General features: G+C 73.6%; 34 protein-coding genes, 4 tRNA genes and 1 pseudogene (1 of these 39 only partly in view). 23 read left to right on the forward strand and 16 right to left on the reverse strand.

Going from position 1 to position 41,863, the window contains the following annotated elements; genetic code table 11:
- A protein-coding gene (locus ACIGG8_RS02970) for a helix-turn-helix transcriptional regulator (protein WP_396545172.1) crosses the window boundary here: on the forward strand, positions 1-387 show its 3' end. Its footprint begins 591 nt before the window's first position; the window shows 387 of its 978 coding nt (coding positions 592-978); its start codon lies beyond the left edge, outside the window; the stop codon is at positions 385-387.
- A gap of 318 nt (positions 388-705) precedes the next feature.
- Here the strand turns inward: ACIGG8_RS02970 and ACIGG8_RS02975 are convergent, their stop codons facing one another.
- On the reverse strand, positions 706-1,224 hold the full coding sequence (locus ACIGG8_RS02975; protein ID WP_396545174.1) for a YbhB/YbcL family Raf kinase inhibitor-like protein: 519 nt from the start codon (positions 1,222-1,224) through the stop codon (positions 706-708).
- An 83-nt stretch (positions 1,225-1,307) separates the two neighbouring features.
- Between ACIGG8_RS02975 and ACIGG8_RS02980 the strand changes: the two genes are divergently transcribed.
- Positions 1,308-1,973, forward strand: coding sequence for a rhomboid family intramembrane serine protease (locus ACIGG8_RS02980; RefSeq protein ID WP_396545176.1), 666 nt, complete (start codon positions 1,308-1,310; stop codon positions 1,971-1,973).
- A 90-nt stretch (positions 1,974-2,063) separates the two neighbouring features.
- Complete coding sequence (locus ACIGG8_RS02985) at positions 2,064-3,230, forward strand: hypothetical protein (RefSeq protein ID WP_396545178.1); 1,167 nt, start codon at positions 2,064-2,066, stop codon at positions 3,228-3,230.
- Between the two features lie 4 nt (positions 3,231-3,234).
- Here the strand turns inward: ACIGG8_RS02985 and ACIGG8_RS02990 are convergent, their stop codons facing one another.
- Positions 3,235-4,818, reverse strand: a complete 1,584-nt coding sequence (locus ACIGG8_RS02990; protein ID WP_396545180.1) for a helicase HerA-like domain-containing protein — start codon at positions 4,816-4,818, stop codon at positions 3,235-3,237.
- 265 nt (positions 4,819-5,083) lie between these two features.
- Here ACIGG8_RS02990 and ACIGG8_RS02995 point away from each other — a divergent pair, with 265 nt between their 5' ends.
- A complete protein-coding gene (locus tag ACIGG8_RS02995; RefSeq protein ID WP_030061387.1) occupies positions 5,084-5,380 on the forward strand; it encodes a type II toxin-antitoxin system VapB family antitoxin in 297 nt (98 codons plus the stop codon).
- Between the two features lie 268 nt (positions 5,381-5,648).
- Positions 5,649-6,338 carry a LytR C-terminal domain-containing protein gene (locus tag ACIGG8_RS03000; RefSeq protein ID WP_396545182.1) on the forward strand — a complete coding sequence of 230 codons (690 nt, stop codon included), beginning with the start codon at positions 5,649-5,651 and terminating at the stop codon, positions 6,336-6,338.
- Between the two features lie 78 nt (positions 6,339-6,416).
- Here the strand turns inward: ACIGG8_RS03000 and upp are convergent, their stop codons facing one another.
- Positions 6,417-7,052 carry a uracil phosphoribosyltransferase gene (gene upp / locus ACIGG8_RS03005; protein ID WP_350506235.1) on the reverse strand — a complete coding sequence of 212 codons (636 nt, stop codon included), beginning with the start codon at positions 7,050-7,052 and terminating at the stop codon, positions 6,417-6,419.
- A 163-nt stretch (positions 7,053-7,215) separates the two neighbouring features.
- Between upp and ACIGG8_RS03010 the strand changes: the two genes are divergently transcribed.
- From ACIGG8_RS03010 to ACIGG8_RS03045, 8 genes are all read left to right on the forward strand, one after another.
- On the forward strand, positions 7,216-7,452 hold the full coding sequence (locus ACIGG8_RS03010) for a hypothetical protein (RefSeq protein ID WP_396545184.1): 237 nt from the start codon (positions 7,216-7,218) through the stop codon (positions 7,450-7,452).
- 302 nt (positions 7,453-7,754) lie between these two features.
- Entirely contained in the window at positions 7,755-8,312 is a 558-nt protein-coding gene (locus tag ACIGG8_RS03015; RefSeq protein ID WP_396545186.1) for a tRNA adenosine deaminase-associated protein, read from the forward strand.
- A 26-nt stretch (positions 8,313-8,338) separates the two neighbouring features.
- Positions 8,339-8,866 (forward strand): tRNA adenosine(34) deaminase TadA, encoded by a 528-nt coding sequence (gene tadA, locus ACIGG8_RS03020; RefSeq protein ID WP_396545188.1) that lies wholly within the window; start codon positions 8,339-8,341, stop codon positions 8,864-8,866.
- Between the two features lie 66 nt (positions 8,867-8,932).
- Positions 8,933-9,022 (forward strand) — tRNA-Ser (locus ACIGG8_RS03025).
- Positions 9,023-9,471: 449 nt separating this feature from the next.
- Positions 9,472-9,636 (forward strand): hypothetical protein, encoded by a 165-nt coding sequence (locus ACIGG8_RS03030; RefSeq protein ID WP_350519723.1) that lies wholly within the window; start codon positions 9,472-9,474, stop codon positions 9,634-9,636.
- A gap of 128 nt (positions 9,637-9,764) precedes the next feature.
- A complete protein-coding gene (locus ACIGG8_RS03035) occupies positions 9,765-10,058 on the forward strand; it encodes a Dabb family protein (RefSeq protein WP_350519722.1) in 294 nt (97 codons plus the stop codon).
- A gap of 307 nt (positions 10,059-10,365) precedes the next feature.
- Positions 10,366-11,205, forward strand: a complete 840-nt coding sequence (locus tag ACIGG8_RS03040; protein WP_396545244.1) for an RNA polymerase sigma factor SigF — start codon at positions 10,366-10,368, stop codon at positions 11,203-11,205.
- Between the two features lie 144 nt (positions 11,206-11,349).
- A complete protein-coding gene (locus tag ACIGG8_RS03045) occupies positions 11,350-12,255 on the forward strand; it encodes an RNA polymerase sigma factor SigF (RefSeq protein WP_396545190.1) in 906 nt (301 codons plus the stop codon).
- Positions 12,256-12,402: 147 nt separating this feature from the next.
- Here the strand turns inward: ACIGG8_RS03045 and ACIGG8_RS03050 are convergent, their stop codons facing one another.
- Positions 12,403-13,182 (reverse strand): tyrosine-protein phosphatase, encoded by a 780-nt coding sequence (locus ACIGG8_RS03050; protein ID WP_396545192.1) that lies wholly within the window; start codon positions 13,180-13,182, stop codon positions 12,403-12,405.
- Positions 13,183-13,704: 522 nt separating this feature from the next.
- On the opposite strand from ACIGG8_RS03050, the gene ACIGG8_RS03055 reads away from it, so the two are divergent.
- The 8 genes and pseudogenes from ACIGG8_RS03055 to ACIGG8_RS03090 all read left to right on the forward strand — a co-directional run bounded on the left by ACIGG8_RS03055 (position 13,705) and on the right by ACIGG8_RS03090 (position 24,151).
- The gene (locus tag ACIGG8_RS03055; protein ID WP_396545194.1) at positions 13,705-16,053 is read left to right on the forward strand and encodes a hypothetical protein; all 2,349 of its coding nucleotides are present in this window, start codon (positions 13,705-13,707) and stop codon (positions 16,051-16,053) included.
- A 111-nt stretch (positions 16,054-16,164) separates the two neighbouring features.
- Complete coding sequence (gene pelF, locus ACIGG8_RS03060) at positions 16,165-17,679, forward strand: GT4 family glycosyltransferase PelF (RefSeq protein WP_396545196.1); 1,515 nt, start codon at positions 16,165-16,167, stop codon at positions 17,677-17,679.
- Between the two features lie 254 nt (positions 17,680-17,933).
- A complete protein-coding gene (locus ACIGG8_RS03065) occupies positions 17,934-19,460 on the forward strand; it encodes a hypothetical protein (RefSeq protein WP_350519717.1) in 1,527 nt (508 codons plus the stop codon).
- 149 nt (positions 19,461-19,609) lie between these two features.
- The gene (locus tag ACIGG8_RS03070) at positions 19,610-20,602 is read left to right on the forward strand and encodes an SDR family NAD(P)-dependent oxidoreductase (protein ID WP_350519716.1); all 993 of its coding nucleotides are present in this window, start codon (positions 19,610-19,612) and stop codon (positions 20,600-20,602) included.
- Between the two features lie 73 nt (positions 20,603-20,675).
- A pseudogene (locus tag ACIGG8_RS03075) lies at positions 20,676-21,377 on the forward strand (NDP-sugar synthase); the annotation flags it as partial.
- Positions 21,378-21,502: 125 nt separating this feature from the next.
- A complete protein-coding gene (locus tag ACIGG8_RS03080; protein WP_396545199.1) occupies positions 21,503-22,420 on the forward strand; it encodes an NAD-dependent epimerase/dehydratase family protein in 918 nt (305 codons plus the stop codon).
- Positions 22,417-23,112 (forward strand): spherulation-specific family 4 protein, encoded by a 696-nt coding sequence (locus ACIGG8_RS03085; RefSeq protein ID WP_350519714.1) that lies wholly within the window; start codon positions 22,417-22,419, stop codon positions 23,110-23,112. The genes ACIGG8_RS03080 and ACIGG8_RS03085 overlap by 4 nt, the downstream gene beginning before the upstream one ends.
- A gap of 22 nt (positions 23,113-23,134) precedes the next feature.
- A complete protein-coding gene (locus ACIGG8_RS03090) occupies positions 23,135-24,151 on the forward strand; it encodes an endo alpha-1,4 polygalactosaminidase (RefSeq protein WP_396545201.1) in 1,017 nt (338 codons plus the stop codon).
- Positions 24,152-24,205: 54 nt separating this feature from the next.
- On the opposite strand, the gene ACIGG8_RS03095 is transcribed toward ACIGG8_RS03090, so the two are convergent.
- The 7 genes from ACIGG8_RS03095 to ACIGG8_RS03125 all read right to left on the reverse strand — a co-directional run bounded on the left by ACIGG8_RS03095 (position 24,206) and on the right by ACIGG8_RS03125 (position 30,993).
- Entirely contained in the window at positions 24,206-24,406 is a 201-nt protein-coding gene (locus ACIGG8_RS03095) for a hypothetical protein (RefSeq protein ID WP_350519712.1), read from the reverse strand.
- A 175-nt stretch (positions 24,407-24,581) separates the two neighbouring features.
- A complete protein-coding gene (locus tag ACIGG8_RS03100; RefSeq protein WP_396545203.1) occupies positions 24,582-25,598 on the reverse strand; it encodes a C40 family peptidase in 1,017 nt (338 codons plus the stop codon).
- Positions 25,595-26,881, reverse strand: coding sequence for an SPFH domain-containing protein (locus ACIGG8_RS03105; protein ID WP_396545205.1), 1,287 nt, complete (start codon positions 26,879-26,881; stop codon positions 25,595-25,597). Before ACIGG8_RS03105 ends, ACIGG8_RS03100 begins: the two co-directional genes overlap by 4 nt.
- A gap of 194 nt (positions 26,882-27,075) precedes the next feature.
- Positions 27,076-29,724, reverse strand: a complete 2,649-nt coding sequence (locus ACIGG8_RS03110; protein WP_396545207.1) for an Ig-like domain-containing protein — start codon at positions 29,722-29,724, stop codon at positions 27,076-27,078.
- A 685-nt stretch (positions 29,725-30,409) separates the two neighbouring features.
- Positions 30,410-30,485: transfer RNA gene (locus tag ACIGG8_RS03115), tRNA-Arg, on the reverse strand.
- Positions 30,486-30,516: 31 nt separating this feature from the next.
- Positions 30,517-30,592, reverse strand: a tRNA-Arg gene (locus tag ACIGG8_RS03120).
- A gap of 307 nt (positions 30,593-30,899) precedes the next feature.
- A tRNA-Ser gene (locus ACIGG8_RS03125) sits at positions 30,900-30,993 on the reverse strand.
- Positions 30,994-31,171: 178 nt separating this feature from the next.
- Between ACIGG8_RS03125 and ACIGG8_RS03130 the strand changes: the two genes are divergently transcribed.
- Positions 31,172-34,708 (forward strand): PAS domain-containing protein, encoded by a 3,537-nt coding sequence (locus ACIGG8_RS03130; protein WP_396545209.1) that lies wholly within the window; start codon positions 31,172-31,174, stop codon positions 34,706-34,708.
- 120 nt (positions 34,709-34,828) lie between these two features.
- On the opposite strand, the gene ACIGG8_RS03135 is transcribed toward ACIGG8_RS03130, so the two are convergent.
- The 3 genes from ACIGG8_RS03135 to ACIGG8_RS03145 all read right to left on the reverse strand — a co-directional run bounded on the left by ACIGG8_RS03135 (position 34,829) and on the right by ACIGG8_RS03145 (position 38,866).
- Positions 34,829-36,490, reverse strand: a complete 1,662-nt coding sequence (locus ACIGG8_RS03135; protein WP_396545211.1) for a long-chain fatty acid--CoA ligase — start codon at positions 36,488-36,490, stop codon at positions 34,829-34,831.
- A 152-nt stretch (positions 36,491-36,642) separates the two neighbouring features.
- Positions 36,643-37,950, reverse strand: coding sequence for a hypothetical protein (locus tag ACIGG8_RS03140; protein WP_396545213.1), 1,308 nt, complete (start codon positions 37,948-37,950; stop codon positions 36,643-36,645).
- 43 nt (positions 37,951-37,993) lie between these two features.
- A complete protein-coding gene (locus ACIGG8_RS03145; protein ID WP_396545215.1) occupies positions 37,994-38,866 on the reverse strand; it encodes a DUF1906 domain-containing protein in 873 nt (290 codons plus the stop codon).
- Between the two features lie 152 nt (positions 38,867-39,018).
- Here ACIGG8_RS03145 and ACIGG8_RS03150 point away from each other — a divergent pair, with 152 nt between their 5' ends.
- A complete protein-coding gene (locus ACIGG8_RS03150) occupies positions 39,019-40,035 on the forward strand; it encodes an EamA family transporter (protein WP_396545217.1) in 1,017 nt (338 codons plus the stop codon).
- 163 nt (positions 40,036-40,198) lie between these two features.
- Here the strand turns inward: ACIGG8_RS03150 and ACIGG8_RS03155 are convergent, their stop codons facing one another.
- Both ACIGG8_RS03155 and ACIGG8_RS03160 read right to left on the reverse strand, forming a co-directional pair.
- Entirely contained in the window at positions 40,199-40,987 is a 789-nt protein-coding gene (locus tag ACIGG8_RS03155; protein ID WP_396545219.1) for a pyridoxal 5'-phosphate synthase, read from the reverse strand.
- Positions 40,988-41,445: 458 nt separating this feature from the next.
- Positions 41,446-41,778 carry a hypothetical protein gene (locus tag ACIGG8_RS03160; RefSeq protein ID WP_396545221.1) on the reverse strand — a complete coding sequence of 111 codons (333 nt, stop codon included), beginning with the start codon at positions 41,776-41,778 and terminating at the stop codon, positions 41,446-41,448.
- Positions 41,779-41,863 lie beyond the last annotated feature (85 nt).

The following is a 41,863-nucleotide window of genomic DNA, read 5'->3' on the forward strand; positions in this document are numbered from 1 at the left end:
CTGTTCCGGGTCGACCGGCTGAGCGAGCCCTTCGCCACCGGCGCACGCTTCACCCCGCGCCCGCTGCCCGCCGAGGACGCCGCCGCGTACGTGGCAGGCAAGCTGCGCCCCGCGTCACCGAGCGGCACCGTGGTCGCCACCGTGCACGCGCCGGCCGCGCTGGTCCGGCAGCGCTTCAGGCCGGGCGACTCCGAGATCGAGCCGGTCGACGAGCACAGCTGCCGGCTGCGGTCCCGCTCCGACTCCCTGGAGTGGACGGCGGTGCGGCTGCTGTCGCTGGACCGCGCCTTCGAGGTGCACGAGCCGCCGGAGCTGCGCGAGCACCTGCGCAGGCTGGCGGCCCGCGCCGCCCACGCGGCCGGGGAGGAGACCCAGGAGGGGAGGTAGGGGGAGGGAGGGCTCAGACCCCGACCCGGTACCAGCCGTTGCCGCTGCGGAACCGGCGGCCAGCAGCCCGGGGATCGCCATCGGGTGGTCACCGTAGATGCCCTCGTCCCCGTACGCCGTCCAGATCCGGCCGTCCCGGTCGGTGACCAGCACCGCGGGCCAGGAGCCGGGCGGTGCCGCGCAGGGCTCCGGCACCACGAGGACGGCCAGTTCGCCGTCCGGTCCGACCGTCCAGGTCAGGGCCCTGCGCCCGGCCCGCCGCTCCTCCTCGGGCAGCCGCCAGACCTCGACCGGACGATCGGGTGTCGACACCGGGCCTCAGACCCCGTACTCGCCGGTCAGCAGCGCCCGGCCGAGGGTGTGGAAGGTGAGGTGGAAGCCGATCTGGGCGGCCGGGGTGTCGGCGGAGACGTCCAGCTTCTCCACGTCCAGGGCGTGCACGGCGAAGACGTAGCGGTGCGGGGCGCCGGGCGGCGGGGCCGCACCGTCGTACTTGTTGCCCGGGAAGTCGTTGCGGCCGTGGAAGGAGGCCGCACCCGGCAGGCTGTCGTCCGAGGATCCGGCGCCGCGCGGCAGCCCGGCGGTGTCGGCGGGCAGGTTGAGGGCGATCCAGTGCCACCAGCCGGAGCCGGTCGGCGCGTCCGGGTCGTAGCAGGTCACGGCGATGCTCCGGGTGCCCTCCGGCAGGCCCGACCAGGCCAGCTGCGGCGAGAGGTTGCCGCCGGCGTGGATGAACTCCCGGGCCAGCGTGCCGCCTTCGGTGACGTCCTGACTGCTCAGCTCGAAGGACGGCACCTGCGGCAGGAACTCGTAGGGCAGCGGTGGACGCTTGCTCATGGGTGGTCACCTCTCGCAGTCGGAATGACACCGGTCACTGTAATGGGGTGCACGTCCGATCCGTCCGCCCGTAGAGTCGGGTCATGGCCACCCGGATGACCCGTCTGCTCTCCGACTCCCGCACCGCGCTGTTCACGATGCTCGGCATCCAGGCCGTCATCTGGTCGGTGCAGGTGCTGAACTGGCTGGACGACTACGGGCTGTCGCGGGAGTTCGGCCTGCGCTCGGAGCAGCTCGGCGACCTGCCCGAGATGTTCACCTCGCCCTTCCTGCACTTCAGTTGGGAGCACATCGAGGCGAACTCCTGGCCGCTGTTCGTGCTCGGCTTCCTGGCCGCCGCCCGCGGCATGCAGAAGTTCCTGCTGGCCAGCCTGGTGATCATGGTGTCCGGCGGGCTGACGGTCTGGCTGCTGGAGAGCTCGAACACCGTGACGGCCGGCGCGAGCGGCATGGTCTACGGCTACCTCGGCTACGTGGTGCTGCGCGGGCTCCTCGACCGCAAGGTCCTGGACGCGGTCGTCGGCGTTGTGGTCGCGGTGCTCTACTCCTCCCTGCTGATCGGCGTGCTGCCGGTCGCACAGGGCGTCAGCTGGCTGGGCCACCTGGGCGGGCTGATCGGCGGGCTGGCCGCCGCCGTCCTGCTCCGCAACCGGACCCCCGGGCCCGTCGCCCCGGCTTCGGCTTCGGCTTCAGCCCCGAACAGCCCCGGCACCGCCCTGCTCAAGCAGCTGGACGACCTGGGCATCTGAGCCACCCGGTCGGCCCTGCCAGGTATAGACCAATCCCACCCCTGCGGCTAGCGTGAACGGCGCACCTGCCCCCAGCCCCGGAGCCGCACCGTGGAGTCGTCCGTCCTCGCCTTCGCCACCGACCTGCTCGACGAGGGCCCCGACACCTTCTTCGGCAACCTCACCGACCGCGCCGGGGTCGGCGGCGTCACCCTCGCCTCGGTCTACCACGCGGCCCGTGACGTCTTCCCGCACAACCCCCGCCGGGTGATCCGGTACCTGGAGCCGGGCGCGGCGTACTTCCGCCCCGACCCGACCGCCTGGCGGGGCCGCCGACTGGCACCCACCCCGTCCACCGCCATCGGCGAGCGCGACCCCTTCGCCGAGGCCGCCGCGCAGGCCCACCGCCGCGGCCTGAAGCTGCACGCCTGGACGGTCTTCTGCCACAACGACCGGCTCGGCTTCGCCCACCCCGACTGCGCCCCGGCCAACGCCTTCGGCGACCGCCTGCTCACCGAGCTCTGCCCGGCGAACCCGGAGGTCCGCGATTACGCGCTGACCCTGGTAGCCGAGCAGTCCCGGTACGGCGTGGACGCGATCCGGGCCGAGTCGCTGCACTTCCACGGACTGCGCCACGGCTACCACCACGAGCGCTACTTCGAGGAGCTGGGCCCCGTCGCCGAGGCCCTGCTCGGGGTCTGCTTCTGCCCGCACTGCCGCGCCGCCGCCACGGCCGCCGGCGTCCCGGCCGACGAGGCGGCCGAGGCGGTCCGCACCGAGCTGCGCCGCCGGCTGGCCGACGACTCCGCCGCCGCCGAGCCCGCCGACCTGAGCGCCCTCGCCGACGGCGCCTTCGCCGCGTACGTGGACGCCTCCGCCGCCACCGTCACCTCGCTCGCCGCCGACCTGGCCGAGCAGGCCCGCCGCCACGGCATGCGGCTGAGCTTCATGGACGGCGGCGGCCCCGGAAAGGGCTGGCTCGCCGGGATCGACCTGCCCGCCCTCGCCCGGGCCGCCGACCGGATCGAGACCCTCGGCTACGCCACGACGCCGGAGGCCGTCCGGGAGAAGGTCGCCGCGTTCGCCCTGCACGGCGTCCGCCCGCAGGACCTGGCGGTGATCCTGCGCCCGATGTCCTCCGACTGCGACGGCGCGGAGAACCTCGCCGCCAAGGTCTCCCTGCTGCGCGGACTCGGCGTCCCCGAGATCGGGTTCTACCACTACGGCCTGATGCGCCTGTCCTCCCTCGACCGGATCGGCGCCGCCCTCCGCGGCTGAGCCGTCACCGCCGCCGCTTGGACGTCCCGAACAGGCTGCGCGAGATCTCCTGCCCGAGCTGGCGCCCCGCCGAGCGGGCGAAGGACTTCACGGTCGGATTGCTCAGCAGCGACCCGAGCAGCCCGCCCACGCCCTCCTTCTCCCCCGAAGCCTTCCGGGACTCGTCGGCCTCGTGCGCCCCACGGGTCTCGGCCCCGGAGCGCTCGGGCTCCGTCGACGCCGCCTCCGGCCGGGGCGCCCGCGCCGCGAGCTTCTCGTACGCCGACTCCCGGTCGACCGCGTCCCGGTAGCGCGCCGTCAGCGGCGAGCCGTCCACGGCCGCCCGCAGCGCCCCCGCCTCGATCGGCCCCATCAGCGACTGCGGCGCCCGCAGCCTGGTCGCCGCGACGGGCGTCGGCGCGCCCTTCTCGGACAGCACGGTCACCACCGCCTCGCCGGTGCCGAGCGTGGTCAGTACCGTGCCGAGGTCGTACGAGGAGCGCGGGAAGGTCGAGACGGTGGCCTTGAGCGCCTTGGCGTCGTCCGGGGTGAAGGCGCGCAGCGCGTGCTGCACCCGGTTGCCCAACTGCGCCAGCACGTCGGACGGGACGTCCCGCGGGGTCTGGGTCACGAAGAAGATGCCGATGCCCTTGGAGCGGATCAGTCGCACGGTCTGGGTGATCGCCTCCAGGAAGGCCTTGGAGGCGCCCTTGAACAGCAGGTGCGCCTCGTCGAAGAAGAACACCAGCTTCGGCCGGTCGAGGTCGCCGACCTCGGGCAGCTCCTGGTAGAGGTCGGCGAGCAGCCACATCAGGAAGGTGGAGAACAGCCGCGGCCGGTCCTGCACCGCGGGCAGCTCCAGCACCGAGACCACGCCCTCGCCGGCCGGCGTGGTCCGCAGCAGCTCGGCGGTGTCGAACTCGGGCTCGCCGAAGAACTGCCCGGCGCCCTCGTTCTCCAGCACCGTGAGCGCCCGCAGGATCACCCCGGCGGTGGCCGCCGAGAGGCCGCCGAGGGTCTTCAGCTCCTCCTTGCCCTCGGGCGAGGCGAGGAAGGCGATCACCGCAGTCAGGTCCTTGAGGTCGTAGAGCTCCAGGCCCTTGCCGTCGGCGTAGTGGAACACCAGGCTGAGCGAGGACTCCTGGGTCTCGTTCAGGTCCAGCACCTTGCTGAGCAGCAAGGGTCCGAAGCTGGTGACGGTGGCCCTGATCGGGATGCCCGTGCCCTGCCCGCCGAGCGCGTAGAACTCGGCGGGGCGGCCCTGCGCCGCCCACTGCTGCCCGACCTCGGCGGCCCGGGCGGTGGTGCGCTCGCTCGCCGTGCCGGGCGCGGCGACGCCGGAGACGTCCCCCTTGATGTCGGCCAGGAACACCGGCACGCCCTGCGCGGAGAGCTGTTCGGCGATCAGCTGGAGGGTCTTGGTCTTGCCGGTGCCGGTGGCCCCGGCGACCAGCCCGTGCCGATTGAGGACGCCCAGCGGGATGCGCACCTGGGCGTCCGGGTACGCGGTGCCGTCCAGCAGCACCGCGCCGAGGTCGAGGGCGGGCCCGGTGAAGGCGTACCCGTCGGCGATCTCCCGGACGGCTTGCGGGGTGGGGGCGGAGGACATCGGCACACTCCTGGGCGGATCGGAACCAATCGGCACGCGTCGCCACGCACCGGCACGCACCGGCACGCATCGGATCGCATCGGATCGCGTCGGAACGCTTCGTCACCGGAACCGGAACCCGATCGACTCGAACCGGTCGACACCGGGCGATGTTCGCGACATTTCCCATCAAACAGCCGCATTCGTCCACCCGCAGTTCACACCGGTGCGCGTGGCGGCGTCGCGGCTGCTGCGTCATTCGCCGCCCAAACGGTAGGCTTTCCGTGTGATCTTCAAGCGCATCGGCAATGGGCGGCCGTACCCGGATCACGGCCGGACGAGCACCCGACAGTGGGCTGACGTCGCCCCGCGTCCGGTGCGGCTCGACCAGCTGGTGACCACCAAGGGCCAACTCGACCTCGAAACCCTGCTGGCCGAGGACTCGACCTTCTACGGGGACCTCTTCGCCCACGTGGTGAAGTGGCACGGCGACCTCTACCTGGAGGACGGGCTGCACCGGGCCGTACGGGCCGCGCTGCAGCAGCGCCAGGTGCTGCACGCCCGCGTCCTCGAAATGGAGTGACGGGCCCCCGGCACCGGGCCCGTCGGACCGGCCGCAGGCTTCCGGACCGCCCCCTCGCCGCCCGGCGGAGGGCGGTCCGCGCGTACCCCGGTACCCCCATTCGGGTACCGGGGTACTCCAGATGATGATCATTTAGTACCTTCGCAGCTGTACGGCACTACGCTGCTGACTACGGCCGCGACCAGGGGATCCGCCCGCACCCGGGGGACGCCCCTACCCGGCCGACCCGTCATCCCGACCCCGCCCCGGTACGAGGGGGAGACAAACCATGAGCATGTTGACTCCCCAAGGCCTCAAGGGGAAGCAGTACCGCGTCACCGGCAACTCCTACCCACGGCTGGGCCGGCCCCCGAAGAAGAGCCGCAAGGTGATCGCCGCGCTCGCCGGCCTGCTCGCCCTGGCCCTGATCGGCCTCGGCGGCGTGCAGCTCTACGACATCTTCACGGGCCGGAACAAGAACTCCTCCGCCCAGGCGTGCGCGACCTCCTCCGGCAAGCCGCTGGCCGCCCCCACGCCGGGCGCGACGCCGGGCGCCCCCGCGGCCTCCGGCGCGCCCGCCGCCGCCCAGGGCGACCCGCACGCCGTCCCGCAGCCCACCGCGGTCACCGTGAACATCTACAACGCCACCACCAAGGCCGGCCTGGCCGGGCGGACCGCCGAGGAGTTCAAGAAGCGCGGCTTCGTCATCGGCAAGGTCGGCAACGCCCCGGCCGAGCTGGACAAGAAGGTGCCCGGCACCGCCCAGGTGATCGCCGGCCCGACCGGCGCCGGGGCCGGCACCCTGGTCGGCTCGCAGATCGCCGGCGCCACCGTCACCGCGGACGCCCGCACCGACGCCACCGTGGACTTCGTCATCGGCGACAGCTACAACGCCCTGCTGGACGAGACCCAGGCGGCCGCCGCCCTCGCCCTGGCCACCAAGCCCTCCCCCACCCCCACGGCGGCCGGCAGCTGCTGACGCCCGGTACGGACACGGAAGGGCCCTGCGGCGCGCTGCCGCAGGGCCCTTCCCGTGGGTCCGTTCTCCGTCGGGGACTCAGCCCGCGGTGCCGTACAGCCGGTCGCCCGCGTCACCGAGGCCGGGGACGATGTAGCCGTTCTCGTTGAGCCGCTCGTCCAGGGCGGCGGTGACCACGGTGACCGGCAGGTCCGCCAGCTCCCGGCGCATCACCTCGACGCCCTCGGGGGCGGCCAGCAGCACCACGGCGGTGACGTCGGTGGCGCCGCGCTCGATCAGCATCTTGATGGCGGCGACCAGGGTGCCGCCGGTGGCCAGCATCGGGTCGAGCACGTAGACCTGGCGGCCGGAGAGGTCGTCGGGCATCCGGGTGGCGTACGTGGAGGCCTCCAGGGTCTCCTCGTTGCGCACCATGCCGAGGAAGCCGACCTCGGCGGTCGGCAGCAGGCGGGTCATCCCGTCCAGCATGCCGAGGCCGGCCCGCAGGATGGGCACCACCAGCGGGCGCGGGTAGCTGAGCCGGGTACCGAGCGTGACCGCCACGGGCGTGGTGATCTCCACCTCGTCGGTGCGGACGTCCCGGGTGGCCTCGTAGGCGAGGAGGGTCACCAGCTCGTCGGTCAGGCGACGGAAGGTCGGCGAGTCGGTGCGCTCGTCGCGCAGGGTGGAGAGCTTGTGGGCGACCAGGGGGTGGTCGACGACGTGGAGACGCATGTACCGAGGTTAGCCCGCGTCTGGACGCCTGTACGACATGCCGGGCCCGACCCGGGCGCCGGACCGGGTGACGGACCCGTGACACGCCGTGACACGGGGTGAATGTCCGGACGGAAGCGGCTGCTGTGGTATCAACCGGGCCGTTCTGGGAATGTCACGTCTTATGACGAGCAACCCGAAGGCCGGGGACGGCTCGGCGGACGAGCCCGTCGGCGGGGCGGGCCGGCGCGCGGGCCCGCCGGACGACCTCCCGGAGAGCGAGGCGGAGCGCCGCAAGCGGCGGGCCGTCTTCCTGCGCGAGCTCACCGAGGCGCGCGAGCTGCGGGAGCGGGTCCAGCCCCGCCGGACCAAGGAACGGCGGATGCGCGAGGCGATGCGGATGCGAACCTTCCGGATCTGACGGGCCTCCGAGCGGGTCCGCGGCAGGGCTCGCGGCGGGGCGGAGGCGAGGCGGAGGCGGGGCGCGATCGGCCCCGGCGGGCGTTCGGAGCAAATTTCGACCGGCTTCGGACCGTGCCGCCACGGCTCGGCCCTCCGCCGCCCGGCCCTTCCGACACGACCTGCAAAGACGCGCTGCCGAACACCCCCCGCGAGGGCGGGCTTTCTGTCACGATTCCGATGGGACGGTCCGAACAAGCGGACCGCCTCTGGCGCGGGGGCGGCCAGATTCCGCGTTGCCCGGCGCGCCGACAGCCGAGACCGATGATCTTGGGAGTGTCCCTGGTGGCGTACTTCGCTGCAGTGCTTGCTCGCACCGAGGACGGGTGGGATGTGAGCGAGACGGAGCTCGACGACGTCGAATCCCTGGCCGATCTGGCCGACCTGGCCCGCAACTCCGCGCAGGACGACGACAGCGTCCTGATCTTCATCGAACAGGAGGACTCCTGGTTCGCCGTCGTGCGCGTGGACGGTGAGGACGACCCGCGGATCTTCGTGTCGGACGGCGCCGCCGCCGCCCGCAGCTCGTACGGCTCCGTCCTCACCGACGAGCTGGTCGACCAGGCCGGCGAGAGCGAGTTCGGCGACCTGGACCACCTGCTGGACGAGGAAGCGGAGGCGCAGGCCCAGGACGACGAGGACGCCGAGCCCCGCGGCGGCGTCCCGGTCGGCCCGCTCGGCGACGCCCACCTGCTCACCGAGTTCGGCCTGGCCTCCGACGAACTGCTCGCCCTCAGCGGCGAGGGCGCGGTCCCGGGCGACGCCCTGGAGGAGATCGCCGAGGCCCTCGGCTGCGGCGAGGTCCTGGAGGCCGTCCGGTAGCGGCCGGATACCCGACACTGGATGCCATGCAGCCCGCATCCACCGCCCTGACCGTCCCGCAGGTCCCCCCACTGCCCGCCCCCGTCCGCCCCGACCCGGTCCGCGACCGCTGGGCGGCGCCGATGCGCCTCGCCATGGCCGAGGCCGCCCTGGCGCCGGCCACCGGGGACGTCCCGGTCGGGGCGCTCGTCCTGGGCCCGGACGGCGAGGTGATCGGACGCGGCCACAACGAGCGCGAGGCGGTCGGCGACCCGACCGCGCACGCCGAGGTGGTCGCGATCCGGCAGGCGGCCGCCGCCGTCGGCGAGTGGCGGCTCGGCGGTTGCACCCTGGTCGTCACCCTGGAGCCGTGCACGATGTGCGCCGGCGCCATCGTGCTCTCCCGGATCGACCGGGTGGTCTACGGCGCCCTCGACGAGAAGGCCGGCGCGGCCGGCTCGCTCTTCGACGTGATGCGCGACCGCCGGCTCAACCACCGCCCCGAGGTGATCTGGGGCGTCCTCGCCGAGGAGTGCGGCGAGCAGCTGCGGGCGTTCTTCGACATCCACCGCTGAGCCCCTCCGACGGCCCTCCCGATACGGATTTCGTTCCCGAGCCACCCGTCCGGTAGAGTTCCCCTCGGTAGCGTGTCCGAGCGGCCAAAGGAGCACGCCTCGAAAGCGTGTGTGGGGGCAACTCCACCGTGGGTTCGAATCCCACCGCTACCGCCAGAAAGCCCGAGGGCCCGTCCGATCCGGACGGGCCCTCGGCGTTTCCGCGCACCCTCGGACACGGAAGCGGCCCCGTACACCGGGCCGACGACCACCGACGCCCGGTCCGTACGGAGCCTGGAGGGGGGAGCGGCTCGGGGGGACTGACCGCTCCCCCGGCGGAGTCCCACAACCGGCGCCGCGTCGGGGGGAAGCCGCGGCGGCCGGTCCCACAGCGGGGAGCTCCGGATCCACGCACCGGGGATTCCTGCCAGATCCTCGGTACGTCATCCATCCTGCCGCCCGGCTCGCGGCCGGGCACCCGGAGAAAGGCCCCACTCGCGGGGACCTTCGTCCCGCCGGCCGAACGCGTCGCACACTTGATAGCCCGTCCGGGTGGATAAGCTGCCCCCTGCAGGCCGCTCGGGGACCGGATGACGGCGGCCCACCGCTGGGAGGAAGGTCACCCGATGGCGCAGGCGAAGAAGATCGGCATGGTCCTCCTGCTCGTCTTCGTGCTCTACTCGATCATCACGTCGCCGGCCCGCTCCGCCGAGCTCGTCCAGCTGGGGTTCGAGGGCATCTCGAACGCGGCCAAGGCGGTCGGCACCTTCATGACCGGCCTGATCAAGTAGACCGGCCCGACCCGGCGTGACCGGCCCGGGCTCCGGCCCGCACCCGACCGGCGGACGGCCGTCCGGCGGCACCGGTGCACCGGCTACGGTGGGCGGGACCCCACCCCCGTCCGCGAGGAGCGGCAATCGTGATCCGGCACCTGGTCCTGTTCAAGCTCAACGAAGGCGTCAGCAAGGACGACGAGCGCGCGCTCGCCGGCGCCAAGGCCTTCTCCGAACTCGGCGCGGTCATCCCCGAGCTGCGCGAGTGGGAGTGCAACTGGAACACCACCGAGCGGGACATCGCGTACGACTACGCGATCAACAGCCTGGTCGAGGACCGCGACGCCCTGCAGGCCTACCTGACCCACCCGGCCCACCAGGCCGCGGCGGCCCTGTGGCGCGAGTTCGCGACCTGGGTGATCGCCGACATCGAGGTCTGAGCACCCGTCCGACCCCGCCCCGTCCGGAGCCCGTCACGGGCCCTTCCCCCGGACGGACCGCGGCGCCCCGTCCGACCTCCGGGCGGGGCGCCTTGCTCTGTCCCGGAACGATCCCCGCCGTTCCCCGCCGACCGGCCGGGCGCAGGTCGAACGGCCTACCAACACACCTCTACCGGGTGCTTGCCCGACCTGCGCCCACCTTGTGATGCTATGACCGGTTTTGCCGGACATGGCGAGGTGATGAACCAGCCGCGACACCCGATCCGCAGGGCCCGCCGTTGTCGACTTTGGGAGGGGTGACGTGTCCGTGGACGAGGTGCTGGCTGCGATCATCAGCCCGGCCGGCGAGCTCCGCCCGGACGGGCTGCGCGGCCCCGGCGGGCGGCCCGTCGTGGACGTCCGGACGCTGACCCGGGTGCTGTTCGAACGGCTCGCCGAGCTGCCCCCGGACGCCCCCGAGCGGGAACGCGTCCGGGCCGCCCTGATCGAGGTGAACATCCCCCTGGTCCGCTACGCGGCCACCCGCTTCCGCAGCCGCAGCGAGCCGATGGAGGACGTCGTCCAGGTCGGCACCATCGGCCTGATCAACGCGATCGACCGCTTCGACCCCAGCCGCGGCGTCCAGTTCCCCACCTACGCGCTGCCGACCATCCTGGGCGAGATCAAGCGCTACTTCCGGGACAACGTCCGCACCATGCACGTCCCGCGCCGGCTCCAGGAGCTGTGGGTCCAGGTCAGCGGCGCGATGGAGGAGCTGACGGTGCTGCACGGGCGGGCCCCCAAGGTCCCGGAGATCGCCGCCAGCCTGCGGATCCCCGAGGAGGACGTCCGGGCCTGCCTGGACGCCGGGCGGGCCTACAACGCGGCCTCCCTGGAGGCCGCCCAGGAGCACGAGGGCGGACTCGCCCTGCTCGACCGGCTCGGCTACGAGGACGCCGCGCTGGCCGAGGTCGAACACCGCGACATGGTCCGCCACCTGCTGGTCCAACTCCCCGAGCGGGAGCGCCGGATCGTGATGCTGCGGTTCTTCGCCAACCTCACCCAGTCCCAGATCAGCACCGAGCTGGGGATGTCCCAGATGCACGTCTCCCGGCTGCTCTCCCGGATCCTCAACCGGCTTCGGACCGGCAACTCCTGGGAAGAGTGAGATTGCAGCGCGTTACCCCCGCGTGACATCTTGCGACGTTCGGGTTTGCCGTGCACCGTGTTCCGGTATGGAGGGGGGAGGGCCCCGCCGGGAACCTCCGTGCGAGGGCCCCCGTTCAACCGTCAGTCACAAGGGGGTGGGTGCATGTCCGGAGAGCTGGGCACTGCGGAGATCCACGCTGGTCACGCCAACGGCACGGCCGTCGCCGAGGACCTGATCCCGCGGCAGCGGGTCGAATCCGTCCGGCCGCCCGGCCCCGACGCGGCACCGGAGCCGCCGGCCGGCTCCGGGCTGGACACCCGGACGCTCTCCCGCTCGCTGTTCCTGCGGCTGGCCGCGCTGGAGCCCGGCAGTGCGGAGCACACGTACGTCCGCGACACCCTGATCGAGCTCAACCTGCCGCTGGTCCGGTACGCCTCGGCGCGCTTCCGCAGCCGCAACGAGCCGATGGAGGACATCGTCCAGGTCGGCACCATCGGCCTGATCAAGGCGATCGACCGCTTCGACCCGGAGCGCGGGGTGGAGTTCCCCACCTTCGCGATGCCCACCGTGGTCGGCGAGATCAAGCGCTTCTTCCGGGACACCAGCTGGTCGGTCCGGGTGCCGCGGCGGCTCCAGGAGCTGCGCCTGGCACTCACCAAGGCCGGCGACGAGCTGTCCCAGCGGCTGGACCGCTCCCCCACCGTCGCCGAGCTGGCCGCCTGCCTGGGCGTCAGCGAGGAGGACGTGGTCGAGGGCCTCGCGGTCGGCAACGCGTACACCGCCAGTTCGCTCGACTCGGGCTCCGGCGAGGAGGACAGCGACGGCCCGCTGGCCGACCGGCTCGGCTACGAGGACCTCGCGCTGGAGGGCGTCGAGTACCGGGAGTCGCTGAAGCCGCTGCTGGCCAAGCTGCCGCCGCGCGAGCGCCGGATCATCATGCTGCGGTTCTTCGGCAACCTCACCCAGTCGCAGATCGGCGAGGAGATCGGGATCTCGCAGATGCACGTCTCCCGGCTGCTCACCCGGACGCTCACCCGGCTCCGCGAGGGCCTGATCAACGAGGGCTGACCGAACCGGGCCGACCGGCGGACGTCGCTCGACGGAGGCCGAGCAGGAGGCCCAGCAGGGCCGGCAGGAGGCCCAGCAGGGGCCGAGCAGCGGGCCCGAGCAGGGGGCCCGAGCAGGGGGCCGATCGACGCGGGTCGATCGGTCCCCTCAGCTGTCGCTGCCGTCCAGCAGGTTGACGCGCAGTCCGGCCAGCACGTCGTCGTCCAGCCCGAGCCCCTCCCGCCAGAACGGTTCGAAGCCGCCCCAGCCGGCCTCGACCTCCGCGAAGGCCGCGTCCAGGTAGGCGCGGTCGGCCCGGAAGACCGGCAGGAGCAGCTCGGGCTCGCGCATCAGGCCGCGGGCCGCGAAGTCGCCCAGCACGCGCTCGACGACCGCCGCGGAGCGCTCGTTGGTGAGCAGGTAGTCGTCGAGGACCGTCGCGCGGTCCACCCCCAGGGCGGTCATCAGGAGCGCGGCGGCCCAGCCGGTGCGGTCCTTGCCCGCGGAGCAGTGGAACAGCAGCGGCGGCCCCTCCGGGGCGGCCAACAGGCGCAGCAGGGCGGCGAAGCGCTCGCGCGCCACCCGGTCCGTGACGAACCATCGGTAGAGGCCGGTCATCATCGCGCCCGCCCGGCCGTCGCCGAGCAGTGCCCGCTGCCGCTGCGCGCCGGCGTCGGACAGCGCATCCCTGATCATCACGTAGATGTCGAAGTCCGTTGCCAGCAAAGGGAAGTGGTGCAGAGCCACACCATCGGGCAGCCGGTCGCGGCCGGCCTCGCGGACCTCGTCCATGCTGCGCAGGTCCACCACCCGGCGCAGGCCCAACTCGGCCAGCGGGCCGAGGTCTTCGGCGGTGACGTGGTTCAGGCCGTCACTGCGCAGGGCCACTCCGCGGCGCAGGATCCGTCCGTCGGCCGCCCGGTAGCCGCCCAGATCCCGTGCGTTCACCGCGCCGCGCAGACCGAGGCTGCGCCCGACCGACTCCGTTCCGCCCCCCTCCGGCGCCGAATTCCGTGCGTTCACGATTCTTCCGGACCGGGTCTGCCGATCGGTCACGCGCACCTCCATTGCATATTCGGACTGTCACATGGCACAGCGGTGCCCGATATTGCATGAACCTGCCCAATGGACCGGGGAGATGTGCAAGAGTGTCATGCGCAACGACGACAGTGTAGGTGTCCCACCCACCCCATCGGGCCACACCGTCGGTAACCACCTGTAGCGCTCAGCTTCCGGTTTTTCATTTTCAATTCATTATTTGCGCCACCGGTCCGGTTCCGGTCACAATCAGCGCCTTCATGGCAACGCCATGAACGTTGGTAACAGGTTCGCTGCACTCTCGCCCATTTGGTCCCTCGCACGGCCGACCCTCGACCAGGATGGGCGCCGGGCAGCCTGCTGCCCGCGAACAGCTACACGGGCAGGCGAGCGCCGAGCAGCGCGTTGCCTGGCCCAAGGGGAGGATCAACCATGGGTCGAGCGACCCGAAGAGTCGCCGCGTGCGCGGCGGCAGTCCTGCTGGCCGGCGGCCTGCAGACCACCCTGGCCTTTGGCGACACCACGCCGCCCAGGATCGACCTCACCATCCTGGTCGTCGACGACGGCGGTCCCTCGGTCGCGGCCATCACCGCCGAGCTCAAGAGCCAGGGCACGCCGTACAAGGTCGTCAGCCTCAATGACCCCAACCGTCCCGTGATCAACGCGGCTTTCCTGAGCGACACGGTGAACGGCCAGCCGCGCGGGAAGTTCCAGGGCATCGTGCTGCCCAACGAAAACCCCTTCCCCAACAGCGCGGCCGAGATGACGGCCATCGCGAGCTACGAAGCCGCTTTCAACGTCCGTCAGATCGACGCGTACACGTGGGCCAGTCCGGCGGTGGGGCTGAACTACGCACAGAATCCCGGATTCGTCGGCACTCTCGACGGATTCCAGGGCGCCACCACCGCGGCCGGAACGTCGGGATCGTTCGGGTACCTCAAGGGCAGCGTCCCGTTCGAGGACAACGACCCGAGCGTCAGCGAGAGCTACGGCTACCTCGCCACCCCGCTCGCGAGCCTCCCGGCCGGCGCCTCCTTCGTCCCGCTGGTCGACGCGCCGATACCCGGCGGCACCTCGCGCGGGTCGCTGGTCGGCGAGTACACCCACGACGGCCGCAAGGAACTGGTCGTCACGTTCGTCTACAACCAGTACCAGCAGCAGTACCGCCTGCTCGCCCGCGGCATGGTCGACTGGATCACCCAGGGCGTCCACCTCGGCTACGACCGCAACTACTTCGCGGCCCACGTCGACGACGTCTTCCTGGCCGACGACCGCTGGGACACCACGCTGAAGTGCACCCCCGGCGACGTCACCTGCCCGCCCGGCACCCCGGACACCGCGAACCCGATCCGGATGACCCAGGCGGACGCCCAGTACCTCAAGCAGTGGCAGACCGCCAACAACTTCACCCTGGACATGGTGTTCAACGGTGGCGGCAGCGAGGACTGGAAGGCCGACCACGAGACCACCGTGGACCCCACGGCGAGCCAGATGATCGCCGACCAGAACAGCTACCGCTGGGTCAACCACACGTACACCCACCCGTACCTGGGCTGCGTCCAGGACGTCTCGGTGGTGCCGTGGAAGTGCACCAAGGACGCCGCGGGCAACACGGTCTGGACCGACCAGAACACCGTCTCCAGCCAGATCAAGAACAACTTCGACTGGGCCAGGACCAACGGCCTGAACGTCGACCCGCAGGTCCTGGTCACCGGCGAGCACTCCGGTCTGCTGACCGCCCCGCAGGAAACCAGCGACAACCCGTACCTGGCCCCGGCGCTGGCCGCCAACGGCATCAAGTTCACCGGCAGCGACGCCTCCCGCGAGCCCGCCCAGCGGGCCGTCGGCTCCTCGACGCTGACCGTGCCGCGGTACCCGATGAACGTCTTCTACAACGCCGGCACGGCGAAGGAGGAGACCGACGAGTACAACTGGATCTACACCAGCGCGGCCAACGGCGGCAGCGGCGTCTGTGAGAACAACGCCAACTCGACCTGCCTGCCGGCGCCGCTGGACGTCAACACCGGCTTCCAGTCGTACATCGTTCCGCTGGAGGCCCGGATCGACCTCGGCCACGTGCTGAACAACGACCCGCGGCCGCACTTCATCCACCAGTCGAACCTGTCCGAGGACAAGATCCTCTACCCGGTGCTGGAGAAGATCCTCGGCACCTACCGGTCGCTGCACGCCGACAACACCCCGATCGTGAACCTCGGCGAGCGCGAGATCGGCCAGGAGTTCCAGAAGCGCGCGGCCTGGAACGCGGCCGTCGCCGCCGGCAAGGTCACCGCCTACCGGGTCGGCAACACCGTCACGGTCAGCGCGCCGTCCGGTGTTCAGGTCCAGGCCACCATGCCGACCGGCACTTCTCAGAAGCTGGTCATCGGATCGACCGGGTTCGGTTCGTCCTACGCCGGTACGCTCTCCGGCTGGGTGTCCCCGGGCTCCCTGCAGAGCAACGTCACCCTGCAGCTCCCGTCCGCTCCGGCCGCCCCGGCCGCGGTGGCGCCGAGCGTCGCGGCCAAGTCCGTCCCGGCCGCGGTGCCGGCGGACAAGAAGGTCGTCCCGCAGGGCGTCGCCACTCCGGTCCCGGTGGGCCCGAGCGACATCACCCGCAAGCCGGCGCCGTCCCTGGTGCCCGGCAGCGGGACCCCGGTGCCCGGCAAGGGCGTGACCACTGATAACAACGGTCACGGCGGCAAGGGCGCGGCGAACAGCGGCAAGGCCTCCGGGGGGACGGCCACGCCGAGCAGCACCGCCGGACGCTCCGGCAAGCGGTAACCCGTAACACCCGCCGGCGGGGTCGGACCGGGCGACCGGCCCGACCCCGCCACGGCTCCCGTTCCGGCCACCCAGGCCGGAACCTACGCAAGAACAGGAGGGGGGACAGGAATGCGCGTCACCCTGCTCACCGAGGGGACGTATCCGCACCAGCACGGCGGCGTGAGCGTCTGGTGCGACCAGCTCGTTCAAGGCATGCCGGACGTCGACTTCGACGTCATCGCCGTCACCGGAACCGGCCACGAAGCACTGGCCTGGGAGTTGCCCGCCAACGTCAAGTCGGTCACGACCGCTCCGCTGTGGGGCCCGGCCTCCGAGGCCAGGGCACCCCGCGGCAAGGAGCTGCGGCGCTTCCTCAACGCGTACGAGCGCTTCCTGCACTCCATCCTCGACCCGGTCTACACCACGCACTTCGGCACCGAGCTGTACGGCTTCGCCGACCTCGCCCGGCGCGGGCTGCTCAGCCCGGCGCTGCGCAGCGAGCGCGCCCTGCGCACCCTGCAGCACGTGTGGACCCGGGACTACCTGCCCACCGCCGTCTCGCGGCCCACCCTGCACGACGCGCTGAACGCGACCGACCTGCTGGAGCACGCCCTGCGGCCGCTCGCGGTCGAGCCGCCGAAGGAGGGCGTCGCGCACGCGGCCAGCGGCGGCCTCGCCACCCTGCCCGGGCTGATCGCCGCCCAGCAGTACGGCGTACCGTTTCTGCTCACCGAGCACGGCATCTACCTGCGCGAGCGCTACCTCGGCTACCGCACCGGCCCGTACCGCTGGCCGGTCAAGGCGCTGCTGCTCGGCTTCTACCGGATGCTCGCCGAGGAGAGCTACCGGGTGGCGGCGCTGGTCACCCCCGGCAACCGGTACAACCGGCGCTGGGAGGAGCGCGGCGGCACGCCGTCCGCGCACATCCGCACCGTCTACAACGGGGTCGACCCGGCGGCCTTCCCGCCGGCCGGCCCCGAGCCCGACACCCCGACCCTCAGCTGGGCCGGCCGGGTCGACCCGATCAAGGACCTGGAGACGCTGATCCGGGCCTTCGCCATCGTCCACCGCGAGATCCCCGAGGCGCGACTGCGGCTCTTCGGGGGCACTCCCAAGGGCGGCGAAGCGTACCGGGACGGCTGCATAGCCCTGGCCGCCGAGCTCGGCATATCCGAGTCGGTGGCCTTCGAGGGCCGCGTCGCCGACATCACCGACGCGTACGCGGCGGGCAACGTGGTCATGCTCTCCAGCATCAGCGAGGGCTTCCCGTTCACCCTGATCGAGGCGATGTCCTGCGGCCGCGCGACCGTCTCCACCGACGTCGGCGGCGTCCGCGAGGCCGTCGGCGACACCGGTCTGGTCGTCCCGCCGCGCGAGCCCGAGCCGATGGCGGCCGCCGCGATCGAGCTGCTGCGCGACGCCGAACGGCGCGCCCGGCTCGGCGAGGGGGCCCGGCTGCGGGTGATCGAGCAGTTCACGCTGCGCCAGAACATCGACGGCTTCCGCGGCATCTACACCGAACTCCTGGGCACCTCCCGCTGGATGCCCGGCGGCATGGTGGCCGTCACCGACCAGGCCCCCAGCCCCGACTGGGGCCAGCAGCTGACCTCCTCCCGGCCCGAGCCGAGCGAGGTGGGCGCGTGAGCGAGCGAAGCATGGGGGTCCCCCCGGCCGAAGGCTGGGGGAGAACCATCAAGAGGTGCGTGTCCCGCGAAGCGGCCGCCGAGCGCTGCGAGGTGGACGCATGAGCGAGCGAAGCGAGAGAACCATCAAGAGGTGCGTGTCCCGCGAAGCGGCCGCCGAGCGCTGCGAGGTGGGCGCGTGAGCGAGCGAAGCGAGAGAACCATCAAGAGGTGCGTGTCCCGCGAAGCGGCCGCCGAGCGCTGCGAGGTGGACGCATGAGCGGTCCTCTGAGACTGGTTCCGGACGAGGGCGGCTCCGAGCGGACGATGCAGCTGCGCACGCTGCCGCTCAAGCTCCGCCGTCCCGCCCCGACGGACCCCGAGCCCGGGCCCGAGCAGCAGCTCGGCCTCTCCGCGGACCCGCTCGACGAACTCGCCGAGCGCCTGCGGGACGTCTGCGCCGACGCCGTCCACCCGTACGAGATCGCGGCCTTCCTGGAGTCCGACGGTCTCTCGGACGAGCAGGCGGCGCTGCTGTACGGCCGCCCCGACGCGTTCACCGTCGCCGAGGAGCTGTTCGAGAAGGTCGAGCGCCGCTACCCCGGTCCGAGCTCCGAGTTCGCCAACCCCTGGCGGGCCGACCCCTGGCGCTGCGTGGTGCGCGGCCTGGTGTTCGCCCTGCCCGGCCTCGGCTACCTGCTCGGCGCCAACCTGTTCGCGACCACCCGGATGCGCTTCGGGCTGCCCTCGGGCATGCTCGCGCTGTCGATCGCCACGCTGGTCAGCTGGGGCTTCAACCAGGCCCTGGCGCACCGCGCGTACCGCTGGCTGAGCCGGCTGCGCCGCCGGGAGGCCGCGGTCTGCCTGGCGGTCGGCGCACCGCTCGGCGCGCTGATCGCGGCCGCTGCCGCGTACGTGGTGGGCGGGCCGCTCGGGGCGTTGTGCTTCGCCGCCGGGCAGTCCTGCTACCTGGCGGCGGCCACCGTGCTACTGGTGCTCGGGCGGGAGAAGTTCCTGCTGCTGGCGCTGGCCCCGGCCTCGGTCGGCGCGGGCGTGGTGCTGGCGACGGACGTCCCGCAAGCGGTGCGTACGGTCGTGCTGCTCGCCTCGGTGCTGCTGGCCGTCGGGCTGGCCGTCCGGGAGCTGTTCCTCTGCGTCCGCCGGGGCGAACGGGAGTCCGTGGCGCTCAAGCTGCCGCTCCGCCAGGAGGTCCCGCACCTGCTGTTCGGCCTGGCCTGCGGCGCGCTCACGCTGATCGCCGGCCTGGGCACGACCATCCACCAGGCCGTGCAGACCGGCGGCCACGCCCCGCAGGGGGCGGCGACCGCCCCGACCGGACCGGCCATGATCGCGCTGACGCTCAGTCTCGGCCTCGCCGAGTGGCTGCTCTTCCGCTACCGGGCGATGGCCGTGGCCGCCCTGCGCACCAGCCACACCACCGGCCAGTTCACCCGCCGCACCGGCGGGATCCTGCTCGGCTGCCTCTTCATCTACCTCACCACCGTGGCCGCGCTGGACGCCGCCGCGACCGTGCTGTGGCCCGGCGCCCCCGCGCTCGGCGTGCCGCAGCTCGGCGCGATGCTGCTCCTCGGCGGCTCGCTCTGGCTGGCGCTGCTGCTGAACGCCTTCGGGTTCAGCTGGAGCACCGCCCTCATCTGTCTGGCCGCCGCGGGTGCCGAGAGCACCGGGCTGCTGACCGGTGTGGATCCGATCGTCCTGCAGCTCATCGGCTGCGGGGCGGCCGCCGTCGTCCTCACCTCCATCGCCGGGCCCGCGCTCGGCCGCACCACCCAGCACCGCTGAACCACTTCCGAATCACACCGAAAATCCCGCACGCCTCCTTGCGTGCACCGTCGTACCCGTTTGACCCGAAACACCCACCCTGACCAACCGGCGGCCGACCACCACAGAGCGTCCGGCCCGCCACGGCAGATCGAGAAAGCGAACCCCGCATGAGCAGCGTCGCGGTTACCGGAGCCGAGGGCTTCATCGGCTCCCACCTCGTCGAGACCCTGGTCGCCGACGGGCACCACGTCCGCGCGATGGTCCAGTACAACTCCTTCTCCTCCTTCGGGTGGCTGGAGACCCTGTCCGAGGAGGTGCTGGACTCGGTCGAGATCATCCTCGGCGACGTCCGGGACCCGGGCTCGGTCAACGGCCTGGTCAAGGGCACCGAGGCGGTCTACCACCTGGCCGCCCTGATCGCGATCCCGTACTCCTACCGCGCCCCCCACTCGTACGTGGACACCAACGTCACCGGCACCCTGAACGTGCTGGAGGCGGTGCGCCACCTGGAGATCCCGCGCCTGGTCCACACCTCCACCAGCGAGACCTACGGCACCGCGCAGACCGTGCCGATCACCGAGGACCACCCGATCAACACCCAGTCCCCGTACGCGGCCTCCAAGGCCGGCGGGGACCGGCTGGCCGACAGCTACCACGCCAGCTTCGAGACCCCGGTCGTCACGCTGCGCCCGTTCAACACCTTCGGCCCGCGGCAGTCGATGCGCGCCGTCATCCCGACCGTGATCGCCCAGGTCGCGGCCGGCCAGACCGAGATCACCCTCGGCGACCTGCGCCCGACCCGCGACTTCATGTTCGTCAAGGACACCGCCAACGCGTTCCGCACGGTCGGCACCGCGTCCGCCGAGTCGGTGGTCGGCCGGACCTTCAACGCCGGTACCGGCGGCGAGATCTCGGTCGGCGACCTGGTCACCCTGGTCGGCAAGCTGATGGGTGTCGACCTGGTGGTGAAGGAGGACGAGCAGCGCATCCGTCCGACCAACTCCGAGGTCATGCGCCTGGTCGCGGACGCGACCCGGCTGCGCGAGGCCACCGGCTGGGCACCGCAGTTCAGCCTGGAGCAGGGCCTGGAGCAGACCATCGAGTTCTTCCGCGACCCGGCGAACCTGGCGCGCTACAAGACCGACATCTACAACGTCTGACCGCCTTCGCGTTCATGCTCGTCCTGGTAACCAAGGTTCGTGTACTGCACATCCTTTCCGTGGGGGAAACACCATGCATGCAGTGATCCTGGCCGGCGGCAAGGGCGTTCGTCTCCGCCCCTACACCACCGCGCTTCCCAAGCCGCTCGTTCCGATCGGCGACCAGCACGCGATCCTGGAGATCGTGATGCGCCAGCTCGCCGCGGCGGGCTTCCAGTCCGTCACCCTGGCCATCGGCCACCTCGGCCACATCATCCGCGCGTACGTCGGCAACGGCTCCCAGTGGGGCCTGCGGGTCGGCTACGCCGTCGAGGACAGCCCGCTCGGCACCATGGGCCCGCTGCTCACCATGCAGGACCGCCTGCCCGAGCACTTCCTGGTGATGAACGGCGACATCCTCACCGACCTGGACTTCGCCGGGGTGCTCAAGCACCACGAGGCGTCCGGTGCCCCGCTGACCATCGCCACCTACGCCCGCCAGGTCAAGATCGACTTCGGCGTGCTGACCACCGACTCCGGCGCGATCACCGGCTTCCAGGAGAAGCCCAGCATCGACTACCGCGTCTCGATGGGCGTGTACGGCGTCTCGCGCTCGGCGCTCGCCAAGTACACCCCCGGCCTGCCGCTGGGCTTCGACGAGCTGGTGCTGGACCTCCTGGCCGCGAAGACCCCGCCGGCCTCGTACGAGTTCGGCGGCTACTGGCTCGACATCGGCCGCCCCGACGACTACGACCGGGCCAACGCCGAGTTCTCGACCATCCGCCCGGTCCTGATGCCCTTCGAGTCGGCCGGTGTCGCACCGGGCGTCGCGGAGCTGCCGATCCCGGCCGCCCGCACCGCCGCGAGCGACTCCGCCGACGAGCCCGCCGCCGCGGGCGCCGAGAGTGACGGACGTGCCGCGTGAGAATCCTGCTTCTCGGCGCCGACGGCTTCCTGGGCCGTCACGCCACCGCCGTCCTGCGGTCGCTGCCCGACGCCACCCTGCTGACCGCGGGCCGGCGGCCCCACCACGACCTGCGGCTCGACCTGGCCACCGCCGAGGTCGGCCCGCTCGGCGAGGAACTGGCCGCACTGGCCCCCGACGCGGTGGTCAACTTCGCCGGCGCGGTGGCCGGCAGCGCGGTCAAGCTCGCCGAGGTGAACGCGCGCGGCCCGGCGGTGCTCTGCGAGGCGCTGGAGCTCGGCGCCCCGAAGGCCCGCCTGGTGCACATCGGTTCGGCCGGCGAGTACGGCGTCTGCGACCAGGGCAGTTCGCTGCCCGAGGACGCCGACGCCCGCCCCGTCGGCGTGTACGGCGCGACCAAGCTGGCCGGCTCCCTCGCGGTGGCCGGCTCGCCGCTGGACGCCGTGGTGCTCCGGGTGTTCAACCCGGTCGGCCCCGGCGCCCCGGCCGGCTCGCTGGCCGGCCGGCTGGCCGCCGAGCTGCGCCGGGTGGCGCCCGAGGGCGCGGACGGCGTGGTCACGGTCGGTGACCTTTCCGCCTACCGCGACTTCGTCGACGCCCGGGACATCGCCAAGGCGATCGGCCTGGCCGTCGCGGCCGACGGCCCGCTCCCCCGGGTGCTCAACCTCGCCTCCGGGCAGGCCAAGCAGGTCCGGGCGATCGCCGACGGACTGGTCGCCGCCGCCGGATTCACCGGCCGGATCGACGAGAGCGGGGTGGGTTCCGAGCGCTCGACCGCGGTCTCCTGGCAGCAGGCCGACATCTCGGCCGCCGCCCGGGCGCTCGGCTGGCACCCGGAGACGGACCTCGCCGACACCCTGCGCGACCTGTGGCTCGCCACCCCCGAGCCCACGCCGACCCCGGTGGTCGCATGACCACCGGGCACCTCCCCGACGGCCGCCTGCTGGTGCCGCTGTACGTCCACCCCGCGGTGGACCCGGCGGCCTGGCGGGCGGTCGCCGCCGCCGACCCCACCCGGATCGCCGCCGTCGTGCTCAACCTCGCCGACGGTCCGGGCGAGGTCCCGGACGGCGTCTTCGCCGAGGCCGCGGAGGAACTCCGCGCGGCCGGGCTGCCGTTGGTCGGGTACGCCGACACCGACTACGGCCGCCGACCGCACGCGGCCGTCGTCGCCGACATCCTGACGTACCGCCAGCGCCACGGCATCACGGGCGTCTACCTCGACCAAGTGACCACCCACCCGGGCGCGTTGGCGCACTACCGGCGACTGGCCACGGCGGCCCGCGCGGCCGGGTGCGGCACCGTGATCTTCGGTCACGGCGAGCACCCCGATCCCGGGTACGCCGAAGTCGGCCTGGCCGACCTGCTGGTCACCTTCGAGGGGGACTGGGACACCTACCGTGCGATGACCCAACCGCTGTGGACCGGCCGGCACGCGTCCTCCCGGTTCTGTCACCTGGTCTACGACGTCCCGCCCGAGCACGCCCAGGACGCCACCGCCCTGATCGCCGCCCGCCGGGCCGGCGTCGGCTGCGCCGTCCCCGGCGCCGGGGAGAACCCCTGGCGCACCCTGCCGTACGGTCTGACCGCCGCCGAACTGACCTGACCCGACTCGGAGTTCGACTACCGTGAACCGCCGTAACCGGCTCCTGCCGGCCGCCCTCGCCCTCGCCACCGCCACCGCCCTGCTGGCCACCTCGTGCAGCAGCTCCGGTTCGGAGGACGACGACTCGGCCGACGGCTCCCCGAGCACCCCGCCCGCCCCCACCGCCCCGAGCACACCCGGCACCAGCGCCCCGGGCACCCCCGACGGCACTCCCGACGCCACCCCCGCCCCGGACTCGCCCAGCGCCCCCGCCACGAGCACGGCCCCGGGCACCCCGAGCGGCACCACCGCCCCGGGCACCACCCCGCCCGGCGGCACCGCCCCGGCGCCGACCGGCGCCCGCTGGCAGCCCGCTCCGGGCCTGGCCTGGCAGTGGCAGCTCGGCGGCGGCCCCGTGGACCAGTCGGTGGACGTGCCGGTCTACGACATCGACGGCTTCGAGAACGACGCCTCGGTGGTGGCCGCGCTGCACGCCAAGGGCCGCAAGGTGATCTGCTACATCAACGCCGGCTCCTGGGAGGACTTCCGCCCCGACTCCGCCGCCTTCGCCAAGGCGCTGCAGGGCTCGGACACCGGTTGGAAGGGGGAGAAGTGGTTCGACATCCGCAAGCTCGACCAGCTGAAGCCGCTGATGGCCGCCCGCTTCGACATGTGCAGGAGCAAGGGCTTCGACGCCATCGAGCCTGACACCATCGAGGCCTACAACCAGAACAGCGGCTTCCCGCTGACCCCCGACGACCAGCTGAAGTACAACCGGATGCTGGCGCAGCTCGCGCACGAGCGCGGCCTGGCCATCGGCCTGAAGAACGACCTGGACCAGATCCCCGCGCTGCTGCCGGACTTCGACTTCGCGGTCAACGAGGAGTGCTCGCAGTTCGACGAGTGCGACCGCGTCGCACCCTTCGTCAAGGCAGGCAAGGCGGTCTTCCACGTCGAGTACAAGCTCGACACGGACAAGTTCTGCGCCAAGGCCAAGTCGCTCGGCTTCAGCTCGATGCAGAAGAAGCTCGACCTGAACGCCTGGCGCAAGCCCTGTTGAGGTGTTCCGCTCCCGTCGCGCGGGTGACCCGGACGAGGGTCACCCGCGCGAGGGTCACTTGACCGCCAGCCAGATGACGGCGCCCAGCACGGCCAGGGCGACGACGGCGACCAGCGCGATCACGCCGGTCCGGCTGCCGCCGCCGCTGCGGCCGTAGGTGGAAACGGTGGCCGGCTCCTGGCGAGCCGGGGTCTCGTCGACGAACGCCCGGAACATCTGAGTGCTGCCGGCGGGGTCGTAGTCGTTGTCAGCCATGGCACGGACTCTAACGAATCGGCCCACCTCAGGCACAGCCCGGACCCCCTTCGGAACCGTCGCGCCACCCGCCGTGCGGCGGCGGTGCGACGGTGGTGCGACCGGCTCGTGAACACTGCGGGGAGCCCGGCCCCCGACGGCGGCGCGCGGTCGGGGGCCGGGTGCGTCCGCGGCGCTACGGCCGCCCGAAGTGGGTCGGGTAGTAGCCCGCGTCGAGGGTCGAGACCCGGACGGTCCTGCCCGGCCGGGGTGCCTCCACGAAGGTGCCGCCGCCCAGGTATATCCCCACGTGGTGGATCCCCGAGGCGCGGCCGTTGTCCGACCAGAACACCAGGTCACCGCGGCGCAGCTGTCCCGCGCCGATCGGCGTGGTCGCCGCGTACTGGTCGTCCGCCACGCGCGGCAGGCTTGTCCCCGCGCGCCGGTAGGCCTGCTGCACCAGTCCCGAGCAGTCGTAGCCGGACGGGCCGTTGCCGCCCCATACGTACGGCTTGCCCAGCTGGGCGAGCGCGTAGTCGACGGCCGCCTCCTTGCTCCCGGAGGCCGGCGCGGTGTCCTGGGGCTCACGGCTCACGGGCGGGGCGGGTGCGGGGGCCGAACCGCCGCCGGACTGCCCGGTGCGGTTCAGGTAGACGTCGTAGTGGCTGGTCCAGCGCCACTCGCCGCTGTCGTTCTTGAACCAGTACCTCGACCCGTCCCAGCCCTGGCGCGGGCCGTTCGAGGAGGCCGATCCGTTGGAGGGGGCCTTGGTGCCGGAGGCGCCGGATCCCCCTGCACCCCCGGCACCGCCTGCGCCCCCGGATCCGCCGGACCGGCCGGTGCGGCTCGCGTAGACGTCGTAGTGGCTGGTCCAACGCCACTCGCCGGCAGCGTTCTTGAACCAGTACTTCGAGCCGTCCCAGCCCTGCTTCCCGGCCGCGGCGTGCGCCGACCCGGCTCCGGCCGTCAGGCCGACCACGCCGGCGCCCGCCAGCACGGTGGTGGCCAGGCAGGTGGTCCGCACGGCACGGTGTATTCGGCTGCCGCCGGCCGGCCCGGGGCGGTGGGCGGTGCGCGGCCGGGGCGCGCAGTTCGGGCAGCCGCAGCCGGCGATCGCGGGGATGCTGCCGAGCCGCTCCTCGAAGTCGATCGGACCGGGGTCCTCGTCGAGGCCTGTGCCGGGTTCGGCGTACGCGCCGGTGGCTATCCTCATGCGGGTCGTCCTTCCTTCCGCCCGGCGCGGGCGGCCGGGGGCGGTACCGAGGCGGCCACTCCGGCCGGGGCGACGAAGGCGACCAGCAGCTGCTCCATCAGGGCGCTGCGGGCGGCCTCGTCCAGTTCGTGGGTGGTGGCGCGCTCCAGACGCCTTACCGCGAGCGCCGCCGCCTCCACCGCGTCGTCCACCAGCACCGTCCGCAGGCCCGCGTCCAGGTCGGCCAGCCGGCGGCGGCGCATCGACTCGGCGACCTCGGGCGCGTAGTCCAGCCCCAGCGGCTGCGCCGAGTACACCTCCAGGCCCGCCGGGGCGACCTCGGCGGCCAGCGCCCTGGTCATCTCGTCGGCGAACCACTGCCCGTCGCGCAGCGCGGGGCCGGGCGCCGCGTTGCTGTCGCACGGCAGCAGGGACGCGGTGCGGGTGAGCACCGCCTGGACCTGCTCGCGCAGGTAGCCCTCGTGGTCCGCGATGGCCAGCAGCGCCCGAGCGGTGTCCTTGACCCGCCAGACGATCAGCAGCCGGACCACGATCGGCGTGCCGGTCCGGTCGACCACCCGCACCGGCTCGCTGCGCCAGTGCCGCAGACGGACGTCCACCCGGCGACGGCGCAGCAGCGGGTTGACCCAGACCAGACCGGTCCGGCGGACGGTGCCGCGGTAGCGGCCCCAGCGGCTCAGCACCCGGGTCTCGCCGCCCGCGTTGGCCAGCAGCCCGGCGAGCGCGACCACCACCAGCAGGCCGGCCGCGCTGACCGCGGCGATCGCCGCGGCGTCGACCGCCGGCCGTCCGCTCGCCCGCGCGGTGGCGCCGCGCAGGTCGGGCAGCGCGTCCCAGTGCGGGACGACGCCGGTGCGCAGCAGCACGAACAGCACCCCGGCGAGCCCGAGCAGCACCACCAGCAGGGCGGTCCAGCCGGGCAGCGCGGTGGCGCCGTGCTCACGCAGCGCCTGGTCGGCGCGCGGGGGGCGCCGGGAGGTCGAGGCGGTGGTGGCGGCCCCGGCCGGGGTGGCGTCCGGCCACCCGACGGTCTCCGGGGCGGCCGTGTCCAGCGGGTCCCGCAGGTCCGCCGGGCCGACGGACGAGGGCCCGGGGACCACGGCCAACGGGGTGGTCGCCGGTCCGTCGTCGACGGAACCGACCGGCTTGGCGGGCTTGACGGTCGTGACCGCCGTGACCCGGGCCAGCCGGCTGGAGCCGGAGGCGGAACGTTCCGGCAGTGCCGGCGGGAGCATCTCGGGCGGGTTTTCGGGTCGCTGCGACGAATCGCGGGTGACGTCCATGCACGGGTCCTCTGGGTCGGTGTGTCGCGCAACGGGCGGCCCGGATCTGACGGGCAGTGCCAGGGTCAGGCTAAGTTCATACGTCATCAAATGCGACATTTGAGCCAAGGTGTGTCGACATTTACTGACGAATCATCCAAAGCCGACCTGACGCGCAGGCACATGGGCGGATGGTCGGGACAGTTCGGCGCAGGTCAGCGCCGTCGCACACCGGGACCGCGGGCGAACACCCGACGGGTGATCAGCCCGATCCCGGCGAGTACCAGCAGGATCCCGGCGAGCCCGCCGTGCCGGCCGGCCTGCTCGGACCGGCCCACCACACCGTGCGGGCCCTCCGTCGGCGGCACGGGCAGCGGCCGGGCCACGGCCTCGCCGGACTCCCCGGACCCGGCCACGGCCCCGGCCTGCCCGGACGGCGACGGCCGGCCGCTCGCGGCGAGGACCGCGGCCCGGGCCGAGCCGTCGGCAGCGGACGGCGGCGGGGTCGGGCTCGGAGTCGGGGGCGGGCTCGGAGTAGGGGTCGGGGTCGGGCTTGGGCTCGGGGTCGGACGAGCGGTGGCGGTGGGCGAGGGAGTCGCGGCGGCGGTCGTGGCAGGAGCGGACGGTACGGCGGAGGCCGACGGAACCGCCGACGGGCCGGACGACACCGGGCTCGCCGCAGCCGCCGGGACGGCGGGCGGCGCCGGCGGAACGACGATCGGCAACATCCCCGGCGGGACCGGCGCCGGCACCTCGGTCGGCGCCGCGACGGCCGGACTCGGACTCGCCGCCGCGGCCGTGGTCGAGGCGACGGGCGCCGCCACCGTCGTCGACGCCGTCGCCGTCGGGCTGGGCAGGGCCGGACTCGACGTAGCCGACACCGAGGCAGAAGCCGAGGCCGAACCCGAGGCCGAAGCCGACGGACTCGCCGTCGCCGCGCTCGGGGCCGCCGGAGAAGGCACTGGCGGAGAAGGTGTCGCCGGAGAAGGCACCGCCGCGGCGGTGACCCGCACCCGCACCGGGTCCGCCGAGGCCCCGTTGCCCGCCGGGTCGGTGGCCGTGACGGTCAGCCACTGCTCCCCGTCCGTCAGGTCCCGGTTGGCGGTGCAGGTCCAGCTCCCGTCGAGGGCGGACGTCGCCCCGCACAACACGGTCCGCTGGTCCGGACCGGCGCCCGACCCCGCGCCCGCCGTGACCAGGACGTTCGCGCCCGGCTCCGCCTGTCCGGCGAGCCTCGGACGGCTGACCCGCAGGGTCTCCCCCGGAGCGGGCGCGCCGAGGGTCGGCCGGGCCGGCGGAACGGTGTCGACGACAAGCACGGCCGACTGCCCGGCCGTCCGGTTCCCCGCCGCGTCGACCGCGACCGGGGTGAGCTGGTGCTTGCCGTCCGCCAGGTTCTCGACCGGCAGGCAGGACCACTGCCCGTCCGTCCGCACCGCCGTGCTGCAGAGCTCGCCGCCCGCGGGACGGTCGGTGACCGAGACGGTGCTGCCGGCGTCGCCGGTGCCGGTGAGCTGCAGCCCGGGGTCGTTGGTGTAGGCGGGCAGGGCGAGCGCGGGGGCGGTCGGCGGCGCGGTCTTCACGGTGACCCTGACCGGCTCGCCGCGCAGCACCACGCCGCCGGTGGTGGTCTCCACCGGGGTGAGGCCGTGCGGGCCTACGGCGAGCGGCGCAGCGGGGCGGCAGGACCAGCCGCCGCCGCGCCCGACCTTGGCCAGGCAGAGCGAGGTCTCGCCCTCCCGGATGTCGACCGTGGCGCCGGGCACCGCGCCCTCGCCGCTGATCTCCGGGCGGGCGTCGGCGAGGGCGGTGCCGTCGACGGGTTCGGCGATCTCCGGCCGGGCGGCCCCGACGGCCAGCTTGATCCGCTGGTCGGAGACCTGTCCGGAGTCGGCGAAGCCGCCGGAGGAGACGAGCTGCCTGGTGTCGCGGCCGATCCGCAGCCGGGCCCAGGTCTCGCCGGACGCGGCGCCGGGCGGGACGGTCCACTCCAGGGTCGCGGTGTCGGCGCCGGGCGGGACCTCGGTCTGCACCCGATCGGCGGGCTCGAACCGGCCGGTGTGCCCGAAGTCGATCCAGCCGGCCAGGGTGGCGGGCTGGTCGCCCACCTCGACCGGGACGGTCAGCCGGTAGTAGCGGCCGATCGCGGCCCCGGTGGGGAAACCGATCGACGGGTCGGCGCCGTGGTACTCGCTGCGGCCGGGCTGGAGCTTGGGCGGCAACGGGCCGGCGAACGGGCTGAGCAGGGAGGCGCCGTGGTCGAGCCGGACCATCGGTTCGTCGTCCACGACCTCGCCGGACCCGGGCCGGGTGCGCCGCGACGGCTCGGCCGCATCGGCGCCGAGGAAGAGGTCGGAGACGACGTGCGAGGCGTTGCCGTAGCCCTGCGGTGCGGTGCCGACGCCATCGTCGACGGTGACGGTGTAGGCCTGGCGCAGGACGGGCGGGGCGGTGGTGCTGCCGGCCCGGGCCGTGGAGCGCTGCTCGACCCGGAACACCGCGGTGCTGAAGGTCCCGACGAGCTCCAGCGAGCCTTCGGCGGCGGAGCCGGTCGCGCCGTCGGAGGCGCCGTCGCGGCCCGCGGGGGCGAGGGTGTTGCCGTCGACCGTCCAGCCGGACCAGTCGGTGCGGCCGGCCAGGGTGGGCGCGACGGGCGAGCCGCCGGTGAGGGTCAGCCGGGCCGCGGTGCCGGTCGTACCGGACGTGCCGGTGGCGACCGCGGCGAGCCCGCTGAGGTGCAGCCGGGGGTTGCGGACGGGCCGGGAGAATGTCAGCCGGAGCGTTCCCGCGGTGCGCCAGGAACCGTCCGCCTGCGCACGGTCCGGGGTGAGTTCGAAGGTCTGCGCGGGGTCTCCGGAGTGCATTCCGTCCGCATAGGGGGTGGTGGATCGCCCCCCTCCGGACCGGCCCGCCAATTGCCCCGGTCCGGCGGTGACGCCCACTCCCGGAGAGGCGTCGAAATCGATCCGGACGGAAAGCCCGGAGGGCAGCACCGCCCGGTGTTCCCCCGACCAGGAGTCAGGGGATTGCTGGGCCACCGAGAGCGGAACGTTCCAGCCGGTCAGCAGCCCGGTCGTGAGGACGGCCAGGGCGGCAGCGGTGCGGGGAAACTGTCGGCTCATCCGGCTCTCCTTCGCGGTCGGCTGCCGGGGCGACGGGCAGTCTGGGCACAAGATCCGACAAAAAGGAATCACGATCCCGGATCGGTCAAACTGCGACACCTACGCTTTTGACCGGGTCCCACCCGTTTGGCGGTCGTCCGGGCGGCAGGACGGGATGTACCCGAAACGGCCTTATTTCATCCATTAGGCGGGAATCAGCACCCCCGAACGGACGCGGGAATGGGAATTCCCGGCCGATCCGACGGACCCCAGCGTCCGGGACCTGACCATTCTTCGAGGGCTCTGTTCGAACGGCCCGACCGCTTCGCCGGGTCCGGCTGCTTCACCGGGCCGAGCGCGCTTCACCGGGCCGGCGTGATCCGCCGGGCCGAGCTCGTGGAGCCCGGAAACGGGAGAAGCCCCCGGCCGGTGGCCGGGGGCTTCTCGATGGTGCGCTCAGCAGGATTCGAACCTGCAACCTCTTGATCCGTAGTCAAGTGCTCTATCCGTTGAGCTATGAGCGCAAGGAACGGGCGAACCCGATCTTGCGGAGTTTGGTGCGCTCAGCAGGATTCGAACCTGCAACCTCTTGATCCGTAGTCAAGTGCTCTATCCGTTGAGCTATGAGCGCTCGCCCCGTGAACGTTGCCCCGGGGCGTTGCGGGGACAACATTACATGACCTGCGACGTGGGGCGAAATCGATTGCTCCCGGACCCCCTGCGGACCTCCCGCGACCTCCTGCGGGCCCGCCCCCGACCGGCTCCCCGGCCCACCCCGGACCAGCCCCGGACCAGCCCCGGGCCGCTGCCGACCTCCGCCGACCCGGGCCGACCCACGCCGGGGTGGATCGAGCGGGGACCGACCCGGCCCCGATCCGAACCTCCCCCGGGAACGCAAAGAGCCCCCGTCGACGAGATCGTCGACGGGGGCTCCCGACTGGCGGAGGCTGAGGGATTTGAACCCTCGATCAGGAATAACCCCGAAACCGCATTAGCAGTGCGGCGCCATAGACCGGACTAGGCGAAGCCTCCCCACATGGACCGCATCCGCGCGAAGCGGACCCGTTCCGTGTGTCAGTGATGATGCCACAACCCTGGGGTTCGGCACCAACCACCGCCAACGTTACTAGGCGGGTCGTCCCCGCCGCAAAGAAGAATGAGATACTGCCGTCTCCGGAGGAGCTGCCCCGAGCCGAGGAGACCTGTCGACGTGAGCAGCAGGCCGATCCGAGGCGCTGCTCGCCTCGCCGCCATACTCGACGCCCTGCCCGACGCGTTGTTGCTGGTGAACAGCAACGGCACCGTCGTGGACGCCAACAGCGCGGCCGTCCAGGCCCTGCAGGCGCCGGGCACCTCGCTGGTCGGCATGGGCGTGCTCGGCCTGCTCCCCGACTTCGACCCCAGCCGGATCCCCGGTTCGATGCGCCCGGCCACCCGCGACGGCGACGCCCCCGACCGCCCGGTCCGGATGACCGCCCACCGCACCGACGGCACCACGTTCCCGGTCGAGGTCTCCGGCAACGACTTCGCCGACGACAACGACAGCAGCCGCGGCTACGCGCTCTCCCCGCTCGTCCCGTACGACCCGTACCGCGAGGGCTCCCGTTCGTCGTCCTCCTCCGACCTGCTCCTGCTGCTGGTCCGCGACCTCTCCGGCCGGCTCGGCGTCGAGGCGGAGCTGCGCCGCCAGCACAAGCAGACCGAGATGATCCTGCGCGCCGCCGCCGAGGGCGTGCTCGGGGTCGACCTCGAAGGCCGCTGCGTACTGGTCAACCCGGCCGCCGCGCACATCCTGGAGTACCGGGCGAGCGAGCTGGGCGGGCGTGAGCTGCACCCGCTGATCCAGCACTCCCGGGCCGACGGCACCCCGCTGGCGCTGGAGGAGTCCGCGCTGCTGGACACCCTGACCTCCGGGCGCAAGCACCGGGTTCGCGGCACCGTGCTGTGGCGCAAGGACGGCCGTCCGGTCACCGTCGACCTCACCACCGCCCCGGTGCGGGACGGCGACCAACTGGTCGGCGCGGTGATGACCTTCACCGACCGCAGCCGCGAACTCGCCCTGATCGCCCGCAACGAGCACCTCACCGCCGTCCTGGAGAACGAGCTGGGCGGCGCGCTCAGCGCACTGAACCAGCGGCTGGACGCGCTCGCCGCCGACCCGGCCGGGCAGCTCTGGCCGGAGGCCAACTGGACGCTGCGCCGGCTCGCCGACGAGTGCCGCCGCTTCGGGAAGCTGATCGACGGGGTCCTCGACCACCAGCGCAGCGAGGCAGGCGAGACCGGCGCGGCGGAGACCAAGGACGGCAAGGACCCGAAGGACCCCAAGGACGGCAAGGACGTCAAGGGTCGTCGGAAGTCCGCCGTGCAGGTGCCGGTGGCTCTGGACACGGTGGTCCGCCGGGCCGTCGAGGAGGCCGGCGAGCTGGTCGGCCCCGGCCGGGTGCGGTTCTCGGTGCACGCCGCCGCGGTGGAGGTGATCGCCGACGAACGGCGACTCGCCCAGGCGCTGGCCCACCTGGTCGCCGATGTCAGCGGTGTCCGCCTCGCGCTGGACGCCCCCACCACCCCCTCCCCCGGCCTCGCCGTCCCCGGTCTGGCCGGCGGCGCGACGCCCGCGGTGCCGACCGCCCCCGAACCGCCGACCGTCGTCCTGGCCGCCGCCCAGCGCGGCGAGGTCGCCCGGGTCGAGATCCGCGGCCCCGGCGTCGGCGGCAGCCCCGTCCACCTGCCGATAGCCCGCTCGGTGGTCGAGCGGCACGGCGGCGTGCTCCAGCCGCACGAGCTGCCCGGCAAGTCCGGGACCACGTACGTCGTCGAACTGCCGCTTGACCCCGCCGCGGCGAAGGCCGCCGCCGAGCGCGCCGCCGCCGAGGGCCGCTCCGACCGGCCCAAGGAGAGCGACAGCGCCGTCCTGCCCGAGCTGCCGGGCATCCCGCAGCTGCCCAGCAGCAGCGAGGCCGCCGGGCCCGCCGCGACGGCGGGCGAACAGCCGGGCCGCAAGGCCGTGGAGGCCGCAGCCGCCGACCGGGCGCCCGCCGAGGAGCCCCCGGCCCCCGAGCGGCGCGGCCGCCGTGGCCGCCCGGCCGCCGAGACCCCGGCGCCGACCGCGCCCGCCGCGTCCGACGGTCCCGCCGGTCCCGCCGACCAGTGGCCGAACGCCCCCGCCAGGGTCGAGCGGGCCGTGCCGGAGCAGTGGAACGGCACCGGCAACGACCCCGCGTACGGCCGCCAGGGCCTGCCCGGCCCGGACGGTGCGCAGCGCGACCCGTGGGGCAAGGACGACGGCCGTTCCGGCCCCGCCTACGCCGTGCCCGTCGAGGGCGAGCGGGCGCAGCAGAACCGGTCCGGCGGTCGCGAGCCGCTCGCGCTCGGCCCGGCCCCCACCACTTCCCCGGCCGCCTCCCCGGCCGCCGACGGCACCCCGCCGGCCGGCACCCCGACCGACGGGGCCGCCCCGGCCGAGAACGCGGGCGAGCCCAAGCCGCGTCGGCGCCGCGCCCTGCCCTCCGCCGAGGACTCCTCCGGCGGCTTCGCCCTGCCCGGAGCGACCGACACCCCGGTGTACCCCGGGCTGGAGCACGCCCTGCCGGCCGGCCCGGCGCCCGCGCTGCCCGAACCGGCCGCCGCGCCGACCGGCCGCCGCCGCCGACTGGCCGTCCCGCCGGGGCCCGGGCCGGACGCGTCGACGGGCGCCGCCGGTCCGTCCGCACCCGCTGCGCCGGCCCTGCCCGCCGGCCCGTCCGGCCGGGACGTGGGTGCCCCCGGCACCGCCCTGGAGCCCGCACGGCCCGCGCTGCCCGCAGCCGAGGAGCCGTCGGGCCCGCGCCCGGTCGGCACCGGCCTGGGCGAGCTCGCCCCGCCGCGCCCGCTCGGCCCCCCGCCGATGTCCGCCGTTCCGGCGCAGCCGGCCGTTCCGGCCGAGGCCCGGACCGCCCCGCGCCCGATGGCCGAACTCCCGCCCGCCGACGAACGGCCCGCCGCCGATCAGCCGCCGGCCACCGGTGGCGAACTGGCCAACACCCGTCGGCTGCTGGTCTGGCCGGAGCCCGACCCGGCGACCAGGCAGGCCCTCCAGGCCCGCGGGTACCTCCCGGTGATCGTCAGCTCCCGCGAGGAGGTCGACGCCCAGGCCGCCGGCTTCCCCGCCGCCCTCTTCGTCGACCCGCTGACCGGCCCGATCACCCGCACCGCGCTGCAGTCGCTGCGCACCGCGGCGCTCAACCGCCGCGTCCCGGTGCTGGTCACCGCCGGCCTCGGCCAGGCCACCCGGGACGCCGTGTACGGGGCCGACCCGGCCGTGCTGCTGCGCGCCCTCGCGCCCCGCGACGGCGAGCACCACGCCCCGCGGGTGCTGCTGGTCGAGGGCGACCCGGACATCGCCGCCGCCATGATCAGCAGCCTGGAACGGCGCGGCATGCACGTCGAGCACGCGGTGGACGAGAACGACGCCGTGGCCCGGGCCAGCAGCGTGCAGCCCAACCTGGTGGTGATGGACCTGCTGCAGATCCGCCGCCGCCGGGTCGGCCTGCTGGACTGGCTGCGCGCCAACGACCGGCTGCACCGCACCCCGCTGGTGGTCTACACCTCGGTGGACCTCGACCCGCGCGAACTGCCCCGGCTGCGCACCGGCGAGACGGTGCTGTTCCTCGCCGAGCGCTCGACCAGCGACGACGTCCAGGGCCGGATCGTGGACCTGCTCGGACGGATCGGCACGATGGGCGAGGCGGACGTGGCCGCCGCGGGCTGACCCGCCGGGACGCGGGCCGACACCGGTCGGGACACGGGCCGACGCCCGCCGGACCACGTGGAAGGGCCGGCCGCCCCAGTTGCGCAAGGGGGGCGGCCGGCCCTCTTCCCGTCCCTGCGGCTACTCCTTGCCGAGCACCGTGACGTCCAGCCCGCCCGCCGCGTAGTCGGCCCGGATCACCTTCTTGTCGAACTTGCCGACCGAGGTCTTGGGCACCGACTCCACGATCGACCAGCGCTCCGGCAGCTGCCAGGAGGCGATCCGCCCGGCCAGGAAGGCCCGCAGCTCCTTCAGCCCGACGGTCGCGCCCGGGCGCAGCACCACGGTGGCCAGCGGGCGCTCGCCCCATTTCTCGTCCGGGACGGCGACCACGGCGGCCTCGGCCACCTCGGGGTGCGCCATCAGCTGGTTCTCCAGGTCGACCGAGGAGATCCACTCGCCACCGGACTTGATGACGTCCTTGGCCCGGTCGGTGAGGGTCAGGTAGCCGTCGGCGGTGATGGTGCCGACATCACCGGTACGCAGCCAGCCGTCCTCGGAGAACTTGTCGTCCGGGCGGACCGGGTCCTGTCCGGCGCCGCCGTAGTACGCCCCGGCGATCCACGGGCCGCGCACCTCCAGCTCCCCGGCCGAGACGCCGTCGTGCGGCATCCGCTCGCCGCCCGGGCCGATCAGCCGGGCCTCGACGGAGGCCGGGAAGATGCCCTGGGTGATCCGGTACGGCCACTCCTCCTCCGGGGTGAGGCCGCCCGGCGGCTGGGCGAAGCACCCGAGCGGGGAGGTCTCGGTCATGCCCCAGGCGTGGATGACCCGGATGCCGTGGCGCTCCTGGAAGCCCTCCATCAGCGACGGCGGACAGGCGCTGCCGCCGATGACCACCATGCGCAGGCTGGAGGTGTCGTAGTCGCCGGCGTCGAGCTCGTCCAGCAGGCCGCTCCAGATGGTGGGGACGGCGGCGCTGACGGTGGGGCGGACGGCGGCGATCATCTCGGCCATCGGCTTGGGCTGGAGGAAACGATCCGGCATCAGCAGGTTGGCGCCCGACATGAAGGCGGCGTGCGGGATGCCCCAGGCGTTCACGTGGAACATCGGGACCACCGGCAGCGCGGTGTCGCGCGGCGTGAAGGCGAAGTTGTCGCCGGTGTTGACCTGCAGGCAGTGCAGGTAGACCGAGCGGTGGCTGTAGAGCACGCCCTTCGGGTCGCCGGTGGTGCCGGAGGTGTAGCAGAGCACCGCGGCCTGCCGCTCGTCGATGTCGCTCCGCCACGGGAACGTGGTGGGGCGGCCGGCGATCAGCTCCTCGTAGTCGTGCACGCCGCCCGCGAAGCCCGCGAGCAGCGAGCGGTCGCCGGGGCCGCTCACCACGATGTGCTTGAGCGTGGGCGCGAGGTCCGACAGGACGGCGGCCAGCAGCGGGAGGACGGTGCCGTTGACGATGATCACGCGGTCGGCGGCGTGGTTGACGATGAACGACAGCTGCTGGGCGGGCAGCCGCAGGTTGAGCGTGTGCAGCACGGACCCCATCGCCGGAACGGCGAGGTACGCCTCCAAGTGCTCGGCGTTGTTCCACATCAGCGTGGCGACCCGGTCGTCCCCGGTCACCCCGAGCTCGTCGCGCAGCGCGCACGCGAGCTGCGCGGCACGGGCTCCCACCTCGGCGTACGTACGGACGACCGGCCCGGTGCCGTCCCAGGTGGTGACGGTCGACCGGCTGTGGATCCTGGACCCGTGCTCCAGGATTCGGGCGACGGTGAGCGGTACGTCCTGCATCGTGCTGAACACGGGTCCTCCTTGACCTGGCGGCACTGGCGGAATCGCCTGCGGCACCTACCGGGCGGTAATGCGCGCCGACCTGCCCGATTTTGCCGCCCCCACGGCCCGCTGTCAGCATCCCGACCCCGTTGCACGGATCACGGGCCCCCGCCGGCCCCGGGTCAGCGCTGTTCGCGCCGGCAGAGGCGGAGGGAGTTGGCCGGGTCGGGGGTGTAGGCGGGGTCGAGGGTCCAGCCGTCCTCGGCGGCGATGGACAGGGCCCGGTGGGCGCCGGCTCCGCGGTAGGTGGCGCGGTGGACCTGGATGCGCCGGAAGTAGCTGCCGTCGGGGGTGGTGAGCCTGGCGTAGCTGTCGGCGGTGCGGGCGAGTTCGCGCTTGGTGTCGCGCTGGAGGATGCGGCGGATGTGGCGGTCCCAGGCGGCGGGGCTGTCGGTGAACTCGGCCCGGAAGGCGCGCGGGCCGACCGTCCAGCGGGCTCCCCAGCGCTCCCAGTGGTCGGGCTCGGGGCGGTCGATCCAGAAGGTGGCCAGGCCGTAGACCGGGACGTAGACGATCTGGAGCAGGAAGACGAACGGCAGCAGCAGCGCGGAGCGGGTCGGCTGCGGGCCCCACGGGGTGCCGGGGGCGGCCGGCGGGTCGTACGGGGAGGGGGCGTTCAGGTCGGCCGGCGGGGGGAAGCGGCGGACGAGCCGGATGTGCACGGTGTTCGGACCGGACGGCAGCACGCCGTGCCAGCCGTACCGTTCGCCGATCCGGACCACGCCGGCCGCCCCGAGGCCCCGGTAGAGGCGATCGGCGAGCCCGACCGACACCTCCCGGCCGAGGTCGGCCTGCACCTCGCCGCCGCCGGCCGCGTGCTTGGCCTCGGCGGCGGCGATCCGGCGCCGGATGATCGGCGTGACGTAGCGCTCCCAGTCCTCCGGGCGGCCGGTGAGTTCGGCCCGCAGGCGGCGCGGCGGGATGAAGGTGCGGTTGACCTTCAGCCAGCCGTCGGAGCTGGGGCCGCCACCGTTGTAGTCCGAGAGGATCAGGACGGCGAAGAGGATCACCAGGCCGACGATCCAGAGCGGGGCGTAGATCCACTGCAGCAGGAACTGGAGCAGGACGGCGAGGCGGCTGCGGCGCGGCAACGGGCCGGGGAAGCCGGGGAAGGCGCCGGGTTGCGGCTGCGAAGGCGGCTGGGGCTGCTGCGGCTGCGAGTGCGGTGGAGCAGCGAACTGCGGTGCTGCGGCGGGCGGTTGGGCGGCGGCCGGCTGCCGAGCGGCGGCGTACGGCTGCGGCGGGACCGGCTGGCCCGGGTACGGCTGCGGCGGGACCGGCTGACCCGGGTACGGCTGCGGCGGGACCGGCTGGGCGTACGGGTTCTGTTCGTACGGCGCCTGCCTGTAGGGGTTCTGCGGCGGCACCGCGCCGTATCCGCCCGCGGTGCCGTACCCGTGCTCGTCGCCGTGTCCGTGGCTGTTCGTCATTCCGCCCCCCTGTGCCGGATCGGGGGCCACCCTACCGGCGGCCTCAGCCCGCGGTGGGGGCGTCGACCTGGTTGCGGTCGATCGTGAGGGTGGCGCCGCCGTAGGTCTCCGCGACGTTGCCGCGGTACTGGTGGACGCGTTGGTGGAGGCTCCACAGCCCGGGGTCGAGGGCGCCGGAGCCGGCCGTGTCGGCGTGGTCGTCCCAGCGGGCGTACCAGAACGCGTCGGGCAGCGGGGCGCTGCCGGCCCGGGCCGCGGCCGCCAGGTCGGCGATCCCGGAGTCGAGGCTGGAGTAGAAGCCGGAGCGGTAGCCGGCCGAGTGCAGGGCCTGGGTCCAGCCCAGGGCGAAGTCGACCACGGCCTGTCCGCAGGCCCGGTCGTGCATCGGGTAGGCCTCGATGTCCAGGTAGACCGGGCTGCCCGGGCCGAGCCCGAGCGACTGCAGCGCGCGGGTGGCCTCGCCCGCCTCGTCCCGGCCCTGCTGCACGGCCCTCGCCGGGTCGATCCGCGCGGGCCTGCGGCTCGGGTCTCCGCACGGCGCCTGGGCTCCGACGTGCACCGGCAGGAAGCGCCAGCCGGTCGCGCGCGCCCGGCGCACCCACTCGGCGGTGAGCCGGGGCTGGGCGCAGCCGCGCTGGGAGCCGCTGGTGTAGATGCCGACCGCCCCGTACGGGGAGGCGCCGTGCCAGGCCCGCAGGGTGTCGAGCGGGGGTGCGGTGCAGACGTCGAAGGCGGGGCCGTTCCAGTCGTCGTGGGGGCGGGGCGGGGCGCCCCGGTCGGGGAGGGTGACGGCCCGGATGCGGGGGACGGCGGCTCGCGCGGCGGCGGTGGCTTCGGCGCTCGCGCCCGTCCCATCGGTGGCCAGCAGGAGCACGAGGGAGGCGGCGAGGAGGGCCGCGGGGCGGAGATAGCGCACCCGGCCTTGATACTGACGGATCGTCGGACGAATGCGGCAGCCACGCCGCCACTCGCGCGCGGGTCCACCCTTTCGGATGCACCCGTCCGTATCCGTCCCGATATTTGTAACGAGCTTGCCGCCGCATCACTCCTTACGGCAAACTCGCTCATATGCCCACCTCCCATACCAGCGAAACCTTCACCGCCTCGTCGTCGGCCGCCGCCGTCGCCGAGGCTCTTGCCATGCCGCCCGCCCTCAAGGGCGAGCCGGCCGGCGAGCGGGGTGGCTGGCGACGAGGTGGGGCGTCCGGCCCCCCGGCCGAAGGCTGGGGGAGGATCCCGGCGCCGGTTCTCTGCCTGACCGCGATGTTCCTGGTGCAGACCGGCATCGCCCTGTCCAAGCCGCTCTTCGGCCCGCTCGGGGTCAGCGGCACGACCTTCCTGCGGCTCGGCTTCGCCGCCGCGATCCTGCTCGCCGTCACCCGGCCGAAGCTGCGCGACAAGCGCCCGCGCGACCTCGGCTCCGCCGCGCTGCTCGGCGTGGCCTCGGCCGGGATGACCTGCCTGTTCGCCGGGGCGATCGACCGGCTGCCGATGGGCACCGCCGCGACCATCGAGTTCCTCGGCCCGCTCGCGGTCGCCCTGGTCTTCGCCCGGCGCGCCAGCCACCTGCTCTGGGCACTGCTCGCGGCCGCCGGCGTGGTGCTGCTGACGCTGCTCGGCGAGGGGGAGGGCGGCGGCTCGCTCGACCCGGTCGGCCTGCTGTACGCCTTCGGCGCGGCCGCCTGCTACGCCGCGTACATCCTGTTCACCGACAAGGTCGGCGCGACCTTCCAGGGGTTCCAGGGGCTGGCGGTGTCGATGACGGTCGGCGCGCTGACGCTGGCGCCGCTCGGGCTCGGCGAGGCCTGGCACGGGCTGACCGCGCCGGGCGCCTCGCCGCTGGTGCTGCTCGCCTCGGTGGCCGGGGTGTCGCTGCTGCTGCCGGTGATCCCGTACGCGCTGGAGATGACCGCGCTGCGCCGGATGCCGCAGCGGGTGTTCAGCGTGCTGGTCAGCCTGGAGCCGGCGGTCAGCGCGCTGGTCGGCCTGGTGGTGCTGGGCCAGCTGCTGGGCGTGCCGCAGCTGGCCGGAATCGGCTGCGTGGTGGCGGCCAGCGTGGGCGCCACGCTGACCGGGCGCCGGTAGGGCCCGTCCGCGGACGCCGTTGGGCCGCTCGGGGCACCCGGCGGCCGGCGCGCCGGGTGAACCCGTCGGTTACCAGTGGCGGGGTACCCGTCGGCTACCGACGTCGAGGGTGCCCGTCGGCTACCGACGTCGAGGGTGCCCGTCGGCTACCGGCGTCGGCGGCTCACGGCCAGAGCAGGGAGCGCGACCAGTCCGGGGAGCTGACCGGGCCGGTGCGGGTGTACCGCAGCCGGACGTGCCGGCGGTCGGAGTCGCCCTGCCAGAACTCCACCTCGTGCGCCCACAGGGTGTAGACGGCGTGCCCGGGCGGGACGACGTCCGGGTGCGCCTCCAGCCGGCGGCGGGCGACGGCCACCGCGTCGTCGTACTCGACCAGCGCGGCCAGCGGCTCGCTCTGCCGGCCGACCAGCGAGGAGGCCCGGGCGGCGGGCGAGCGGGTGGCGAACTCGGCGGCGGCGACCAGGTCGGCGGCCCGCTCGACGGTGCCGCGCACCCGCACCTGGCGGCCCAGCTGCGGCCAGTAGACGGTCAGCGCGGCGGCCGGGTGGTCGGCGAGCTGACGGCCCTTGGGGCTGTCGGCGGCGGCGGAGAAGTTCCAGCCGGTGCCGGCCGCGTCGACGTCGCGCAGCACCAGCACCCGGGCGTCCGGCATGCCGTCCGCGTCGACGGTCGAGAGGGTGAACGCCTGCGGGTCCAGCACCCCGGCGTCCAGGGCGGTGGCGAGCCAGTCCACGAACAGCGGGCCGGGCTCGGCGGGAGCGGCCTCGTGGTCGAAGAACGGCAGCGGGCGCGCCATCGGCGGGCGGCCGAGCAGCAGCTCGGGGACGGACCTGGGCTCGGGCCGGTGCTCGCGGGCCGGATCGGCCGCCTGCTCCGGGCGTGCCCCCGCCTCCGGCTCCGGTACGGGCCTGGCCCCGTCCGGGCCGGTCAGGCCCTCCTCCTCCGCCGCCATCGCGCGCCCTTCCTTCCGAATGCCGCGGTCGCCACCCCGGCCGGGCCGTCCCTTTCCGGGCCCCGGCGCGGTGCGCTGTCGGAGCGCAACCGTACCGCCGCGGGCCGACGGCCCCGGGCGCGGGCCCTCGGTGGACGGATCGGGCCCGGGTCGGCGGTGGCCGGCCGCGGACGCACTCGTGGGCGGTGCCGATGGCGGCACCGCCCACGGAGCCGGTTTCGCGGTGACCCTTTCCGCTGGCCGGTCATGCGCTGTTCCCTTGGTGATGCGCGGTTCCCTCTGGTTGTCGCGGTTGTTGCGGCTCGCTGTTCCCGAGCCGGTTGTTCGTTGCTTTCGTTGTTCCCCGGCCGTTCGATCCGGTCCGAGCCCGTCCGCGGGTGCTCAGTTCACCCGTGGCCGCTCACTTCGGGCGCCCCCGCCCTCGGTGGTGCTCGGTGGGACCCGGCACGGTCGTACGGTCAGGGGAAGATCGGCGCGAAGATGACGTTGACGTTCTTGTTGCCCTGGCCGGCCAGGACGGCGCCGGCGTTGTCCTTCACCGCGAGGGTGTTGTTCTGGTTCGAGGCCCCGGAACCGGTGGCCGTCTGCTGCGTGGAGACGTAGTTGCCGTCGACGCCGCCGAACACGTTGCCGGTGCCCACGTCGGACACCACACCGGCGTTGGAACCGCCTGCGGCGCCCGCGCCGTTGTCGGCGACGGCGACACCGGCGGCCGCCGCGAGCAGCAGACCGGCCGCGAGCGGGGCGGCGAACAGGAGTCCGGCCACCCGGCGGGTATGGATGCGAGCCATGAAAGCCTCCAGAAATCCGTTAATCGTGCAATGTCGAGCATGGTGTGCGGGGGTTCGCCGGCCAGACGAACACCTGCGGGCTGCG

The sequence above is a fragment of the Kitasatospora sp. NPDC085464 genome (assembly GCF_044541955.1).
Lineage (GTDB): Bacteria > Actinomycetota > Actinomycetes > Streptomycetales > Streptomycetaceae > Kitasatospora.

Coding starts and splice junctions, on each gene's coding strand:
- ACIGG8_RS02975 (WP_396545174.1), bottom strand. CDS start 1,224: ATGAGCAAGCGTCCACCGCTGCCCTACGAGTTCCTGCCGCAGGTGCCG.
- ACIGG8_RS02980 (WP_396545176.1), top strand. CDS start 1,308: ATGGCCACCCGGATGACCCGTCTGCTCTCCGACTCCCGCACCGCGCTG.
- ACIGG8_RS02990 (WP_396545180.1), bottom strand. CDS start 4,818: ATGTCCTCCGCCCCCACCCCGCAAGCCGTCCGGGAGATCGCCGACGGG.
- ACIGG8_RS03000 (WP_396545182.1), top strand. CDS start 5,649: ATGAGCATGTTGACTCCCCAAGGCCTCAAGGGGAAGCAGTACCGCGTC.
- upp (WP_350506235.1), bottom strand. CDS start 7,052: ATGCGTCTCCACGTCGTCGACCACCCCCTGGTCGCCCACAAGCTCTCC.
- ACIGG8_RS03010 (WP_396545184.1), top strand. CDS start 7,216: ATGACGAGCAACCCGAAGGCCGGGGACGGCTCGGCGGACGAGCCCGTC.
- ACIGG8_RS03015 (WP_396545186.1), top strand. CDS start 7,755: ATGATCTTGGGAGTGTCCCTGGTGGCGTACTTCGCTGCAGTGCTTGCT.
- tadA (WP_396545188.1), top strand. CDS start 8,339: ATGCAGCCCGCATCCACCGCCCTGACCGTCCCGCAGGTCCCCCCACTG.
- ACIGG8_RS03030 (WP_350519723.1), top strand. CDS start 9,472: ATGGCGCAGGCGAAGAAGATCGGCATGGTCCTCCTGCTCGTCTTCGTG.
- ACIGG8_RS03045 (WP_396545190.1), top strand. CDS start 11,350: ATGTCCGGAGAGCTGGGCACTGCGGAGATCCACGCTGGTCACGCCAAC.
- ACIGG8_RS03055 (WP_396545194.1), top strand. CDS start 13,705: ATGGGTCGAGCGACCCGAAGAGTCGCCGCGTGCGCGGCGGCAGTCCTG.
- pelF (WP_396545196.1), top strand. CDS start 16,165: ATGCGCGTCACCCTGCTCACCGAGGGGACGTATCCGCACCAGCACGGC.
- ACIGG8_RS03065 (WP_350519717.1), top strand. CDS start 17,934: ATGAGCGGTCCTCTGAGACTGGTTCCGGACGAGGGCGGCTCCGAGCGG.
- ACIGG8_RS03070 (WP_350519716.1), top strand. CDS start 19,610: ATGAGCAGCGTCGCGGTTACCGGAGCCGAGGGCTTCATCGGCTCCCAC.
- ACIGG8_RS03085 (WP_350519714.1), top strand. CDS start 22,417: ATGACCACCGGGCACCTCCCCGACGGCCGCCTGCTGGTGCCGCTGTAC.
- ACIGG8_RS03095 (WP_350519712.1), bottom strand. CDS start 24,406: ATGGCTGACAACGACTACGACCCCGCCGGCAGCACTCAGATGTTCCGG.
- ACIGG8_RS03100 (WP_396545203.1), bottom strand. CDS start 25,598: ATGAGGATAGCCACCGGCGCGTACGCCGAACCCGGCACAGGCCTCGAC.
- ACIGG8_RS03105 (WP_396545205.1), bottom strand. CDS start 26,881: ATGGACGTCACCCGCGATTCGTCGCAGCGACCCGAAAACCCGCCCGAG.
- ACIGG8_RS03110 (WP_396545207.1), bottom strand. CDS start 29,724: ATGCACTCCGGAGACCCCGCGCAGACCTTCGAACTCACCCCGGACCGT.
- ACIGG8_RS03140 (WP_396545213.1), bottom strand. CDS start 37,950: ATGACGAACAGCCACGGACACGGCGACGAGCACGGGTACGGCACCGCG.
- ACIGG8_RS03150 (WP_396545217.1), top strand. CDS start 39,019: ATGCCCACCTCCCATACCAGCGAAACCTTCACCGCCTCGTCGTCGGCC.
- ACIGG8_RS03155 (WP_396545219.1), bottom strand. CDS start 40,987: ATGGCGGCGGAGGAGGAGGGCCTGACCGGCCCGGACGGGGCCAGGCCC.
- ACIGG8_RS03160 (WP_396545221.1), bottom strand. CDS start 41,778: ATGGCTCGCATCCATACCCGCCGGGTGGCCGGACTCCTGTTCGCCGCC.